This window comes from Tannerella forsythia, from assembly GCF_003860135.1.
Taxonomy (GTDB): domain Bacteria; phylum Bacteroidota; class Bacteroidia; order Bacteroidales; family Tannerellaceae; genus Tannerella; species Tannerella forsythia_A.
In genome coordinates this window covers 1-57,671 of sequence record NZ_RQYN01000009.1, presented here as the reverse complement: position 1 = coordinate 57,671, position 57,671 = coordinate 1, and the positions used below count along the sequence as shown (strand labels likewise).

General features: G+C 48.7%; 44 protein-coding genes (1 of these 44 running past the window's edge). 29 read left to right on the top strand and 15 right to left on the bottom strand.

The window, feature by feature from the left end:
* Nucleotides 1–293, bottom strand: the beginning of a protein-coding gene (dgt, locus tag EII41_RS04100; RefSeq protein WP_124789536.1) for a dGTP triphosphohydrolase. The gene continues 1,033 nt to the left of window position 1, outside the view; the window shows 293 of its 1,326 coding nt (coding positions 1–293); it begins with the start codon at nucleotides 291–293; the stop codon falls past the left edge of the window.
* A 638-nt stretch (nucleotides 294–931) separates the two neighbouring features.
* On the bottom strand, nucleotides 932–2,950 hold the full coding sequence (locus EII41_RS04095) for a TonB-dependent receptor plug domain-containing protein (protein ID WP_124789535.1): 2,019 nt from the start codon (nucleotides 2,948–2,950) through the stop codon (nucleotides 932–934).
* A gap of 144 nt (nucleotides 2,951–3,094) precedes the next feature.
* On the opposite strand from EII41_RS04095, the gene EII41_RS04090 reads away from it, so the two are divergent.
* Genes EII41_RS04090 through EII41_RS04080 form a run of 3 tightly spaced genes read left to right on the top strand, consistent with a single transcriptional unit; the run spans nucleotide 3,095 to nucleotide 4,572 of the window.
* The gene (locus EII41_RS04090) at nucleotides 3,095–3,652 is read left to right on the top strand and encodes an RNA polymerase sigma factor (protein WP_411292576.1); all 558 of its coding nucleotides are present in this window, start codon (nucleotides 3,095–3,097) and stop codon (nucleotides 3,650–3,652) included.
* A gap of 52 nt (nucleotides 3,653–3,704) precedes the next feature.
* Nucleotides 3,705–4,094, top strand: a complete 390-nt coding sequence (locus EII41_RS04085) for a hypothetical protein (protein WP_124789534.1) — start codon at nucleotides 3,705–3,707, stop codon at nucleotides 4,092–4,094.
* Between the two features lie 4 nt (nucleotides 4,095–4,098).
* On the top strand, nucleotides 4,099–4,572 hold the full coding sequence (locus EII41_RS04080; RefSeq protein ID WP_124789533.1) for a hypothetical protein: 474 nt from the start codon (nucleotides 4,099–4,101) through the stop codon (nucleotides 4,570–4,572).
* 5 nt (nucleotides 4,573–4,577) lie between these two features.
* Here EII41_RS04080 and EII41_RS04075 read toward each other — a convergent pair whose 3' ends face one another.
* Nucleotides 4,578–5,468: a CPBP family intramembrane glutamic endopeptidase gene (locus tag EII41_RS04075; protein WP_185711823.1), complete on the bottom strand. Its 891-nt coding sequence runs from the start codon at nucleotides 5,466–5,468 to the stop codon at nucleotides 4,578–4,580.
* Between the two features lie 92 nt (nucleotides 5,469–5,560).
* On the bottom strand, nucleotides 5,561–5,806 hold the full coding sequence (locus EII41_RS04070) for an RNA recognition motif domain-containing protein (protein ID WP_124751960.1): 246 nt from the start codon (nucleotides 5,804–5,806) through the stop codon (nucleotides 5,561–5,563).
* Nucleotides 5,807–6,114: 308 nt separating this feature from the next.
* On the opposite strand from EII41_RS04070, the gene tig reads away from it, so the two are divergent.
* From tig to EII41_RS04015, 11 genes are all read left to right on the top strand, one after another.
* Complete coding sequence (gene tig, locus EII41_RS04065) at nucleotides 6,115–7,476, top strand: trigger factor (RefSeq protein WP_124789531.1); 1,362 nt, start codon at nucleotides 6,115–6,117, stop codon at nucleotides 7,474–7,476.
* Between the two features lie 21 nt (nucleotides 7,477–7,497).
* Nucleotides 7,498–8,163 (top strand): ATP-dependent Clp endopeptidase proteolytic subunit ClpP, encoded by a 666-nt coding sequence (clpP, locus tag EII41_RS04060; protein WP_124751958.1) that lies wholly within the window; start codon nucleotides 7,498–7,500, stop codon nucleotides 8,161–8,163.
* A gap of 16 nt (nucleotides 8,164–8,179) precedes the next feature.
* Complete coding sequence (gene clpX / locus EII41_RS04055; protein ID WP_124789530.1) at nucleotides 8,180–9,409, top strand: ATP-dependent Clp protease ATP-binding subunit ClpX; 1,230 nt, start codon at nucleotides 8,180–8,182, stop codon at nucleotides 9,407–9,409.
* 29 nt (nucleotides 9,410–9,438) lie between these two features.
* Nucleotides 9,439–11,799 (top strand): DNA helicase RecQ, encoded by a 2,361-nt coding sequence (gene recQ / locus EII41_RS04050; RefSeq protein ID WP_260425473.1) that lies wholly within the window; start codon nucleotides 9,439–9,441, stop codon nucleotides 11,797–11,799.
* 37 nt (nucleotides 11,800–11,836) lie between these two features.
* Nucleotides 11,837–13,432 carry a peptidylprolyl isomerase gene (locus tag EII41_RS04045; protein WP_124789529.1) on the top strand — a complete coding sequence of 532 codons (1,596 nt, stop codon included), beginning with the start codon at nucleotides 11,837–11,839 and terminating at the stop codon, nucleotides 13,430–13,432.
* Nucleotides 13,433–13,455: 23 nt separating this feature from the next.
* Nucleotides 13,456–14,325 (top strand): peptidyl-prolyl cis-trans isomerase, encoded by an 870-nt coding sequence (locus EII41_RS04040; RefSeq protein WP_260425472.1) that lies wholly within the window; start codon nucleotides 13,456–13,458, stop codon nucleotides 14,323–14,325.
* A 13-nt stretch (nucleotides 14,326–14,338) separates the two neighbouring features.
* On the top strand, nucleotides 14,339–15,697 hold the full coding sequence (locus EII41_RS04035; protein WP_124751955.1) for a peptidylprolyl isomerase: 1,359 nt from the start codon (nucleotides 14,339–14,341) through the stop codon (nucleotides 15,695–15,697).
* Complete coding sequence (locus EII41_RS04030) at nucleotides 15,694–17,298, top strand: OstA-like protein (protein ID WP_124789528.1); 1,605 nt, start codon at nucleotides 15,694–15,696, stop codon at nucleotides 17,296–17,298. Before EII41_RS04035 ends, EII41_RS04030 begins: the two co-directional genes overlap by 4 nt.
* Before the next feature lie 17 nt (nucleotides 17,299–17,315).
* The gene (locus EII41_RS04025) at nucleotides 17,316–17,624 is read left to right on the top strand and encodes a hypothetical protein (protein ID WP_124789527.1); all 309 of its coding nucleotides are present in this window, start codon (nucleotides 17,316–17,318) and stop codon (nucleotides 17,622–17,624) included.
* Complete coding sequence (gene mutL / locus EII41_RS04020) at nucleotides 17,624–19,450, top strand: DNA mismatch repair endonuclease MutL (protein WP_124789526.1); 1,827 nt, start codon at nucleotides 17,624–17,626, stop codon at nucleotides 19,448–19,450. The genes EII41_RS04025 and mutL overlap by 1 nt, the downstream gene beginning before the upstream one ends.
* Before the next feature lie 890 nt (nucleotides 19,451–20,340).
* A complete protein-coding gene (locus EII41_RS04015) occupies nucleotides 20,341–20,934 on the top strand; it encodes a hypothetical protein (protein ID WP_124789525.1) in 594 nt (197 codons plus the stop codon).
* Between the two features lie 468 nt (nucleotides 20,935–21,402).
* Here the strand turns inward: EII41_RS04015 and EII41_RS04010 are convergent, their stop codons facing one another.
* The 6 genes from EII41_RS04010 to EII41_RS03985 form a co-directional block, all read right to left on the bottom strand.
* On the bottom strand, nucleotides 21,403–23,580 hold the full coding sequence (locus EII41_RS04010; protein ID WP_124789524.1) for a S9 family peptidase: 2,178 nt from the start codon (nucleotides 23,578–23,580) through the stop codon (nucleotides 21,403–21,405).
* Nucleotides 23,581–23,643: 63 nt separating this feature from the next.
* Nucleotides 23,644–25,077, bottom strand: coding sequence for a class I SAM-dependent RNA methyltransferase (locus EII41_RS04005; RefSeq protein WP_124789523.1), 1,434 nt, complete (start codon nucleotides 25,075–25,077; stop codon nucleotides 23,644–23,646).
* A 4-nt stretch (nucleotides 25,078–25,081) separates the two neighbouring features.
* Nucleotides 25,082–25,549, bottom strand: a complete 468-nt coding sequence (locus EII41_RS04000) for a hypothetical protein (RefSeq protein WP_124789522.1) — start codon at nucleotides 25,547–25,549, stop codon at nucleotides 25,082–25,084.
* Nucleotides 25,550–25,637: 88 nt separating this feature from the next.
* Nucleotides 25,638–27,158: a DUF4301 family protein gene (locus EII41_RS03995; RefSeq protein ID WP_124789521.1), complete on the bottom strand. Its 1,521-nt coding sequence runs from the start codon at nucleotides 27,156–27,158 to the stop codon at nucleotides 25,638–25,640.
* Nucleotides 27,159–27,263: 105 nt separating this feature from the next.
* Complete coding sequence (locus EII41_RS03990) at nucleotides 27,264–28,574, bottom strand: LVIVD repeat-containing protein (RefSeq protein ID WP_124789520.1); 1,311 nt, start codon at nucleotides 28,572–28,574, stop codon at nucleotides 27,264–27,266.
* Nucleotides 28,575–28,586: 12 nt separating this feature from the next.
* Entirely contained in the window at nucleotides 28,587–29,390 is an 804-nt protein-coding gene (locus EII41_RS03985) for a hypothetical protein (RefSeq protein ID WP_124789519.1), read from the bottom strand.
* A 289-nt stretch (nucleotides 29,391–29,679) separates the two neighbouring features.
* Here EII41_RS03985 and EII41_RS03980 point away from each other — a divergent pair, with 289 nt between their 5' ends.
* Together EII41_RS03980 and EII41_RS03975 are read left to right on the top strand one after the other, a co-directional pair.
* Nucleotides 29,680–30,756 (top strand): C40 family peptidase, encoded by a 1,077-nt coding sequence (locus tag EII41_RS03980; RefSeq protein WP_124789518.1) that lies wholly within the window; start codon nucleotides 29,680–29,682, stop codon nucleotides 30,754–30,756.
* Nucleotides 30,753–31,907, top strand: coding sequence for a dipeptide epimerase (locus tag EII41_RS03975; protein WP_124789543.1), 1,155 nt, complete (start codon nucleotides 30,753–30,755; stop codon nucleotides 31,905–31,907). The genes EII41_RS03980 and EII41_RS03975 overlap by 4 nt, the downstream gene beginning before the upstream one ends.
* A gap of 681 nt (nucleotides 31,908–32,588) precedes the next feature.
* On the opposite strand, the gene EII41_RS03970 is transcribed toward EII41_RS03975, so the two are convergent.
* Nucleotides 32,589–38,252: a hypothetical protein gene (locus EII41_RS03970; protein WP_124789517.1), complete on the bottom strand. Its 5,664-nt coding sequence runs from the start codon at nucleotides 38,250–38,252 to the stop codon at nucleotides 32,589–32,591.
* 528 nt (nucleotides 38,253–38,780) lie between these two features.
* Between EII41_RS03970 and EII41_RS03965 the strand changes: the two genes are divergently transcribed.
* The 8 genes from EII41_RS03965 (at nucleotide 38,781) to gldN (ending at nucleotide 47,075) form a co-directional block, all read left to right on the top strand.
* Nucleotides 38,781–39,743 (top strand): DUF5106 domain-containing protein, encoded by a 963-nt coding sequence (locus EII41_RS03965; protein ID WP_124789516.1) that lies wholly within the window; start codon nucleotides 38,781–38,783, stop codon nucleotides 39,741–39,743.
* 9 nt (nucleotides 39,744–39,752) lie between these two features.
* Nucleotides 39,753–40,316 (top strand): cob(I)yrinic acid a,c-diamide adenosyltransferase, encoded by a 564-nt coding sequence (locus EII41_RS03960; protein WP_124752201.1) that lies wholly within the window; start codon nucleotides 39,753–39,755, stop codon nucleotides 40,314–40,316.
* An 83-nt stretch (nucleotides 40,317–40,399) separates the two neighbouring features.
* Entirely contained in the window at nucleotides 40,400–40,621 is a 222-nt protein-coding gene (locus tag EII41_RS03955) for a DUF2795 domain-containing protein (protein WP_014224689.1), read from the top strand.
* A gap of 102 nt (nucleotides 40,622–40,723) precedes the next feature.
* Nucleotides 40,724–41,716 carry a PorP/SprF family type IX secretion system membrane protein gene (locus EII41_RS03950; protein ID WP_124752200.1) on the top strand — a complete coding sequence of 331 codons (993 nt, stop codon included), beginning with the start codon at nucleotides 40,724–40,726 and terminating at the stop codon, nucleotides 41,714–41,716.
* 30 nt (nucleotides 41,717–41,746) lie between these two features.
* Nucleotides 41,747–43,189 (top strand): SUMF1/EgtB/PvdO family nonheme iron enzyme, encoded by a 1,443-nt coding sequence (locus EII41_RS03945; protein WP_411292575.1) that lies wholly within the window; start codon nucleotides 41,747–41,749, stop codon nucleotides 43,187–43,189.
* A 32-nt stretch (nucleotides 43,190–43,221) separates the two neighbouring features.
* The gene (gene gldL / locus EII41_RS03940) at nucleotides 43,222–44,310 is read left to right on the top strand and encodes a gliding motility protein GldL (protein WP_124752199.1); all 1,089 of its coding nucleotides are present in this window, start codon (nucleotides 43,222–43,224) and stop codon (nucleotides 44,308–44,310) included.
* A gap of 56 nt (nucleotides 44,311–44,366) precedes the next feature.
* Nucleotides 44,367–45,932: a gliding motility protein GldM gene (gene gldM, locus EII41_RS03935; protein ID WP_124789515.1), complete on the top strand. Its 1,566-nt coding sequence runs from the start codon at nucleotides 44,367–44,369 to the stop codon at nucleotides 45,930–45,932.
* A 30-nt stretch (nucleotides 45,933–45,962) separates the two neighbouring features.
* Nucleotides 45,963–47,075, top strand: coding sequence for a gliding motility protein GldN (gene gldN / locus EII41_RS03930; RefSeq protein ID WP_124789514.1), 1,113 nt, complete (start codon nucleotides 45,963–45,965; stop codon nucleotides 47,073–47,075).
* A 339-nt stretch (nucleotides 47,076–47,414) separates the two neighbouring features.
* On the opposite strand, the gene EII41_RS03925 is transcribed toward gldN, so the two are convergent.
* Genes EII41_RS03925 through dapB form a run of 4 tightly spaced genes read right to left on the bottom strand, consistent with a single transcriptional unit; the run spans nucleotide 47,415 to nucleotide 51,121 of the window.
* Nucleotides 47,415–48,089: a WbqC family protein gene (locus EII41_RS03925; RefSeq protein WP_124789513.1), complete on the bottom strand. Its 675-nt coding sequence runs from the start codon at nucleotides 48,087–48,089 to the stop codon at nucleotides 47,415–47,417.
* Between the two features lie 3 nt (nucleotides 48,090–48,092).
* Nucleotides 48,093–48,935, bottom strand: coding sequence for a signal peptidase I (gene lepB, locus EII41_RS03920; RefSeq protein WP_124789512.1), 843 nt, complete (start codon nucleotides 48,933–48,935; stop codon nucleotides 48,093–48,095).
* A 24-nt stretch (nucleotides 48,936–48,959) separates the two neighbouring features.
* The gene (locus EII41_RS03915; protein WP_124789511.1) at nucleotides 48,960–50,369 is read right to left on the bottom strand and encodes a S26 family signal peptidase; all 1,410 of its coding nucleotides are present in this window, start codon (nucleotides 50,367–50,369) and stop codon (nucleotides 48,960–48,962) included.
* A gap of 5 nt (nucleotides 50,370–50,374) precedes the next feature.
* Nucleotides 50,375–51,121 carry a 4-hydroxy-tetrahydrodipicolinate reductase gene (gene dapB / locus EII41_RS03910; RefSeq protein WP_124789510.1) on the bottom strand — a complete coding sequence of 249 codons (747 nt, stop codon included), beginning with the start codon at nucleotides 51,119–51,121 and terminating at the stop codon, nucleotides 50,375–50,377.
* 111 nt (nucleotides 51,122–51,232) lie between these two features.
* Here dapB and EII41_RS03905 point away from each other — a divergent pair, with 111 nt between their 5' ends.
* The 5 genes from EII41_RS03905 (at nucleotide 51,233) to ybaK (ending at nucleotide 57,160) form a co-directional block, all read left to right on the top strand.
* Nucleotides 51,233–52,507, top strand: a complete 1,275-nt coding sequence (locus tag EII41_RS03905) for a DUF2851 family protein (protein ID WP_124789509.1) — start codon at nucleotides 51,233–51,235, stop codon at nucleotides 52,505–52,507.
* A 68-nt stretch (nucleotides 52,508–52,575) separates the two neighbouring features.
* A complete protein-coding gene (locus EII41_RS03900; protein WP_124789508.1) occupies nucleotides 52,576–54,489 on the top strand; it encodes an Ig-like domain-containing domain in 1,914 nt (637 codons plus the stop codon).
* A complete protein-coding gene (locus EII41_RS03895; protein ID WP_260425471.1) occupies nucleotides 54,404–55,312 on the top strand; it encodes a DUF3108 domain-containing protein in 909 nt (302 codons plus the stop codon). Before EII41_RS03900 ends, EII41_RS03895 begins: the two co-directional genes overlap by 86 nt.
* A gap of 232 nt (nucleotides 55,313–55,544) precedes the next feature.
* The gene (locus EII41_RS03890) at nucleotides 55,545–56,450 is read left to right on the top strand and encodes an Rpn family recombination-promoting nuclease/putative transposase (RefSeq protein ID WP_124789507.1); all 906 of its coding nucleotides are present in this window, start codon (nucleotides 55,545–55,547) and stop codon (nucleotides 56,448–56,450) included.
* 215 nt (nucleotides 56,451–56,665) lie between these two features.
* Nucleotides 56,666–57,160: a Cys-tRNA(Pro) deacylase gene (gene ybaK / locus EII41_RS03885; RefSeq protein WP_124752189.1), complete on the top strand. Its 495-nt coding sequence runs from the start codon at nucleotides 56,666–56,668 to the stop codon at nucleotides 57,158–57,160.
* Nucleotides 57,161–57,671 lie beyond the last annotated feature (511 nt).

The window sequence follows — 57,671 nt, the reverse complement described above, 5'->3', positions numbered from 1 at the left end:
CCGATTTCTTGCAGGTTGGCGGCCTCGTCTCCGTATTTCTGCATCAGACGTGTCGCTACGTTCGTGCCGAGCGATCGCCCGACGCACGATACTTCTAAGCTATGCGTCAATCGGTTGTGCACAAAGATGCTGCCGGGCAAGGGGAAGACCTGCGTCTTGTTCTGCAACCGCCGAAAAGGGGAGGAGAAGATCAGTCGATCGTAATCGCGCTGAAAGTTTGTCCGTTCATGCTTTCGTTCGTGGTAAGCTTCGATGCCGAGGCGCTTACCGGATATTAACTCGTTCCACTGCATATTTGTTCTGGTTTAATCGCTCCGAAAGTTGTTTTTACTTCTTTGCTTCGAGCATGCAAAAATAACATAATCCGAACTATTTTCAGACAGATATTGTTCGGAAAACAATACTTTCGCACACGGGAAGGCTGAAAATGATATTCCGCTGTAAAGATTTTTTGGTAAAACAAAAAATACGTTCCCATCCATTTATCCCTGATTCCGCAATAGAACAAATCATAATGAATTTCATTCAGGTCTTCAGCCCTGCGAACAAGGCCCGGATGTTGATATACCCCACCCTTGCGGGATGGGGCTGAAATAATTCGGGCTTTCAGCCCTTATAAACCCCGCAGAGGTGGTGAGTTGTTGAATTGTTGAGATGTTTATTTGTTTAGTTATTGATTCGTTGATTTGTTGGCTCCGTTGATTGCTGAAAGAGCCCTGAAAGGGCGTAATAATTCAGCCCAATGCGAAGCGTTGGGGAAAAAGGCATTGTGTTTCGTCGGAAGGCTGTAAGCCTGACGTAGCCATTATTGTCGTACATTCGTTCGTCCATTATTCATGGTAAACGCCGAACTGTGTATCGCGTAATTTGGGTTAAATGATAGAAGCAGCTACCCTCCATCATCTGATGCAGAGGATAGCTGCTTTGGTTTTTACTTCAACCGGTACGTTACGCCTCCCATCAGCCAGAAGCCAGCCTGAGGCACGTTACCCACGTCGTAATACTGCGTATCGTAAAGATTGTTCAGATTCACATGCAAGTCGACGTTTCGAAGTTTATAGTTGAGTTTCAGGTCGAGTACCGAAAATGCCGGATAGGGATGCAGTCCCGCATCGGTGCCACCCTCAAACCGGCGGTAGTTTCCCATCCGTTTCTGAAGCCGGAAATGCCATGCGGCCGAAAAATTCCGGTACACCGGATGCCGTAATTGCACGGTCAGCTTGTCGCGCAAATAGTTCAGCAGATATTTTGACTCCAATCCTTTCGAATCGGCAGTCTGATTCATTCGCGCGTAGCTGATCGAAAGTTCCGAGTGTCCGAGCGTCGGCCATTGCTGTCCCGGTCGTAATGTGGCACCTATTTCCACGCCCTGCTTATCTACCTCCGTCAGGTTCCATGACGCCCATTTAGCGTCGCCCGATGTCCGTACCCAGTCAATCATATCGCGTCCCCACATCAGGAAGCCTTTTACGTAAGCGCTTACGAGCGGACGGTCGTACGTCACTCCCAAGTCGACCGACTCCGATCGTTCAGGTTTCAAGTGCTCATTGGCATGATGCGTCTCCTGCGTGTAATACAAATCGGTAAATGTCGGCATGCGGATCGACTGGCTCCATGTCGTGGCAATCTTCAGCCCTTCTGCCGGACGGTATGCCGCGCTGACCGAGGGATAGAAACGAATGGCATCCGTCAAGGTGTTGTAGTTTACCAATGCTCCTGCCGAAAGCGAGAAACGGCTTGTCGCATACGTGTGCTCGAGTGTTACGCTGCTCGTCGTGCGGTCGTCATATTTCGTATAATCTCCTTCCGGATGCGCACGTGGCTTGCCCAGCTTACTGCTGACGATGTCTTCGCGTCGCACTTCACCTCCTAATGTCGTCGTACCGATGCGCGAAATATATTGAAAAATCAGGTTGGCGCCATACGTGTCGCCGCGATGGAAATTACGTCCTTTAGGGGTATCTTTAATCAGGTCGAACTGGTCGTAATGGCGGCTCCAGTAGAGGATGGGAATTACGCGTAGCGTTTGACCAAAGGCACCTTTTAATGTTGCCATGTAAGCGCTTGTCCGTTCATATTGATTCGGGAACTTGGCCGAATAAAACGTATTGGCACCATAGTGTTTGTTGTTGTAGCCCAGTTGCATATCCAGATATGCGTTTTCGCGCGCCTTCCAGCGTGTTTGCCAGAGCAGGTTATACATCCGGTAGTCGCTGTGTGGAATATATCCGTCGGACGACTGGTAGCCTGCCGAAAGACTATTTCTCGTCCGCCCGATCTCGGATGCTCCGCGTACATCGCCTCGCCATAGGTTATGCATCCCTGCCTCCGCATTGGCATATACGCGTGCGTCGATTTCTTTCTTTGTGATGATATTGATCCCTCCGGAAAAAGCGCCTGAGCCGTAAATCAGTGCCGAAGGGCCGTGGATGATTTCAATACGTTCGATGTCGGAGAGATTGACCGGAAGGTCGAGGTTGTAATGTCCGGTGTGTGGATTGGTCAGGTTGATCCCGTTTAGTAGGATAGCGGTCTGATCGGCTGATCCGCCGCGGATGGAGATGTCGGCCTGAACGCCGTGCCCGCCTCGTTGAATCACGTCGATGTGAGCTGCATAGGCCAGTAGTTCCTGTAGACTTTGGACAGGCGCCTGTTCAATTTGCGCTCTCATGATGACCGTTACCAACCGTGCCGACTGTGCAAGAGGAGTCTCGACACGTGCGGCCGTCACCGTGACCTCATCTAGTTCTTCTTCCGGCATCTTGTCGGCCACTGTACCTGCTCCCTGCTGTGCCGATACCGGCGACAGATGTGCAAAAGCCAGCATACTGCTTGTCAGCACCCCGATGTTCACTACCTTGTGCATACTGTTAAATGCACTGTAAGCTCTCCGCACAAATCGTCTGAAACGGAAAGCTTGTTGATCATTCAATCGTTTTTTTGTTCTCATATGAATTATTTAATGTTAAAAAATGCGGGGCAAAGATACGGAAACCCTGATTACCTGCTTCTGGAATTATCAATTCTTAACGAACTCATTTCCCTTAAGTCCTCTTGTACGAACGAAAATATGTATATTTACGCCGTGAAAAAGATGTCGATCAGACTGTATAAGGAAGAAGAGGTAACGGAGCGTCTTCGCAATCGGGAGACCCAGCGGGATGCGTTTGCCGAGGTGGTTGAGGCATACGGCGAAAAGTTGTATTGGCAGATCCGTAAGATGGTGCTTTCGCACGAGGATGCCAATGATATTCTGCAAAATACCTTCCTGAAAGCATGGTCGAACCTTGACTATTTTCGGGGTGAAGCCAAGGTCTCGACTTGGTTGTATAAGATCGCCACGAACGAATGCATCACCTTTCTGAACCGACAACGAGCCAGTCGTAATATTTCGCTCGATGACACGGATGTCTTCTTACTGGAAACCCTCAAAAGCGATGACTATTTTGATGGGGATGAATTGGAACTGAAATTTCAGGAGGCGATTCTCCGACTGCCCGAAAAGCAGCGACTCGTTTTCACGATGAAGTACGGTACAGACATGAAATACGAGGAGATGTCCGAGGTGCTTGGTACCTCTGTCGGAGCGTTAAAAGCTTCTTACCATCATGCCGTCAAAAAAATTGAGGCGTTTTTAACAAAAGACGGTTAAACCTTCTCAATTTTAACACGTCAAAAGATACGCAATCCCTGATTAGACAGTTATGAAGATGCAGCAATTCAAGATAGAGGAGGAGAAGAAGAAAAATCCGTTTCGTGTGCCTGAAGGGTATATGGAAGGGCTGACGGATCAGATTATGGCCCGTCTACCGGAGCGTCCCCAACAGAAAGAGACCAAAGTCGTCTCGATGGCCGACAAGATGCGTCCGTGGCTTTATTTGGCGGCAAGTTTTATCGGATTGCTCATAATCTTCAAAGGGATATCGGGATATCGGGTGAAAAAAAATGATACGACTGATCCGTTGTTTGTGAAAACGGAAGTGCCCGAAGTTTCGTTGAATGCGATCTCTGACGAGGATCGGGAGTTTTTGGAATATTTGGAAGCCCAATATGAAGACGAGCTGTTTTTAGAAGAAATCGAAGCAATGGAGTAAAAATATGAAGAAGCGTATATTTTTTATATTGATTATGATCGCTGTAGCAGGTGCTTTTTCTACGGTTATAGCGCAGCATGACAAAGGGAAGTTTGATCGTGAGGCTTTTATGGCGAAACGAAATGCGTATATTACGACATCAGCCGGATTGACAGCCGATGAAGCCGCGGCTTTCATCCCGATCGAGAATGAAATGCAACGAAAGAAGTTCGAGATTGGACGGGATTGCCGGAAATTAGCGCGCAAGAGTCGTTCGAAAGAAGGGCTGACGGAAGAAGAGCAGCAGAAGCTGGTCGATTGCACGACCGAAACACGGTTGAAAGAAGCCGAACTGGAAAAAGAATACCACGAGAAATTCAAGCAGATACTGTCGGTGGAGAAGTTATATAAATATCAGGAAGCGGAAGCCCGGTTTATGCGTGAATTTATGCAGGAACGAGGACATGTGCATGGAGGACGGCATGGGGGAAAACCATAGAAACATTACGTTTCTCTCTGCTTTCGTAGCAGGCGTTTCATTCGTATCGTCAAGACGACGAATAAGGCAAGTCCCACGATAGAGCTGATGGCCAACATCCGAACTCTCTCGGGCGAAACATCCGGCGTAAGAGTGTTTTCCGATTTTCCGCCGCCGGATATGCCAATGATGGCAAACGCGTTGTTTATGATGTGGGCGAAGACAGGCATCCAGATGCTGCGACACCAGTAGATCAGATAACCAAGGTATGCACCAAGCAGCATACGTGGCAGAAATCCGTAAAACTGGAAATGGAGGGCGCTGAAGAGTGCGGCGACAATCCAGATTAGCACATGAGGATTGCTGATTTTCTTTCGCAGGAGAGAGAAGAGAGTCCCACGGAAAAAGAATTCTTCCGTTACGCTGGCTCCTACGGCCATCACCAATAGGCTGAATGGCAATAATGTGTTGGAGCCGGAAAGCATCTGCCGCACGAGGGCGTCGGCTGCTTGCTGTGTCTCGCGCATGCGGTTTTCGATGGGGGCAAGCGCATCAGGTAATTCCATCTGCGCGTTCAAGATGCTGATGAGCGAAACGAACGGTAACAAGAGCATGGTCATACCGCCCACCAGATACCAAATACGTATGTTGGGGATGCTTTTTATGTGCAGAAAACGACGGGGATCGTCGCTGCAAAGAAAGGCCGTAACAAGTGCCGGTATCAAGAAGGCTGTGACGGAGCCAACGAACTGCATCTCTAACAGGATGCCCGGCGGCAGATGTGTTTTGTCATCTTCTCCCATTATCAACAGGATACTTGCATAAAACAAGGAGGCAAGCAGATATCCGACCATCATGGTGATGAGCAACACACCGGCCTGAAATCCGGCCCCTCGATCGGCAAAAATCCCTTTCATCGATACAAAAGTATAAAAAAATAACTTCCGCCCCCGTCTTTTCGACGAGCAACGGAAGTTATCCATTCATTCGTTCAAAGAGGAGTAATAACTCAGACTCTCGGAAGCGCTTCTTTAACGACCATCTGACGGCCTTCAAATTCCGTCTCGTTCATCTCCGAGATTGCCCGCTGCGCATCAGCTGCATTCGGCATTTCGGCAAAAGCATAACCTTTCGATCGGCCTGTTTCACGGTCTTTGATTACCTTGACGGAATCTACCGCACCGTACTCTTCCAATCGTTGTTGTAACTCATTCTCCCGAACACGATAGTTCAGGTTTCCAATGTAAATGTTCATAAATATAAAATTAAAAATACTCGTCGTTACTAATGAAAAGTGTAAGAAAACCGGAAGTTCAAAACAATGAAAAATAAATCATCAGCAACTGACAGAGATAAAAACCGATTGTTAAGTACGTTCGAAAGTATAATCACTCCTTCCACGCCGCAAAGAAACAGATAAAATCGGAATAAACAAGTGTTTTATAGCGAAAATTATTGTTTATTGCATGTTTTATATTTGCGAGATTAAAATTATAAGTCTAATTTTGCACCCTGCATAAAAGAAAAAACAGATTTAAAAGGTTAAATATTAAACAGAACGGAATGAATGTTTCATTAAAAAGCAACGACTCCGTCAGTGGCGTTGTAACAGTAGCGATAGAAAAGAAAGATTACGAAGCGCAGATCGAGAAGAGCTTGCGTCAGTATCGTCAGAAAGCCAATATGCCGGGTTTCCGGAAAGGGATGGTCCCGTTGGGCATGATTAAAAAAATGTATGGCAAATACGTATTGGCCGAAGAAATTAACCGGATCGCTTCAGAGAGTCTGTTTAATTATATTCGTGAGAATAACATAGCCGTTCTCGGACAGCCTGTGCCATGCACCGATCATCCGACGATTGACTTCGAGACGCAGGAAAGCTTTGAGTTTCGGTTTGACATTGCATTGGCGCCTACGCTCGATATTAAATTGACGAAACGCGATAAGTTAACGCGGTATGAGGTAGAGGTGGACGATGTTTTGATAGATAAACAAGTTGACTCGTACCGGAGAAGTTTCGGCTCGTATGATAGTGTGGAGGATGTTGAGGAGACAGACCTTGTAAAAGGTACAGTGGTAGAGATGGAAGATGGCGAGCAATTGCCCGGCGGTATTTGGGTCGAAGAGGCCATGCTCATGCCGAAGTACATCAAAGATGAAGGAGAGCGCAATAAATTCCTTGGAGCTAAACTGAACGACAAGGTTGTTTTCAATCCGAACAAGGCATACGAAGGGGCCGAAGCAGAGATCGCATCCTTCTTGAAAGTGAAGAAAGAAGAAGTGGCGGGGATTACCCGCGATTTTCGTTTCGAGATCAAAGAAATCACACGTCATAAACCTTCCGACTTGAATCAGGAGCTGTTCGACAAGATTTTCGGCGAAGGTGTCGTAAAGAGTGAAGCTGAGTTTCGTGATCGGGTGAAAGAGTCATTGCAAGAGCAGTTCCGTCCGCAGAGCGATTATAAGTTTTTTGCCGATGTACGTGCTTTGATGTTGAAGAAGACGGCTGACGTAACCTTTGCCGACGATATCCTGAAGCGCTGGTTGCTCAAATCGGACGAGAAGAATACGCCGGAGATGGTAGAGAAGGATTATCCGCATGTGGTAGAAGATCTGAAAGCGCATCTGGCAAAAGAACAACTTGTACGCGCCCATGATATTAAAGTGGAGGACGCTGATATCGAGTCGCTCGCTAAACGGGTCGCTCAGGCGCAGTTTGCGCAGTACGGCATGCTCTCCGTGCCTGACGATGTGCTTGACAACTATGCCAAAGATATGATGAAGAAAGAAGAAACCGTAAGAAATCTGGTTGATCGTGTAATTGACGAGAAGCTTGCGGAATGGCTCAAAGAGCAGGTTAAGGTAGAGACGAAGACCGTCTCGCTCGACGAGTTTGAAAAACTGCTGACAGAAAAACAGAAATAAATAAAATAGAAAAAGACACGAATGGGAAACGAATTTAAGAAATATGCAACCAAGCATCTGGGGATGAGTACTACTGCGCTTGAGAGCTATATGAATATCTCGAGCAGCTATATCTCGCCTACTATCATCGAAGAGCGACAGTTGAACGTTGCTCAGATGGATGTTTTCTCACGTCTGATGATGGATCGTATCATTTTTCTGGGTACACAGATCGACGATTATACGGCTAACGTGATACAAGCCCAGTTGCTTTATTTGGACTCGAGCGATCCGGGCAAAGATATTTCGATTTATATCAATTCACCTGGTGGCTCGGTGTATGCCGGATTAGGGATTTATGATACGATGCAGTTTATCGGCAGTCAGGTGACAACGATCTGCACGGGGATTGCCGCATCGATGGCATCGGTGTTGCTCGTAGCCGGTGCGAAAGGGAAACGTTATTGTCTGCCACACTCGCGCGTGCTGATTCATCAACCGCTCAGTGGAGTCCAGGGACAAGCTTCGGACATGGAGATCGCCGTTCGTGAAGTCTTGAGGGTAAAAGATGAGCTCTATCGCATCATCTCCGAACATTCGGGTAAACCATACGACGTGATTTCCCGCGATAGTGATCGTGATTACTGGATGAACGCGCAGGAAGCGCAGGAGTACGGCATGGTTGACGAAATTATGACGCGTAAATAAACAACGGAAAAGCAATATGGCAAAGACAATAGACGGCTCTTGTTCTTTCTGCGGGAAAAGCCGCAGAGACGCTACGTTGTTGATTACCGGTCTGACCGGCGCAATCTGCGACGACTGCGTTATGCAGGCATACGACATTGTACGCGAAGCAAAACCGAAAAGTCAAGGGTTTATGCCTAAAGGAGAGGAGGTGCCTAAACCTCAGGAACTAAAAGCGTTCCTCGATCAATATGTAATCGGTCAGGATCCGGCCAAACGTTACCTTTCGGTGGCTGTCTATAACCATTATAAGCGACTGATGCAGAAAGTGACTCCGGACGATGTGGAGATTGAAAAATCGAATATCATCATGGTGGGTGCGACAGGAACGGGAAAAACATTGCTGGCACGTACGGTCGCTCGCAAACTGCATGTGCCGTTTTGTATTGTCGATGCCACTGTCCTCACCGAAGCCGGCTATGTCGGAGAGGATATCGAAAGTATCCTGACGCGTCTGTTGCAGGCGGCCGACTATAATGTAGAGGCGGCTCAACGTGGAATTGTCTTTATCGACGAGATTGACAAGATTGCCCGCAAGAGCGACAACCCGTCGATTACACGCGATGTCAGCGGCGAAGGGGTACAGCAAGGCTTGCTGAAACTGCTGGAAGGATCGATTGTGAATGTCCCGCCGCAGGGAGGACGCAAGCATCCCGAACAGCGCATGATTGCCGTAGATACCCGCAATATCCTGTTTATTTGCGGAGGAGCTTTCGACGGTATCGAAAAAAAGATCGCACAGCGGCTTAATACACGTGTGGTTGGCTACGCAGCCAGCAGAGAAACGGCAGTCGTTGACCGGAACAATTTGATGCAATATATCACCCCAACCGACTTGAAATCGTTCGGCATGATTCCGGAAATTATCGGTCGTCTGCCGATCCTGACGTATTTGGAGCCATTAGACCGGTCGGCTCTGCGACAGATTTTAACCGAACCGAAGAACTCTATCATCAAGCAGTATGTTAAACTGTTCGAAATGGACGGTATCAAACTCTCCTTTGATGAGGCAGTCTATGAATATGTGGTCGATAAAGCCATTGAATTTAAACTGGGGGCACGTGGTCTGCGTTCCATCGTGGAAGCTATCATGATGGATGCCATGTATCAAATGCCTTCCCAGAACAGGAAGAAACTGGCTGTCTCTTTGAATTATGCGAAAGAGCAGTTCGAAAAGACAGATGTCAGCCGTTTGCAAAGGGCATAAAGCTATCGGAATATCGTACAAAAGTAAATATGGCAAAGAAAAAAGACATCACGGAGGACGAATCGAAAGTAAAAAAGAAAAAAACGTCGGCAGAGAAAAGTAAATCTGTAGAGAAGAAGACATCGGCGGCCAAGTCGGACAAAAAAAAGTCGGGCGAAGCGGCTGTGCGAACTACTAAAAAAGTCTCTACGGCTCGGACGAAGAAAAATCTTGCTGGTGTTGATTTAGCGGAGGCGCTGCAATTTCATTTCGGATTCTCTTCGTTTAAAGGCAACCAGAAAGAAATTATCGAAAATGTATTAGCCGGAAAAGATACATTTGTGCTGATGCCGACCGGTGGTGGAAAGTCGCTTTGCTATCAGTTGCCGTCGCTGATTATGGAAGGGACGGCCTTAGTGATCTCGCCTCTGATCGCTTTGATGAAGAATCAGGTGGATGCCATGCGCAACTTCAGCGAGGAAGACGGAGTAGCTCATTTTATCAATTCTTCCTTGAATCGCGCAGCCATCGAACAGGTCAAGCAGGATATTTTGTCCGGTAAGACGAAGTTGCTCTATGTAGCCCCCGAATCGCTGACCAAAGAAGAAAATATCGGATTTTTGCGTCAAGTTAAAATATCATTTTATGCGGTAGACGAAGCGCATTGTATTTCGGAGTGGGGACATGATTTTCGTCCGGAATACCGTCGGATTCGTCCCATTATCAATGAGATCGGGAAGCGTCCTTTGATTGCACTGACAGCTACGGCTACTCCGAAAGTGCAACACGATATCCAGAAGAACCTCGGGATGACGGAGGCGAAGGTGTTCAAATCCTCATTTAACCGGGCTAATCTGTACTACGAAGTACGTCCGAAAGGGAAGGATATCGATCGCGAAATCATCAAATACATCAAGGCGAACGAAGGCAAATCCGGTATTATCTACTGCCTGAGTCGTAAAAAAGTCGAAGAGTTTGCCGATATCCTGTGTGCAAACGGCATCAAAGCCCTTCCTTATCATGCCGGTATGGATTCGCAGCAACGCTCGGCCAATCAGGATGCTTTTCTGATGGAAGAAACGGACGTGATTGTGGCTACGATCGCTTTCGGTATGGGAATCGATAAGCCCGATGTGCGCTATGTGATACACTACGATATCCCGAAGAGCCTCGAAGGGTATTATCAGGAAACGGGACGTGCCGGTCGTGACGGAGGTGAGGGACAATGTGTCGCTTTTTATGCGAACAAAGACTTGCAGAAGTTAGAAAAATTCTTGCAAGGCAAGCCGATCGTAGAACAGGAGATCGGCAAGCAGTTATTGCTCGAAACGGCAGCTTATGCCGAAACGGCTGTATGCCGTCGTAAAGTATTGTTACATTATTTTGGAGAAGAATATATGGAAGAAAATTGCGGTTGCTGCGATAATTGTCTCGATCCGAAAACACTGATGGAGGCCAAAGAATTATTGCTCACCGTTCTGGAAGCTGTCGATTCGTTAAAAGAAAAATATAAGACGGATTATGTGATCAGCTTCTTGTTGGGGAATGAGACGGCGGATATTTTGTCGTATAAACAAAACGAGCTGGAGTTGTTCGGTGCCGGTCAGGATGAAGACGAAAAGACATGGAATGCCGTAATCCGTCAAGCTCAGATTGCCGGTTATCTTGCCAAAGATATCGAGAATTACGGACTGCTGAAGATTACACCACAAGGAAGAGGCTATATGAAACATCCTGTTTCGTTTAAGATCGTTAAAGACAATGAATTTGAAGAAGACGATACTCCGGAAACCGCTCTGCGCGGGGGAGGGTCGAGTGCCGTAGACCCGGCCTTGTTCTCGATCATGAAAGATTTGCGAAAAAAATTATCGAAGCAGTTGGATGTGCCTCCGTTCGTCATCTTTCAGGATCCGTCATTGGAAGCGATGGCGACGACTTATCCCGTTACGTTAGATGAATTGCAGAATATTCCGGGTGTAGGTGCCGGAAAAGCGAAACGGTACGGGACGGAATTTGTAGCACTCATCAAAAAGTACGTCGACGAGAATGAGATTGAACGTCCCGAAGACATGCGCGTGCGCACGGTTGCGAATAAGTCGAAGCTAAAAGTCTGGATTGTTCAGAGTATCGACCGGAAGGTCGCTCTTGATGATATTGCCGTCTCGAAAGGATTGGAATTCAATGAACTGTTGGATGAAATCGAATCGATTGTATATTCGGGTACACGGATCAATATCGACTATTTTATCGATGAAGCGATGGACGAGGATCATATTGATGAAATCTACGAGTATTTCAAAGAGGCGAATACCGATGATCTGGAAGAAGCGATCGAAGAGTTGGGAAGCGATTATACGGAAGAGGAGATTCGCCTGATCCGTATTAAATTCCTTTCCGAAATGGCCAATTAAAACATGACAACAAACATCATAAAATAAAGAAAAGGTAATGAAGAAGATTATTTTATGTACCGCGTTAGCCGCGGCGATATGTATGCCGACATTTGCGCAGAAAAAAGCGGCTGAAGATCCTACCGTGATGACGATCGCAGGAAAAGACATTCCATTATCGGAATTCCTTTTTATCGCACAGAAAGACAGTGGGGTAGATTTGACGAATAAAAAATCTCTGGAAAACTATGTGACGTTATTTAAGAACTTCAAGCTGAAAGTGGCGGATGCTGAGGCAGCGGGCATAGACCAAACGAGAGCCTTTCAGGAAGAGTTGACAAATTATGAATCACAGTTACGGGCCAGTTTCCTCTCGGATAAACCCGGTGAGGCTTTAGCGATTCGCCAGATATATAACAGGAGTAAAGAGATTCCGACCCTTACACATATTTTCTTTCCGTTGCCAGGACAGACGGTATCCAAAGATACGGTGCCGGTTTATCAACGAGCAAAAGCAGCGTATGACCGTATTCGTAACGGAGAAGATTTCGATAAAGTAGGAAAAGAATTAATTGAAGCCCCCAACAAGGATTCGGTTGTTTACGAACAAATCGAATATCTCTTTCCGCTGCAAACGATGAAAGCATTCGAAAACGCTGTATTCCGTATGAATGTAGGAGATATCTCTGAACCCGTGCGTACGCCGTTAGGCTTCCATATTATCCGTATCGACCGGAAGATTCCGAATCCGGGTAAAGTCCGTGTGGCACATATCTTAGTCGGTCCCGATCAACTAACAGGCGAAGCATTCGACACTCTCGTTTACGCTCAAAAGGCCAAAGAGGTTTACGAGAAAGCGAAGAGCGGAGAGAAGTTTGAGGATTTGGTTTTTACTTATTCCATTGACGGAAGAACGCATGCTACGGGAGGGGCCATACCTTACTTCGGATTGGGTGAAATGGTTAAACCTTTTGAGCAAGCCGCGTTTGCGTTGAAGGAAGTCAACGATATCTCCGAGCCGGTTAAAACGCGTTACGGTTATCATATCATTAAGTTGCTGGGCAAGAAACCTCAAGCGCCTTATGAAGAAGTGCAAGAGGCATATTATACGACGATGAGACGGGGCGATTACAACTTTGAACTCTTTTACAGCTATGACGAGCGCGAAAAGAAGAAGTTGGGTTATAAACTGAATCAGGAAGCATACGACGAACTGCAACGTTTGTGCGATGACTATTTCCCTACCGATACAGCGTTTTATAACCGTGCCAGCAAAATGGACAAAGTGCTGATGCACATGAATAATATGGATTTCCCGCAAAAGGAGTTCGCCGAATATCTTCGTCGTTACCCGTTCTCTACGAAAACGTATTCGGGCGATTTTATGAACGAGGTATACCGTCTTTTTGTTCGTGATATCATCAACGAGTTGGGACGGAGAAGCCTGAACGGAGATCATCCGGAATTTCAACAGCTGTTGAAAGAGTATCGTGACGGCATTCTGCTGTTTGAAATCAGTAACGAGCGGGTTTGGAGCAAACCGATTGAAGAGCAGGCTCGCCTCGAAGAAGAATGGATCAAAGAGCTGAACGGTAAATATGACGTGAAAATCAATTGGAAGGTGTTGAAAAACCTGAAAAAGTATATTCCGTAATCTTTGGGGAAGGAGGCTGTGCGATGAAACGAAAGATGTTGTACCTGTGGTGTCTGTGGGCCGGAGTTTATATCCTCGGGGCCTGTCGTCCTTCGGGCATGAGGGAAGATGCAGACATCCTCGTACAAGTAGATGGACTTTCGTTGACCCGCAGTGAAGTAGAGAAGATCATCCCGCTGGGGAGCACGCCGGCCGACAGTTTACTGATGGCCGAAAACTACATCAAGAAGTGGATCACGGACATATTGATTTACGAAGTCGCCGAAGACAATTTGGGCAGAGACGAGGCGGAAGTGAATCGCCTCGTCGAAGAATATCGTCGGGCATTACTTCGGCATCGTTATCTCGAAGGGATGATACATACGAAACTCTCTGCCGAAATTCAAGAGAGCGACAAACGAATGTATTACGACGAGAACGCCCGGAAATTCACCTTGGATAAACATTTGATCAAAGGACTTTTTATCAAGGTACCGGTCGATGCGCCCGGCTTGGAAAACGTACGAAAATGGTATAAGTCGGAGAAATTGGACGCCGTTGAGAATATCGAGAAATACAGCATCCAAAATGCTTCTATTTATGACTATTTTTACGACCATTGGGTCGACTTGGATGAAGCGCTGGCTAAAATACCGGCTCGCATATCGGATAAGACACAGTTCCTAAAAACAAACCGATCCTTTGAATTTACCGACAGCACATATTGTTATTTCCTCAATATATCCGAATATCTGCTGGCGGGTCATGTGGCACCGTATGAATATGCGCAACCTCAGATCGAAGAGGTGATGATCAACAAACGCAAAGTCGAATTTCTACGGAATTTCGAAGAAGAGCTTTACCGTGATGCCGTACGAAAAGGAGACGTCATCTTTTATAACGCAAAACCATAAAATACAGAGTAAGATGAAAAAAAGTTGGATATGCTTCTTGTTGGCCTGTCATTTGGGCATGGCTTACGGACAGAAGAACGTGATAGATGAGATTGTCTGGGTGGTGGGCGACGAGGCCATACTCCTTTCGGACGTAGAGTCTCAGCGGCTGTATATGCAGAACGAAGGACAACGCTTCGACGGCGATCCTTACTGTATTATCCCGGAACAGATTGCGATCCAGAAGCTCTATTTGAATCAGGCCAAAATAGACAGTGTGGATGTGAGCGAGAGTCAGGTGATCCGTGCCGTCGACCAGTGGGTCAACATGGCCATCAATCAGATTGGGCAGGAGAAGTTGGAGGAGTACTTCAACAAGAAGCTGTCGCAAATCAAGGAAGAGCGGAAGGCGATGATACGGGAGCAGCAGATTGTGCAGGAGATGCAAAAGAAACTGGTCGGAAGAATCAAACTCACTCCATCGGATGTGCGCCGTTATTTTCAGCATATCCCGGAAGACAGTCTGCCGATGATCCCCACGACCGTCGAAGTACAGATTATCACGATGGAGCCTAAAATACCTTTCGAAGAAACGGATGCCATCAAGGCACGTTTGCGCGAATTCACCGAGCAGGTCAACAACGGAAAGATGGAATTTTCGACGTTGGCGCGTCTGTATTCCGAAGACCCCGGATCGGCTTCCCGCGGGGGCGAGATGGGTTTTCTGGGCAAGACAAGCCTGCTGCCCGAATTTGCTAACGTGGCATTTAACCTCTCCGATCCGAAGCGTGTTTCGAACATTGTTGAAACAGAATACGGCTATCATATCATCCAGCTGATCGAGAAACGAGGCGACCGTATCAATTGCCGGCATATTCTGCTGCGCCCGAGGGTATCGGACAAGGAGTTGAACGAAGCAACCGCCCGTATGGATTCGCTTTATACCGACATCCAGAGCAATAAGCTGACGTTCGAAGAGGCGGCCACGTATCTTTCGTTCGACAAGGACACCCGTAACAACAAAGGTTTGATGGTGAACCAGAATTATGAGAGCAGTCATTCCGGAACCCCGAAATTCGAGATGCAGGAGTTGCCGCAGGACGTCAGCAAGGTGGTCTATGGAATGAAGGTGGGAGAAATCTCCAAACCTTTCCGGATGCTTACGGACAAACAGAAAGAGGTGATTGCCATCGTTAAGCTCAAATCGCGTACCGAGAGTCATCGCGCCAACATCACCGACGATTATCAGGTATTGAAAACGCTCGTCGAAAACCGTAAGCGTGAAGACTTGCTGAAAGACTGGATCATCAAGCAACAGAAGACCACATACGTGCGGATTGCCGAAGGATGGCGTAACTGCGACTTCCGTTATCCGGGCTGGATTAAAGAATGAAGACCGCCGGCAGATACCTCTTGCTGAATTCTCTGTTGCTTTTCTGTCTTTTGCTTGCCGCGCAGCAACCGGAGAAGTCCGTTCCGAAAAAAACGAAAGTTTATCTGGAACATGCCGATGTGCAGTTGTTCGACAAAGAGGTGAACGCCGACCGGCAGGTCTTGAGCGGTAATGTCAGTTTTCGTCATGACAGTTCGTATATGTATTGCGACAGCGCTTACTTCTACGAGCAAAGCAGTTCGTTGGAAGCGTTCGGGTCGGTACGGATGGAACAGGGCGATACGCTGTTCGTGTACGGAGATTACCTTTTTTACGACGGGAATATACAATTGGCCAAGATGCGCGAAAACGTGCGCATGGAAAATGTTCAGGCCGACAGCTCGGTCGTAACGCTTTTTACCGACAGCCTGAACTACGACCGCGCCGCCAATATCGGTTATTATTTCGAGGGCGGAACGATTGTAGACGCTCAGAACGAATTGTCCTCTTTCTACGGACAATATTCTCCGGGCACGAAGATCGCTGTCTTTAACGATAGCGTGCGACTTCAGAACGAAAAGTTTACGTTATATTCCGACACCTTGCAATACAGCACGGAAACGAAGATCGCGACGATTCTGGGGCCGTCGGTTATCGTGTCGGACAGCGGCAATATCTACACTTCGAAAGGCTGGTACAACACGGTCGAGAATACCGCGCTGCTTTTAGACCGTTCGCAAATCGTCTCCGGTAATCGTCTGCTGACGGGCGACTCAATCTCCTATAAGCGGGAGGTCGGCTTCGGCGAGGCGTTCGGCAATATCTTCCTGCAGGACACGGCGCAGAAAATTATTTTCGAAGGGCAGTACGGATTTTACGACGAGAAGAACGAATACGCGTTCGCGACCGACAGCGCCCGCTGCCTCGAATATTCGCAGGGCGATACGTTGTATATGCACGCCGATACGTTCGAAATGATGACGGTCGATTCAACGGCGCGCATCGTCAAGGCGTATCACGGCGTGCGTTTCTTCCGTGTCGATTTGCAGGGAGTCTGCGACTCGATGCAGTTCAGCACGAAAGATTCGGTGTTATATATGTACACCGACCCCGTACTGTGGAGCGGAGAGTATCAGTTGTATGGCGATACGATTGCCGTGTATATGAAAGACACGACGGTCGACTATGTGCATGTGATCCGTTTCGCGTTTTCGATTCAGCAACTCGATTCCTCGTATTACAATCAATTGAAGGGGAGTGACCTGAAAGCCTTCTTCGAGGGCCGGTCGGTCCGTAAGATTCATATCGACGGCAATGCCGAGTCGATTTTCTATCCGTTGGAAAAAGACGGGAGCATGGTGGGGATGAACGAGACGAAGAGCAGTTACATGACCATCTGGCTGAAAGAAAACAAAATCGACAAGCTCCTTATCTGGCCGTCGCCACAAGGAAGCTTGACGCCTATCCCGCAGCTCAACTCCGAGCAGAAAACGCTCAAAGATTTTTATTGGTACGACTATATGCGTCCTCTCGATAAAGACGACATTTACAAGCCGATACGAAGAAAAACGCAGGACATACCGAAACGAAGCGATAAATTTCGTAATTTAGCACCCGAATAAAATCGATAGGGACAATCATGGGAATGTTTTCTTTTTATAACGTGCGCAAGCCTCGGCAGTTCGAGCACAAACCGATTTATTGGGATCCCCGTAAGGAGAATCTCGAGAAGCGAATTCATCGGGTAAAAATGGAAATGGGCGTCGAAGAAACCGATTACGAGCAATACAAAGAGGCCATCAGGGGCAGTTTCGTCGAAGGAACGACGCACCTGAAGAGAAGCAAAGCAAAAGGCGACGACGTGCGCGACCGCATCTACAAGAATATGCGTTTACTGCTTATCCTCGCCATTCTCGCCGTCATTTACTGGTTCTTCTACATTCGTTAATGAGCGACATCATTCATTTATTACCCGACCACATTGCCAACCAGATCGCAGCCGGCGAAGTCATTCAGCGGCCTGCCTCGGTCGTAAAAGAATTGATGGAGAACGCCGTCGACGCGGAAGCGACGGAGATCACCGTCCATGTCAAGGACGCGGGACGCACGCTCGTACAGGTGGTAGACAACGGCAAAGGTATGTCGGAGACCGATGCCCGCATGGCATTCGAGCGTCACGCTACCTCGAAGATTTCGGATGCGAAAGACCTCTATGCTTTGCGCACGATGGGTTTTCGCGGCGAGGCGCTGGCTTCGATTGCGGCGGTGGCGCAAGTCGAGCTGCGCACGCGGGCAAGAGGCGCCGAGCTGGGGACGAAGCTCTCGATTTCCGGCTCCGTGCTCGAATCGATCGAAGCCGATGCCTGCATCGAAGGAGCGATTTTCTCGATTAAAAACCTGTTCTACAATGTGCCCGTGCGCCGTAAGTTTCTCAAATCGAACGAAACGGAATTTCGCAACATCATGACCGAGTTCGAGCGGGTCGCACTCGTACATCCGCAGATTGCTTTCAAGCTCTATCACAACGATGCGGAGGTGATGAACTTGCCGGCATCGGCGCTGCGCCAACGCATCGTGAACGTATTCGGAAAAAGTTTCCATCAAAAACTCCTCCCGCTCGAAAGCGCGACTTCGCTCGTGAAAATCGAAGGATTCATCGGACGGACGGATACCGTGCGTCGGCGCGGGTATCAGAACTATTTCTTCGTCAACGGACGATATATGCGGCATCCGTATTTCCACAAAGCCGTCATGCACGCTTACGAGCCGTTGATACCGGCGGGCGAATGGCCGGATTATTTTATTTATATGACGTTAGACCCGTCCGAAATCGACGTGAATATCCATCCTACCAAAACGGAAATCAAGTTCGAGAACGAACAGCCCATTTGGCAGATTCTTTCGTCGGCCGTGCGCGAAGCGCTGGGCAAATCGAATTCCGTGCCGAGCATCGACTTCGATACCGAAGGCGCGATCGATATTCCGGTATATAATCCTTCGACGCAGGGAAGTATCCGCCCCCCCGTCGTGCAGGTCGATACGAAATACAATCCGTTTCAGACGTCGCATCGGCCGTCTTATCCCGAACGAAATTGGGAAATGCTGTATCAGGATTTCGAAAAAGGACGCAGAGACCCTTCGGAAGAGAGCGGACTGACGGCCGATATTCCTTCGTGCGAGCCGAAGTCGGAAACGCTCTTCCCCGACGTTTCCTCTCCCTGCTTCCAGTATAAGAACCGTTATATCATCACTTCGCTGAAATCGGGGCTGGTACTGATCGACCAACATCGGGCGCATGTGCGGATTCTGTACAATCAATACATCCGCAACGTCAGACAGCAGAAAGCGGCCTCACAGCAGATGCTCTTCCCCGAGCTTGTCGAGCTTACACCCGCCGAAGCCGCTTTGGTTCCGAGCTTGATGGACGACTTGCGCCGGCTGGGCTTCGACCTTAATCCGATGGGCAACAACAGTTACTCGATCACGGCGCTTCCGGCCGGAGTGGAAGAGAACAATCCCGCCGAACTGCTCAAAGACCTCGTCCATTGTGCGGCCGAATTGTGCGGCGCGATCGGCGACGAGATGGCCGAAGCTCTTGCGCTCTCGCTGGCTCAGTCGGCCGCCATACGTCCGGGTAAACCGCTCACCGTCGAAGAAATGGAAGCGATGATGGCCGCCCTGTTCTCGTCCGAATCGAACCGCCTCACGCCCGATGGAAAACCGATCCTCTTTATCCTCACGGACGACGAACTTGCCTCGCGCTTCAGGAGCTGACTGTGCAAAGACGCTCAATCCCTCGCGCGAATCGATGAAAAACGCCTTGCGGCAAATGAATCACACTTGTGATTTGTTAGAAACAATTTGTGGGAGATCAATCACACTTGTGATTTGTTACAATCAATTTGTAGGAGATAAATCACACTTGTGATTTATTAGAAACAATTTGCGGGGGATAAATCACACTTGTGATTTATTAGAAACAATTTGCAGGAGATCAATCACACTTGTGATTTGTTAGAAACAATTTGCGGGAGATGAATCACAACTGAGATTGATTATAATCAACGATACGGGGAATAAAAATGGATAGAGATTGATAAACGCCAAAAATAATTTAGCGATCAGTCGGTCATCCGTCACTTTTCACTATTCGTTTTTCACTTTTCACTATTCACTTTTCACTATTCGTTTTTCACTTTTCACTATTCACTATTCGTTTTTCCACTTTTCACGATCAAGTTTCGTTTGCATTCGGATAAATAATCAAACCAAAAACCATTGTTATATCAGGCTTTCAGCCCTCTGCCGAGGGTGCTGTTTTTTCCCAACGCTGCGCATTGGGCTGAATTAACGCGCCCTTTCAGGGCTCTTTCAGCGGTCAGCGTAAATTAATTGTCAATTGTCATTTGTCAATGGTTATTCTTTACTACTCTGACTACCTTTAACTACTTTGCTACTTGACTACTTTGCTCCACTTTTCACTCTTCGTTTTTCACTTTTCACTTACTTGTGTTCGTAATTTGTCATTCGTGATTCTTCATTCTCTTGTCATTTTAACATTTCGCGATGCCACGTTTTTGCTCTTTTTTGCATCATATAGGGCAGGTAACACAAAGAATAGCCGGAACACGAAACGAAATATTAACATTTAAAATCGGAAGAATATGAGACAGAAAAGGATTGTATGGATGAGTACCCTGCTTCTGCTGTTAGGCGTAGCGGGGTGTGAGAAAGAGACCGGTACATCAACCGATCAACGGCAAATCGGGGATGTGGTCGAGGTCTTCGAATTGGCGTATGGTCAATCTAAAGAGATCACTTATGGTGGGAAAGAAAAGTTTACCCTGTCTCTTCAAGATATTAAGGACCATGTTACGGTGAATTGCGCATTAGCTGATTTTAAGAATCGCGAAGAATACGCGTCCGTCAAAATCGATGCTTATCTGCAAATAAACAATGAGAAAAAACGGATCGAAGTTTCTTCCAAACCTTGCGGGGCATTACCCTACGCGGGAAAAGGAGACGAGGTAAAAGATATGACTCGCTTAATCGAAGAAATCAACGCCGCTCCGGCCAATGCCAAAGATCGTTCCTATTACTCTGATCGCTTCCGGAGTCTTTTTGGTGAAGGTACACCGATAAAGCAAGGAGCTTTCAGAATCTTTATCGGTAAGGCTTCCCTCTGTAAATATGCATCGCCCGAAGCTCGTGTGGAAGATTATAAACTGGTCTTTATTTTAACTTCAAACAGTAAATGACAGTAGGAGCAGGGTGTAAAGTCTATGGACAAGCGCTTTGCTTCTGTTGTTAGGCGTAGCGGGGTGTGAGAAAGAGACAGGTACATCAACCGATCAACGGCAGATCGGGGATGTGGTCGAGGTCTTCGAACTAGCGTATGGTTAATCTAAAGAGATCACTTATGGAGGGAAAGAAAAGTTAACCCTGTCTCTTCAAGATATTAAGGACCATGTTACGGTGGATTGTGCATTAGCTGATTTTAGGAGTCACAAATAATATGCGTCCGAGGAGAGGCGGATTTCTATACTCATCGTTGCTTGCGTTTTGTTTGGAGACAAGGAAACAACGATACAGGGCTGATTCCGGAAGGTAGAATCAGCCCTTATTTTTATCTTGCGAAAAAAGTTTTATCGGACAACGATGAATTTTTGTCTAAACAATCAAATCAACCAACAACTAAACGCCCGAAATGGCTTCATCATTCACTTTTAAAGATGATCTTCGAAATACCGTGTTATCTTTTCGTAAAGATGCGGGCGGTCTTTGCCGATGACATTGTGCGGATGACCGGGGTAGACGAAGTAGTCGGGGAATGTGCCGGCATCGATGCAGGCTTTCAGAAAGAGCTGGCTATGTTGCCAAACGACAACCGGGTCGGTGGTGCCGTGAATAAGCAGCAGACGTCCTTTTAAGTTACCGGCTTTGCGTAGCAGGTTCGCCTTCTCATATCCTTCGGGATTCTCTTTCGGATGATCCATATACCGCTCACCGTACATGATTTCGTAGCGGTGCCAGTCGATCACCGGGCCTCCGGCTACACCTGCTTTGAACACGTCGGGATGCGTCAGCATCAGGTTGGTCGTCATGAATCCGCCGTAGCTCCAGCCGTGTACACCGAGACGTTCGCGGTCTACATAGGGTAACGATCGGAGCAGTTCGACCCCTTTCATCTGGTCGGCCATTTCCGCTTCGCCGAGGTTCCGGTGAATGACGCTCTCGAACTCGAAGCCGCGATTTGCCGATCCGCGTCCGTCGATCGTCAGCATCACGTATCCTTGGCGTGCCATATAAAGATCCCAACCGCCGACGCCGTTCATCCATCCGCCGGTGACGAGCTGCGCGTGAGGGCCTCCGTAGACGTAGATAATGGCCGGGTGCTTCTTCGTCTCGTCCATGCCCGGAGGCGTTACGAGGCGATAATGCAGCGGCGTCTTACCATCGGCCGCCGTGAGCGTGCCGGTGCGGATCGTCGGCATGTCGTAGCTTGCGAAAGGATTTTTGGCTGACAGGAGGGATTTCACTGTCCGTCGGTCATTGACGCGCACGAGGTCGATGTCGCGCGGTATCTCCGGCGACGAAACCCGGTCGATCAGGTAAGTATATGTCGCGTTGGCTGAAACACTGTGCATGCCTTTCTTTTCGGTCAGGCAATCACGTTTGCCGGTTTTCACGTGCAGTCGCCACGCGTAGGTTTCAAGCGCGCTGCCGTCTTCCTGCGAATGAGCATCGCGCGGTGCCGTGGCGGTAAAGAACAGATTCTCTCCCTTGGCATCGAAACCGAGGACTTCTTTCACGAGCCATCGTCCCGACGTCAGTTGTTTGAGCAGTTTACCGTCGGTATCGTAGAGATAGAGGTGATTAAATCCGTCGCGCTGACTTTGCCAGACGAACTGACGCGGGTTGCCGGGACGAAAGAGCACCGGCGCTTGCGGCTCGACGTAACGTGCGTTCGTTTCGACAAAAAGCTCCGCCTCACGTTGTCCGGTATGGGCGTCGTAGCGCACCAGTCGGCAGGTATCTTGTCCGCGGTTCAGTTCGGCCAGATAAATGCTTTTCGCGTCGGGACTCCAGGCGATGTTTGTCAAGAATTTCTCTTTCGGCAAACCTGTTTTCAGCCAAACGGTTTGTTTCGTGGAGAGATGATAGACGCCGACCGTCACTTCGTGGCTCTTCATCCCGGCCATCGGATATTTGAACGGTTCGGCCCGGGCGATGCGTGCATCGACATGTACGATCGGATAATCCGCGACCATGGTTTCGTCCATCCGGTAGAAAGCCAACGCCGTACCTTCGGGCGACCAGAAGAGCCCTTTGTAAATACCGAACTCGTTTTGGTGCACGGCTGTACCGCAGACAATGCCTTTATCCGTCTCATTCGTCACCGTCTCGGTCGTACCGTCGGGCGAAAGAATGCAGATATTATTTTCGCGTGTGAACGCGATACGTCCGTTCGCCTTGTCATATTCCCAACGGCTGCCTGTCGGATCCGGTTTATACTTCGCTACGATGTCTCCTTTTCGCAGGTCGTAATGCACCCGATTCCCTTTGTACTGGAAAGCGATCACGGGCACGGAAGCATCCGGCACGAAGAACGCCGGCATGGACGAAATCTCGGGCAGACCGGCTGCAATGAGCCGGTCGCTTAGGGCGGCACGTGTGAAAGCGACTTGCTCCGAGCCGTCTGTCGGTTTTGCCATCAGCAGGCTGTCCCCTTTTACATACGTATAAAAATCACCGCACCATTGAAGTTGCCGGATGTTTTTCGGCACGAATCGATGGTTGTTTCTACCCCCCGGTATCAGGTCTTGAAATGTTAATGTTTTTTCCTGTGCGCTCATTTGCGTTGCGAGTAATGCGAGACAAAGCAATACGTAAATCTTTTTCATCGGTTTGTTTTTTCTGATTGAGTTCATGTCGTTCGTCTTTTTTCTGACGTCGCTGTACGGTTTTTACGGCTCCGAGATATTTCGGTAGCCCTTCGGGTAACTGCCCGAAGGCCGTTTCACTTTGTTTTCACCTTTCGGGTAACCGCCCGAAGGCTGTTTCAGTTTGTTTTCTCCCTTCGGGTAACTGCCCGAAGACCGTTTCCATTTGTTTTCTGCTTTCGGGTAATCGCCCGAAGGCCGTTTCACTTTGTTTTCACCTTTCGGGTAATTGCCCGAAGCCATTTCCTTTCGGTTTTGCTTTTCGGCGATTGCCCGAGGCGCTGCCTTTTTTCTTTCGCCCTCAGCCTTCTTGTAGGCTTTATTCGTTCCGGCAAACAGTTCGTAGCATCGGTACTCGCATTCGAGGTCGCCGTTCCTTAATTTTATTTTGTGTTTGGGACGCAATCCGATACGATCGAAACACTCGTCTTTGTAGCTGAGTATCCATGCGCTGTATCCGGTGAATACGTGCTTCAGCCGTTCGCCGATCATACTGTACAATTCGCTGATATTATCGGGCGTGATACGTTCGCCATAAGGCGGATTCGTGATGAGGATGCCCGGCTGCGGCGCTTCGGTGAATTGTTGAAAAGGCAGCGTTTGCAATTCGATGTATTTCGTCAGGCCCGCGCTCCGGATATTTTTTTCGGCTTTTTGGACGGTTACCGGCGAGATATCCGACCCGTAGCATTTGAACGAAAATTCGCGTTCGGAGGAGTCGTCGTTGTAAATCTCGTCGAACAGGTCGCGGTCGAAATCCGGCCATCGTTCAAAGGCAAAGCCCTTTCGGTAGATACCCGGGGCGATGTTCAGGGCGATCATGGTCGCTTCGATCAGCAGGGTGCCCGATCCGCACATGGGATCGACGAAATGCGACTCGCCACGCCATCCTGTTTTCAGGATCATACCGGCGGCAAGCACTTCGTTGAGGGGCGCTTCGCCCTGTGCCGTTCGATAGCCGCGCTTGTGAAGGCTCTCGCCCGAACTGTCGATGGACAGTGTGCAATCTTTGTGTGAGATGTGAATGTTGATGCACAGGTCCGGGTTGCTCAAACGCACCGACGGCCGTTCTCCCACGCGCTCGTTGAAGTAGTCGGCAATCGCGTCTTTGGTGCGGTAAGCGACAAACTTGGAGTGGTGGAAGTCTTCGGAATAGATTACGGCATCGACCGAAAATGTCTTCTCGGGTGAGAGATACTTCTCCCATTCGATCCGTTTCACTTCCTGATATACCGTGTCGGCGTTGTTCGCCCGAAACCGCGCGATCGGCACCAGAATACGCAACGCCGTACGACAATGAAAGTTCGCCTTATAGAGCATGGCTTTGTCGCCCGTGAACGATACCATGCGTCGCCCCGTCTGCACGTTCCCGGCGCCGAGCGCCGTCAATTCTTCGGCCAAGACATCCTCTAACCCGTAGAGTGTCTTGGCTATCATCTCGAATGATCCGTCCGTCATCGTCTTACCAGTTCATGACGATGCGGAACGTGCATGTCGGCGGAGGATTTCCGGTGTAAAAATCACTGTAGAATAAGTGGAAAGCAATGGAGCCGGGCATAAAATCGAACGTATAGATTTCAGACCATAATTCCGTTTTGCCGTTCGCTTCTTTTCCCAGCGGGATGGTATAAGGCAACGGAGTCTGTACTTCCGAACTCTTTCCTTCGTCCTGTATCAGATAACCGACAATTTTGCCATCCTTATAAATCGTTTTGGTCAGGGCATTTTCCTTGAACTCATACATAAAATGTGAGCCGATTGCATCTTGCTTCCCGAGGAGTTTCCAGTCTTCGGCCTTCACCGTATAATATACGATTTTCCAGTTCAGCTTTTCTCCCGATGCTCCCGGAGGTCCGGGAGGGCCCATCGGACCTTCGCACGAGGTAAGCGCCATGGCCAGCACACATATCAATAACCCAATCTTTTTCATCGTTCTTTATTTTAAAATTTGTGTTGCAAACATACATAAAAAGTTTGAAAGCCATACGGCTGCCCGTAAAAAAACTGCCCGTCCGCCTTTACTGATGTTGCGGACGCAGCAAGTCGTTGACGGTTTTGACCGGATTGAACGTTTCGATCGGCACTTCGACAAATACCGTATTCCAATCGCTCATGGCGCCGTTCCACAAACCCGGTAGCTCAAGCGCTTTCAGCTCGCGTCCGTCTTTGCTCTTCTGCGAGATAAAACCCGTATTCTTGTCGACGAAATCCGGCAGGTTGTATTTCGTTCCGTCTGGGCTTTTCAGGGCGCAAACAAGGTCGACCGGATTAAAGTGCGTTCCCTGCTCGAAGAATTGACGAGCTTCGGGTTTCTCCATGTCAATCTGTGAGCTTTCGAGAATCTGCAACGAAACAGTCCTATCGGGGTTGACGGCAAAGAAAGGCCCTCCGCCCGGTTCTCCCACATTTTTCACCATGCCGCACACGCGCAGCGGGCGCAGTAACTTCCGTTTGATGTAAAGAATCACTTCGACATCTTCGAGGTACTCCAGCTCCGGATTTTCGATGCACAGTTCATCTTCGACGAAGCGGATCATCTCGGTCACCTGCTCCGGCGTATAGCGGCCGCTGTCGATCAGTTTCAGGTAGTCGGCGATCCGTGATTGCAGGTCGACGAGTATTCCGGCCAAAAGCTGCTTGTACGTGACCGTAGCGTCTTTGAAATGGTCGGGCACTACGTTGTCGATGTTTTTGATAAATACGATATCGGCATCCATCGCATTCAGATTGCCGATGAGTGCCCCGTGCCCTCCCGGACGGAATACAAGCTGTCCGTCGGCATCGCGGAACAGCTCGTTTTTCGTATCCACGGCCACGGTGTCGGTGCTGGACTGCTGCGTGCTGAACGATACCGAATAACGCACTCCGAACGCTTTTTCGTAAGCTGGCGTCGTTTCCTTGACTAATTGCTCAAACAACGGCTGATGTTCGGGCGAAACGGTCAGATGAATATTCACCTCGCCTGCATGGTTTTTCGCATATAGCGCTCCTTCGACGAGATGTTCTTCAAGCGCCGTCCGCACACCGTCCGCATACGTATGAAATTGTAGCAAGCCTTTCGGCAGTGCTCCGTAATTCAGACCTTTTTCTTCGAGCAGATTACTGACGATCGCCTTGTATTGACCCGCAACCAGCAGCGATGGAATATCCTGCCCTTCGTTTTGTTGGCAACAAGCATCGAGTGATTGATAAAAGGCGAATCGCCCGATTTCGTCGAAAAATTTCTTCTCAAAGGGTGTTGTGGGAACCTCGTACGAGGCCGACAGGAAGCTGAACAAGTCTTTAAACATGCGACTGGCTGCCCCCGAAGCCGGCACGAATTTGATTATTTTCTTATTCTGCGCCAGATACGTTTTCCAGCGGTCGATGTATTTTGGGCGCTCCTCGTCCGATATCGCGCGGATTCCTTTCGCGACCGACGCCGATGCTTTGATCTCCAGAAATGGAAATCCCTTCACAAAACGATCCAGTTGCTCCTGTAAACCGGTTTCCGTAATCTTCTTTTCAGCCAATAGCTGAAGGTCATTAGATGTTAACATATTTCTTCTTGCTATATGATTCGCTCACAAATTTACATAGAAAATCCGGTTTGGGATGTTTGTGCAGGGATTTTTCTTTTCAGACTCTGTCTTTTTTCGAACTATTTACTTTTCTCCTTTTTTGACGACCGGGATTTTTCCGGTCAGCTTAATTTGCTTCGGGTTTGAATAGTCGTAGAGATAGAAGCCGTCGTCGCCGATCATAAACAGGTAACCGTTGACGGGGATGACGTCGAAAGCCTGAATCGACGGAAATTCGGCGATCAGGTGGTTTTCGATTTTCTTTTTGTCGGTGACATCGAATACCTTCAAACCGGCTTTTCCGTCACAGATAAACAACATCTCTTTATCGATGCCCAAGCCGTAAGGCTCGCTCATATTGACCATGTTTACGGGGGTAATTGTCCGGTAGTCGTCCGACAGTTTGAGCACATCTAACCGGTTGATACTTTGATTCCGGCATTGCACTCCTGCTCGGAGCGTAACATAGGCGTATCCGTTTTCGACCACCACGGGATCGCAGGCGGTGATGTGCCAGTAACTCGCTTTATGTTGCAACATGACGGGATTTTCAAGCGAATAGACCAGCATGCCCGAGCGGGTTCCGAAAAAGATATGCTTGTCGTAAATAAACATCGTTTCGATGCTGCCTCCGACATGTTGGGGGCTACCGTGTTTCTTCGGTGAGCGCTCTTCCGAAACATCGAACCGTTGAACGCTCGTGTTGTCGACGGCATACAGGTATGAGTCGTACAACCCGAAGCGTGCCATAGATCCGGCTTTTCCGAAGGTCGGACCGGTCGAACCCGGAGAACCGGAATTCCCTCCGAGGCTCAAGAAATCGTTTCTTTTGTGCCAGTTGTCCCACGGGCGCATGGGATAGTAAATGCGGGGTCTTTCTTCGATCTTACGGGTGATTTTTTGCTCTGTCCAGTCGATCACAACTCCTTTTTCTCGATCGACACGATCGACGCGTAGCGGCCGTTCGGTCGGAGGTATGGTGTAGGGAAAAGCATCCTTGAGGCGCGCGATTTCTTTCACTTGCTTCGGATCGGAAATATCGAGCGCTACGAGATCGACGTAACTGTCGGCATAAAGCGTGTTGTTCTTGACTGCCAGGTCTACACAGCCCGGAAGTTCTACAAACCGCACGTTTTGCGGATGGGAACGATCGGACACATCGACCATGTGAATACCTTTTAGACGCTCGACGATATATAACATCTCTCCCTTAAAGTAAATCTTCCCGGGTTTCTCGATCGAACGGGGAGAGGAGGGCTTGACGGCGCTTCGCAAATCGCCGTACGACAGATACACCGGAGTATAGGCCGTGTACGTTTCGGAATATTCGTCGACACATGCTGATAGCAGCAATATCGAACAAATTGCAGATAAAATAAGATGAAAACGTTTCATAAAGCAGTTTTTTTAATTGAAGATAAATCCTAATTTCACAGAGAGACGATCATATTTTACGTCCATCGAATAATCTTCGTTAGCTCTGTAGCGTAACGAATGATGACGGTAGCCTACCGAAAGCCCCATGGCAAACCCTTCGCTCAGTTGATAAATAAATCCGACGGACGGATGAATAAGCCAGCCTCCTTTAGCTTTCGTATCGGTGACTTCCGGTGGAGGCCCGATCCAATCATGCCTCGGCGGTCGGATATCCACATACTTCAGACGAGAGCCTTCGAGCGGAATCTCATATCCTCCCTGTAACGATACAAAAGGCGAAACGCGCTGATTGTCCCCAAACGTATACATCACATGCGCGAAGACGGGTAAATAGGCTTCTTTATAAATCTCCACGCCCGTACCCGCTCCGGCGGACAGTCCTCTCCAAAGCCGGTAATGAAGAGAAGTGTTGAAAATAAAAGGTGCTTTCAGTTCGTTGTCCGCATTGCCGATCAGAATTCCCAGTTCATTCAGACTGAACAAATGCCGAGACTTGTAGGAAAACGGTTTACTTTCTTCCGTCCTGACAATGTTTGCTCCTTTTCCGTTCGATATTTTTTCGATTTCGTCCGTGGAGAAGACGAGTGACTCTCCGCCACTCATCACCCTGACTCTATCGAGGGTCGGGGCATAGATGTACTTTCCTTTTAGTACGGTTCCGTTCTTCAGATGCACGTAACCCTTTTTGGGCCTGTAATCCGGTTGTGCCTGCAGGAGGTGCATCGCTCCGGTCAGTGCGGACATAACAAATAATAAGAGTAGCTTTTTTTTCATGATACAATTGTTTTTAAACACTGTGTTCTAATCTTTACATAAAGCATGATGCGAAAAAGATCCCAAACGCTGCATCACGAGTAAAAAAAGATGGGTTATGATGGAATGAATATCGTATCCTGTGTCTAGTTCTCTTTCGGGATCCGTAGAAAATAATCGCTTTTCTGAATATTTGTTATCTTTTCTTAGCCATTTATTTGCGATTATATGGTCAAAAGAGGGACTGAGTTTCATTTTTTATATTCGTAAAATATGTCTTATCTTTAGGCGTTTTTTTAGGGATTATATCATGAAACGATTTCGATATTTTGCTCTCGTGCTTTTATGCTTCGCTTCGCTGACAACAGTGGAGGGAAGTCCTCTCGCAACAAAAGATACGGTACGGTCAACGCCTCAAGACACGGTTCCCGTACGCCGACTAAGCCTTCAAACGTTGCCTGTTCCGCTCGAGCCTTCCGCCGCGATGGGCGAACGGACGTATGGCGTGGTAACGCTTTCGGTCGCCAGCATTCGTACGCAGGGCAGGTATCCTGCCGAAATGGCGACACAGGCGCTACTGGGCACCCCTGTTCGTATTTTGGAGCGGCACGACGGCTGGTTGCGTATTCAAACGCCCGACAATTATACGGGATATACGAAGTCCGGCAATGTGACCGAGATGAATGCCGCTACATTTACGGCATGGACAGATGCTCCGAAAATCATTTTTCTGGCTCATCACGGCTTTGCTTATTCGCTTGCCGACCGGAAGTCTCCTCCTGTTTCGGACTTGGTGGCGGGTAATATCCTTCGCCTCGAAGGTAAAAAGGGAGCGTTCTACCGCGTTTCGTATCCCGACGGGCGAAAGGCTTTTGTCCTGAAGGCCGAAGCGCGGCCAATCGACGAATGGCTGAAACGTATCGACCTGACCGCAGAAAGTATTCTTGCTACCGCACAGTCATTTATGGGTGTGCCTTACCTCTGGGGCGGCACATCGTCGAAAGCGATGGATTGCAGCGGCCTCGTCAAGACGGTTTTCTTCCTTCACGGACTGATTCTGCAACGGGATGCGTCGCAGCAGTGCGTCACCGGCGAACAGATCGATATCGCGAACGGATACGGGAATCTTCGTCCGGGTGATTTGCTTTTCTTCGGGAAGAACCGAGACCGCATCCGTCATGTCGGGATTTATATGGGCAACGATGAATTTATCCATGAGGCAACACAGGTAAAGGTCGGCAGCCTTAACCCGTCTGCTCCGAACTACGATGCGCTGAACGCGTCGGAGTTTGTACGTGCCTGTCGTATCATCGGCGCTCGCGAATGGCCCGGAATCAGCACGATTAAAAATAATCCGTATTACCAAAACACATGGAACAAACAATGAAACAGAATCGCAGGAATTTTCTAAAAACGGCAGCGTTCGCAGCGGCGGCAGGCAGCCTGTCTCTCGACTCATCGCATGCCGCACCGTTCACCCTGATGAAGTCGGCTGCTCTCGACGGCAAAATGAAATTGACATTCGAGCCGGTCGATTTACAGCTGAGATATACATTCACCGTATCTACTTATTCGCGCACCATGACACCGACCGTCCGCACAAAAATCGAATACGACGGTGTGACGGGATACGGCGAAGCCTCCATGCCCCAATATCTGGGCGAATCGCAGGCTTCCGTATGCGCTTTTCTGGAGCGGGTGAAGTTAGACCGTTTCCACAGTCCGTTCGAGATGGAGGATATTCTGACGTATGTCGATCGTCTCGGCGAAAATAATACGGCCGCGAAAGCCGCCGTCGACATTGCACTGCACGACCTCGTGGGCAAGCTTATGGGGCAGCCGTGGTACAAAATCTGGGGACTGAATCTGGATCACATTCCTCCGACGACGTACACGATCGGTATTGACGAGCCCGATGTCGTTCGCAAAAAGACGAAAGAGTACCTCAACGATTTCCGCATCCTGAAAGTCAAGCTTGGGACGGAGCATGATAAAACGATGATCGAGACGATTCGTGAAGTGACTGATATCCCGCTCGCCGTCGATGCCAATCAGGGCTGGACAGACAAGCATCAGGCACTCGATATGATTTTGTGGCTGAAAGAAAAGGGGATCGTAATGGTTGAACAGCCCATGTCGAAGAAAAAACTCGACGATAATGCGTGGGTCACGGAGCATAGCCCGCTACCTGTTTTTGCCGATGAGGCCGTGCAGCGGCTGACGGACATCCCGCGACTCAAAGGTGCTTACAGCGGTATTAACATCAAGCTGATGAAATGTACCGGATTACGTGAGGCATGGAAAATGGCTAACCTGACCCGCTCGCTCGACATGCGGGTGATGATCGGCTGCATGACCGAAAGCTCATGCGCCATCTCGGCGGCAACCCAGCTTGCTCCGGTCGTCGATTTCTGCGACCTTGACGGCAGCCTGCTTATCAAACCCGAATCGGACTGGTGTCGCGGCGCAACATTGCAGGATGGTATCATGAAGCCTACCGATAGACCGGGCATCGGCATTGAGGTTCGTAAGAAGTAGCTCGGTTCTTCTTCGGGCGTTTGTGAATTATCCACTTCGGAAGCTGTTATGAGGAGTGAAAAACGAAAAGTTTCTTGGCAGAGATGCTCTTATCGTTTTTCACTCTTCTGTTTTTCCTGTTTTTCCTTCAAAATTCCGCGAGAAAGATTTTTTGTAAAACAAAAATCACCTTCACATCTGTTTGAGATTTGTTGATACGGATGTAGAGGTACATAGTTAATGGTTTATTGTCAATAGTTAATTAATCTTCTGTGTATCTGATAAATAAGGGTTGGTTGTTGATTGCATCGGGCTTTCAGCCCTTGTATGCCTTGCGGGCGTTGAGTTGTTGAAATGTTTATTTGTTGAGTTGTTGGCCGGCTGAACGCTGATTGCTGTAAAAGCCCTGAAAGGGCGCCTTAATTCAGCCCAATGCGAAGCGTTGGGGGAAAAGGCATCGCATCTCGGCGGAGGGCTGTAAGCCTGACATAATCATCGTCGTACATTCGTACGTCCATGATTAATGGTAAATACTGAACAGTGTATCGCGTAATTTGGGTTAAACATTCGAAGACCGAAATATAACCTTTTCTTATATATTTTAAGAGGGTGCGCCCAAACATTGCGTTTAGACACCCCCTCTTAAAATCTTATCCCGATAAAGCATCTAAAGCTTGTGTGGGAAAAAAGGTATCGCCATCGTTATTCGACTAGAATCTTGCCGGAGTATCCGTTATCGAATTTGATAAAGTAAACACCCGCTTGCGGTGCGTCGAACGTCGTCAGTCCCGCATGTACCGTCTCACGTCGGTAGAGATGACCCATGGAGGTGAAGACATAAACCGTGGCGGGACGATCGCTCTCCACGTAGATTTTCCCTTCATAAGCCCAGGCTCTCGATGCCTTGCCGATGATCTCCTGATTGCTTACCGGACTGACTCCCGATACCGTTACTTTCAGGTTTCGGGTAACGGTAAGGATCGTTACTTCCATGACACTGTCCGAAAGCATCGTTCGTTTGATACCGCCTTGTTCGTTCCAGATCGGACTGTCGGTCGTAACCGTAGCGTATTTCAGACTGTATCCGTCTTTCGCCTTGATCGTGAACTTGAAGTTTTGTTGACTTTTTACGAAGATCAGCTGTCCCGGTCTCGGGTCGGTCTCGGCCGATGCCGGAACGATTAGTTCGATCAAGCGATTGATCCCATGTACTTTCTCGTCGCAGAAACTGAGGTAGCACTGATTACTTACAATGCTGTCGCCGCAAGGATTCTTGACCGAGACACGGAAGAACGCCGACGAGTCTTTGGCCAGCGCGTAGTAGCTGCTCTTGGTCGCTCCCGGTATGGGCAGTCCGTTTCTGTACCATTGATAGGTCATGAATTTTCCGGTCGTTTCAACGCTCAGCAGGTATCGCCAGTCATCGCATTCGCGTGCACGGAGAGGCAGATTTTTGATGAACGTGGGGATTTCGCGAAAGTATACCTCCATCGTGTCTGAGCTGACGGTTTCGGGAACCGTATCCGTGATTTCTACATGATATCTTCCGGGTTTACGCACAATCAGGCTGGTGTCTGTAGCACCTGCGATCGCATTGCCTTCGTGGAACCACTGGTACTTAATATCCATTCCTCCTCCCTTGACGAATAGGGTATCATGATCTTCACAGATATACTTCATCGGATCGAGATTGCGGATAAACCATGGGTGAATCCATATCTTTACCGGATAAGGCAGTCGTCCGCCGAAATGATGTCCGTTAATCACGGGAGTGAAATAGTACATCAGTTCTCCGAGCTTGGTCGAGTCGATCGGGGCATGCGGCCATTTGGCTCCGGTATGTTGCAGCGTTCCGCCTGTCTTTTCGAGATACCAGCTTCCTCCGAATCCGGCACTGAGTATTTCGATCGTATCGAGTTCGCCTACATACAGACGTGCCGGGATTTCTTTGGCTGTAAAGAGCCCGATGCTGTCTTTGCCGGTACCGACAGGTACGACGATGGGCGGACAGCTTCCGAATATGGCGTAGATATTGACGGAAGCGATAATGGAATCGACAGGGTTATCTTTGCGTGTGTGCCCGTTGGGGGTGTACTTAACAGGTACATGGCAGGTTATTTCAGCACCTACCCCCTTGTTGGCTGCCGCATTGTATTCATCGATTGGCATCGGCAGTTTGACATAACGTACACCTTTAACGTCGATGCTGTCCTTAAAGATAATCTGATCAGACTTATCCAGCCCGCTCATCGAACCGGAGCCCTTGTAGAAGACCGATTCCCCATCAACGTTCAACTCTTTGGGCATCTGGAGCATCAAATGATCCGTCGGCACCATGTTATTGACGGTTCCGGTGATCTTTTTGATCGTTAGCTTGAGCGTATCCTGTGTTTGAATCTCGTTAAACGCATGGGTGCCTGATACTGGTGCGATTCTGATGTCTTCAAACAGATAGTTGTACGTTACGTTCGGATACAGTTTACGTGAAACGATATGGATGCCGCTTCCGGCTGCAACCGTTCCGCAGGGCGACATGCCGGCAATCTGTCCTTTATATTGTATTCCCGTAAAATCGGTATTACACTTGGCATTAAATTCCATGACGACACTAGCTGTCCGGTTGGCGTCTGTTGCTTCTGTATCGAGGTTGCCCGGGAGGATGATATCACTACCTTTGGCATCGGCGAGTTTAATCGAAGCGATTGTCCGTGCCGCGTCTTCTCCCGCCCCGAATGCTGCAACGAGTGCAGCCTCCATCGTAGCGGGAACTGGAGTCAGTGTACCTACGGGATATTCCAGCCGGGCACTTCCAGCTTTATAGACTTGTCCGGCAGGAACTGTAAAGTCTTTCATCTCGGGGTTTTTGAGTGCTCCCGTCGAAGTGACTGTCGTAAAATTCACTTTGATTGTGTACGGCTCTACCGATTCGTGTTTAAAGGTATCTTTGGCAGCCGTGATGCTTCCTGCTACCGTAGCATTGGCTGAAGGCTTGATGACGAACGAGTCGATCGCTGAAAAATTGTCACCGTCCGGATCGAGCGGAGCATTTGTATTGGGGGCCCATGAATTGTTGAATCCGGCGCCGGTATACACCTTCACTTTATCGCCACTACAGTCGTTAAAATTATAGGTATAACTCATCTCAAAGGTTTTGGAAGCAGTGCCGGGTACGTTCGCAACTTTTACCCAACGATTTCCCAGTCCGGTGCCGGTATAGACCGTTCCCGCATCGGCATCTTTGAGTTTGACGTCACTGATATCTCCTTCGAAATAAAACCACATATCCTGTATCGGTTTGCTTGTCTGGTTTGTTATGGTGAGCGCCGGACTGCTGACGGTGGGACCGTAAGCCGGTACTTCCGGTACCGATACTTCGAGCGAATTGCCCGGCCCGCTATATTTGAATGTAACGTCAAGCACATCGGTATGGATTTTTCCGGTTTTCGGATTCTTCCACGTCGAGATACGTTGCATGATGCTTGCATCGCGCTTGGCCGAGGGTAACGCCTTGATTTTTCCGTATGTCGTAAGTCGCCAGAAATCATCGGGTAGTTGCCATTTACCGCTTTGCAACGTGCCGGATCCATCATACGTTAGGTCATACAAACTTTTGACATCATAAATCATATGTCCGTCCGTCGAACTTTCAGCGGCTAATATGGCATTTTCGAGCGGAGCGCTGATTTTGTTGTATTGTATGGTTAAAGGATCGATTATACGGTACCCTTTAGGCAGTTTGAATTCGAGCTTCTCGAGATACTCGTGGAAACGTACTTCTTTCGGAAAGTATGGATATGGGAATCTTCCGCTGTGAAAAATATCGGTATATCCCATGTGAAGATTGTTTTTCGGACTGTTATCAGGGAAGGATTCTTCCTTTGCATCGTTATTCCACCAATTCAACCGATCAATGTTGTATGTGCCGATGGGTAGCGATGCTTTTTCTTTACCTTTACGCGCCGGATCGCTTGCGCTGTTTAACGGATTACCCACAGGAGTTGCGCTTACATATAATTCCGAATCCATGCTGTTGGGGTTGTTAGTGCCCGCTTGGACTTTAAAAGGAACCTTGATTTCAACTACCGTATTGGCGGCTAAACCGCCGGGATAATGAAAGCGGAAATAACCCGTATTACCTGTCGGTCTTGTAAAGGTAACCTGACCGGCAGCCGGGGTACCGTTGAGGGTGACTGTCGCATTTTGGGGGGTAGGTACGACGTGCGAATCGAACCGGAAGCCTACGGATTTGACCGGCATATCGATGTATCTATACCCGCCCGGTGCCTGAACGGTTCCTTTCCAATAGAAATAGCCTTCGTCTTCAGTGACGAAGAGATCATGCCGTATTTCATCGTCGGGAGCTGCGGAACCATTGTCCGGTATCCTGTTGTTGTCGGTATCTTTCAGTCCTTTACTGGTTCTGCGAGAATAAAACTCATCGAACGATATGCCCGTGATATCGCAAGTATGAATGGCTTCCTGAAAGACCTGGCTTACTCTTTCGAGGTTCTTGGTAGCCCACTTCTGGTTTACCCAGTAATGTATTTTCTCCGTTTGATTAGAGGATGATCCACAGGGTGCTGCTTTGTACTCTATATGTAAGTAAGCAGTTCCTTGATTACCCTTGTTTTGAACTGATACGAATGCCTGATTAGCACCCGGAGACACGGTTGCTTGTCCATAAAACGTGCCGGTGCCATCGCTGTTGGCTGTTATTTTCATGCTCTGAATCGTAAGCCATGCAGGGGCCTTAACGTGGAATTCTGCTACGGTCTCATTCGTAGAACCGGGTGCGATGAAAACAGTCTGCTTCTTTATCTGGCCTCCTTTTATGCTTAAACTCGGAGGCAACTCACGGTAGTGCGCAACATTGAGATAAGTATGACGATGAGGCGCGGATACAGCGACACCGTCATCGCCACAAGGACTTTTGACTTGAGTGATGTTGCTCGTTATTCCGTTGATGGTATTTGTTCCGTAATTATGGTACACATCGCGAGTCGTGTTATCATAAATATCTCCGTTAATGGTCGGTACCCAGAATGTAATCGTTTTGCCGGCCGGGACTTCTTCCGGAATAAGGATATCAATGGCGTACGGTTTTCCGAGGGCACTTGGTTTAAGATAGCCATAAACAGACGTGTTTCTTGTAGTCCTTACTACGGTAATTTCTCCGGCTGTAATCTTGCGTTTGGGGGTTCCTTCTACTTGCATGTAAATATCGGAGATGTCAAGATAATTATACGACCCATAGTTGCGGAAGTGTAATTGAATGTTCTGTGCGAGTCCACCTGTATTCCGGAAAATTGTTTTCACGATGGTGGGGGTAGTCCCGTCCATATTCACTTGGATAGTGGTGATGGGAGCATCGGCATGGTTGACGTAATGCGTGTTAACATGTTCCATGTTGGGCAGGGGAGGAGACGGGAAAGCTAATGTCACGGACGAGCCCGTTGTAGTGGCACAGTCCGAATCGTGCGGGTATTGCACACTGGCTTCTACCAAATGGGAGCCACAGCCGGTCGAAGCGCCTTGAAAAGTGATGACTTTATCGTTAGTGTTGTCGATTTTACTGCCTAATAAGGCCGGAGTGAAGGCAAACGTGTAGGTCTTTTTGCCGCCGACAGTAGCCTCGGTTGGTGTGAAAGCTACGCCTTTGAGCTTGAAATCCGAAAGAGTGGTTACAAGATCTGTCGTAAACGTAACTTTCGCGGAAGAAGCCTTATTCGTTGTATTCGTTTTAAGATAATATGTTACGGTATTGACACTTGTCTGGGTCGGGAAATTAATCGTTCCGTCGTTTGATATTAAGGCAATACTTGGTTTTACAATATTGGTCGTTACGGAATTCTGTCCGTCTGTCACATTGGTTGCTCCCGACTTAATCTGAATGCCGAAATTCGCCGCTCCGGGCGTGCCGCACGAAACGGCTTTTACTTTGACATGGATTTCTACTTCCGTATTGCGAAGCAGTTTATTGCCATTCGAGGTGACAGCTATGGCTGCCGTCTTGCCTGTGGCTAATGTGCCTCCAAACGTGCTTGACATGCTCAAAGGGTTTGAGGTCAATACGGTACTCCCACTGATGGCGCCGAAGTCTACTTGTGGGGGCAGTGCCACCTCAATAATCGCGTTGTTAATGTCTGCGCTCAGCGGAGTAAATCGTAGCAATAAAGTGTGTTCGTCTTCCAGCATCACCAAAGGAACTTCGTCCAGTTTCGGATAGCCTGATGTCCAGTTTACTTTTTGGGCCTCTGCTACGATCGTTGAGACTAATAGCGTACAAAGCAGCATGAGTGTTCTGCTTCTTTTTCTCCATAGACAAAAAGGGAGTGCATGCAAATGATGAGTAGGTTTTCTTTTCATATCTATCTTATCTTTAAATTGACGTTAATATCTCATTTACTTTATTTATTTGTCGAAAAGAGTATTTGTTTAGAGTTTGTTGTCTGTAAAGAATAAATTGCAAAAATATGGTGTTTTTTTTGTCGGGCAAATGTTTTTTTGTAAGATTTTGTGTTTTCTGCTATTATTTTGTAATTGTTAGCATACCGATGAGGTAATCAGGGGCTTTTGAAGCGTTTTGGCGGCTTGTATGATGTGTGAAGAAAAACTAAAGAAAGAGGGGGAGGGCTTTTTATGTCTGGCTCATCCTTTCTACGTGTGTTTGACTCCTTTTGGAGTATTTTGAAATCGACTAAATTAGTTGATAAATTGTGTTTTATGTTTTATTGATCGATGCCCTTCCCACGCACGAAAAAAATCAAAGCGATCGTAAAGCGTATCTTTAAGTAAAGTCGGAAATTAAAAAACATTTTATTTTACGATATAAATATTGGAATTTATCCCGTACATTTGTGCCCGAAACACAAAATTATAAAGGTATTAAATAGCATGATGATGAAAAAACAATTGCTCCTGTTCGGCTGTGGTTTGGCAGGCTTGATGTTGTTTTGGGGCTGTGGAACGTCGACGGATGTATCGGGGCAGAAAACGTTCAAACAGGCCGAAGTCCCGGCAGTTTACACTGAACCGAGACTGCGTGCCGAGTATCTGGCGATGCATTATTGGGATCATTTCGACTTCGCCGATACCGCTTTCGTGGGTAGTGCCGCGCATATTACTGAGCAGGCCCTTGTCGACTTCTTTTCGATTTTTCCCTATGCGCCGTATCAGACCTCGTGCGAAGGAATCAAGCGCTTACTTGATCAAGCGCAGAAAAACCGTGCTTTGTACGCTTTCTTTACCTCGAAGATGGAGCAATATCTTTTTCATCCCGCTTCTCCGATGCGAAATGAAGAATTTTTCATCCCCGTACTCGAGCACATGGTTGCGTCAGACAGTCTGGATACCTACCGCAAAGGGCGTCCTCTGGTCATGCTGGAACAAGTGCGGAAAAACCGTCCGGGCACGCGGGCGGCTGACATCCGATATACGACGGAGAACGGTTCTCAAGGATCGCTATATAACTTGAAGACCGATTTTGTACTCGTCTTTTTTCATGGTCTCGATTTGGGGAATGCTCTGGAGCTAATTCGGATGATTGACGCGTCGCAACCTGTTAAGCAGATGATCGCGCAGAAAAAGCTCACGATTCTCTCCATATATCCCGATATGGCTGAAGAGCAATGGAAGAAATACTTGCCTCAGATGCCTCAAGCGTGGATACACGGTTATGATAAGGAGCTTGATATCCAGCAGCAACAGACGTATGTATTGCGTGTTCTTCCGACGCTTTATCTGCTTGATAAAGAGCATAAGGTCGTAATGAAAGATGTTGCATTCTCATACATCGAACTTTACCTGAACAGCATTCTCCATGCTCCCGCGCAACAAGAAACAGAATCTTCTAAATAAATGAAAGAGATGAAAAAAAGTTTACTATATACCGGTGGCGGTGATAAGGGAACGACCTCTCTCGTAGGAGGTGTACGTGTCTCCAAAACACATCCCCGCCTTGAAGCTTACGGCACGATCGACGAATTGAATTCGCAAATAGGGTTGTTGATTGCCGAAACGGATGATCAGGAAACGGCCGATCTGCTTCGCTTTGTTCAGCACAAGTTGTTTACCGTGGGCTCTTATCTCGCAACCGATATGACGCAAACTGATCTGCGCATCGAAAGTAATGTGACTCCCGAGAGTATTCGTCGACTTGAAGAAGCGATCGACCGTTACGATTCGCAGTTGCCGCGCATGCGCGGATTTGTTTTGCCCGGAGGAAACCGCACGTCGGCCTTGGCGCATGTATGCCGTACGGTGTGTCGCCGTGCCGAACGACGCATATATCGTCTCACCGAGTCGGCAACCGTCGAAGAACCTGTGCTGATTTTTATGAATCGACTCTCTGATCTTCTGTTTGTTATCGGTCGGAATGAGTGTGTCCGTAAAAATAATGACGAAATTCTTTGGGATAGCGCTTGTACCTAACAAATAAAGGTTTATTTTTGCCGAAAATTTCAGCCCATTTTTGGGATGGCTTTAAAGGTAAATAACTGTAAAATAGAATTTTTATGTACTGGACATTAGAATTGGCATCCAAATTGGAAGATGCACCTTGGCCTGCAACCAAAGACGAACTGATTGATTACGCTCAACGTTCCGGTGCTCCGCTCGAAGTCATTGAAAATCTACAAGAGATGGAAGATGAAGGTGAAATATATGAGAGTATAGAAGATCTCTGGCCGGATTATCCCAGTAAGGAAGACTTTTTCTTTAATGAAGAAGAATACTGAAAAATGAAAGAGTTGCGGGCAGTGCTTGCAACTCTTTTTTATTTCATACACAATTTTACGAGTTTTTCAGAGTTATCATATCTATAGATGTAACTCTTTCGAATGACGATCAAACGATTCTGGACAGTATTTCTCCTTTTAAACATGGGGATAGCTTCTGCTTGGGCGCAGATCGACGCATCACTGAACCATTATTTTATGGCAATGGGGGCATATAACCCTGCCTCGGTCGGGATGAAGAACGAACTCGCGGTAACGGCGCTCTACCGGCTGCAATGGCTTGGACTCGACAGAGGAATGCCGCAGTCGGCTTTCGTTGCAGCCGATATGCCTTTCACGTTCGGAAAAACACGGCATGGGGTAGGAGTGATGTTTTTTAGCGACGATAAAAGTACGTTATATAAAGATGTGTACACTTCGCTTCAATATGCGTATAAACATAAGCTGGGTAAAGGAGTATTGAGTATCGGACTTCAAGGTGGAATGATCAGCAAGTCGTATTTAGGCTCTAAGGCAGAGCCTGTTCCCGAAGGGATTGATGGAAGTTCTGACCATTCGAAAGAAGATGAGGCTTTGCCCAAATCCGACGTCGATGCGAAGGGGCTGGATGTAGCCGTTGGATTGCTCTACTCGACAGACAAATATTATGTCGGTATTGCTTCCACACACGTACTTGCTCCGGAGATGGAGTTGGATGAAAATTTTACGCTGAAAGTCAATCGGGGATATAATTTAACAGCCGGGTACAATATTAAACTGAAAAATCCGTTGATTGAGTTACAGCCTTCTGTATTTATGCAAACGGACTTGCAGATGTACATGGGCGATGTGACCGTAAGAGCGGTTTACAAGACGATGTTTAACGGAGGATTAGGCGTCCGGATCGGTGATAGTTATCAAGGTGTGCGGATGAACGGTATCCTTTATTTGGGAGCGAATATCGGTAAATTCCGTGTAAGCTATGCCTATGAATATCCGTTTTCCGCTTTGTCGAAGGTGAGTACGGGCAGCCATGAGGCCATGGCAACATATCGGCTGACCCTGAACAAACCCAAAGGCGGGAGGAACAGACATAAGAGTATCAGAATATTGTAAGATAAGAACAGACAATAGACAATCAGGAAGATGATGAAGAAATTAGCATTCATATCGATCGCCATGATGTTGCTGACGACCTCGTGCGGAAAATTGCTTTCCGGCGACGGCGGCGAATTGGTTGGCGTCAAGATGGCTTCGTTCAACGAGCCGAATCCTTACGGGATGGTCTTGATTAAAAGAGGTTCCTTCGAGATGGGGCCATCGGATAAGGATAGCCTCTGGGGCTTCGATGCCGAAACGAAAGGAGTTTCCTTCGAAGCATTCTGGATGGATGAGACGGAAATTACGAATGCGAAATACCGACAGTTCGTTTATTGGGTGCGTGACTCGATCATTCGTACCCGTCTGGCCGACCCTGCATACGGTGGCAACGAGCTGTTTATGATTACGGAAGACAAATACGGGGAGCCGGTCACTCCGCATCTCGACTGGACCCGTCCCATTCCTTGGAAACGTGCCAACGAAGACGAGCAGCGTGCTATCGAAAGTGTGTTCTATACTCATCCCGTGACGGGTGAACGCGGTCTCGACGGACGACAGATGAATTATAAATACGAATGGTTCGACTATACCACTGCCGCTTTGCGCCGTAACCGTCTCGATCCGGCCGAGCGCGAACGTAATACCGATATCGAACCGGATCCCAATGCCGTCGTTATGATTTCGAAAGATACGGCCTACCTCGATACGGATGGACGCCCTGTTAATCAAACGATCACACGTCCGTTAAGCAGTCTGTTTGATTTCCTGCATACACATATTATCAATATCTACCCTGATGAAACGAGCTGGGTGAACGATTTCAAAAACGCTTACAACGAACCGTATCTGAAAATGTATTTTACACATCCGGGCTACGATGATTATCCGGTAGTCGGTGTCTCGTGGGAGCAGGCGAATGCTTTCTGTGTGTGGCGAACCGAATATTACAAGAAATCGGCCAACTTGCCACCCGGACAAGTGATTGAACCGTTCCGTTTACCTACGGAGGGCGAATGGGAATATGCAGCCCGCGCGGGCAAAAACGAAAACAAATATCCGTGGTCGACGAATGAACTCCAGAATGGAAAAGGCTGTTTCATGGCCAACTTCAAACCCGGAGACGGAAATTATACGGAAGACGGTCACCTTATTACCTCGCGTGTGGCAACGTTTGCGCCGAATGAGTTCGGATTGTATGATATGGCCGGAAACGTGGCCGAATGGACTTCGTCCGTTTATACCGAATCGGGACAGAACCAGACGAGCGACCTTAATCCCGATCTTCACTATAACGCGGCGAAAGAAGACCCGTATGCGATGAAAAAGAAAGTAGTGCGGGGCGGCTCATGGAAAGATGTGGCTCAATTTATCCGCTCCGACCGGCGTACCTTCGAATATCAAAATGAAACACGCTCCTACATCGGCTTCCGCTGTGTGCGTACGCAAATCGGATTCTCTAACGCGAAAGGGAAAAACAAAAAGAAATAAACTCCAACGACAACAATACATCAGAAAGAATTATGGGAAAATATAGAAGATATAAGAACCGGATCGAAATGTTTCTTTCGTCCGAGAACGGAAAGCGGACACTGAATTTCGTGTATAGCTGGGGAGCTTCGATTGTGATCATCGGGGCGTTGTTCAAGATTCTGCACTTGCAATATGGCAACGAAATACTTACGGTGGCGATGATTGTTGAAGCCATTGTATTCTTTGTGTCCGGTTTTGAGCGTCCTGCCAACGAATATCATTGGGAAGAAGTCTTTCCGGTCTTGAAGTCGAAGAATCCGTTAGACCGCCCTGACTTCAGTAGCGGAGGTGCCGGGAACGGTGAAGGGCAGGTGATCATCGGAGGTAGTGGAGGACACTTGGGAGGCGGAACCATTGTGTTAGGTGATTTGTCCGGGGCTCAGTCCGGTGGCGGTGCGCTGACGGGGAATGCCCGTGCGGCGGCTCAGAATGCCGAACTCGGTATGGCGGCGATGGGATTGAATGTATCGGAAGAAGATACGAAGAACTTGGCCAACAGCATCCAGAAATTGGGCGATGCGGCCGAGCAGATTTCCCGTATGGCCGATCTGACGGATGCGACAAAGACCTATATCGAACAAATATCGAGTGTTACAGCCAATCTGGAACGTTTCAATGTCGTGACGAATTCGTTGAGTGAAGTCTCCGACTCGCTCGTTCATTCGTGCGAGATGATTGCCGGATCGAAGAATGAACATTCGGAAAAACAGACCATCGGATATGTGCAGCAGATGGAGCAGTTGAACCAGAGTCTTTCGGGATTAAACGAATTTTATTCCGTGCATTTGAGCGGTCTGCGCTCGCAGATGGATACGATCCAGCAGATCAACGCGGGATTGAGCCGTATCCGCGACATGTACGACAATTCCGTGATGGACAGCACGGCTTTCCGTAACGAGAACGAACGGATGGCACAGCTCTTGGCACAGCTGAATCAGGTTTACGGACGTCTGTTACAAGCCATGACGGTTAATATGCCGGGCGGAGCGACGATGTATCCGCCTCAGCAACCGCCGTATCAGGGTGGTTATCCGCCGCAAGGCTACGCGCAACAACCTCCTTATCCCAATCAGCGATAAATAACGAAATGTTGATTGATTTGAACAACGATATAACCATTGATAAGAATGATTAAATGGCAGGAATAGCAAATAATCCCAATTCACCGCGTCAGAAAATGATCAACCTGATGTATTTGGTGTTCATCGCCATGATGGCATTAAATTATTCATCGGAGGTACTGAACGGATTTGATTTGGTGGAAAGAGGACTGCGTGAATCCGCTACGATAGCGTCTGTACGGAACAAAAAAGCGTTGGAAACCATGGAGGCTGCCAATGCGGAAAATCCTACGAAAGTGGGAGAATGGTACCGTAAGGCGATCGATGTCAAACGACAATCGGACGAACTGGTCGACTACTTACAGAATCTTAAAATCAGGATTGTACAGGAAGCCGACGGAAAAGAAGGCGATGTCAATGAGATTGAGAATAAGGAGAACATGGATGCCTCGTCGGAAGTGATGACGGCGCCTATTGTCGGGGAAGGGAAAAAGTTGAGAGAGCGCTTGGAAACGTATCGTGCGAATGTGGTCGCCTTAGTCGACGATCCCGATTTGCGCAATATGTTGCAGCGTGCACTGAACACGAAGGTGCCGTCTAAGACGGGAGTAGAAATTCGTTCGTGGGAGTCGATTATGTTTGAAAATATTCCTGTGGCAGCTGCCGTTACGATCTTGACGAAATATCAAAATGATATTCGTTATGTAGAAGGCGAAGTGTTGGCAGATATTGCGAAAAGTGTCGATGTGGGCGATTACCGCGTGAATAAGATCGTAGCGCAAGTCGTTCCCAAGAGTCAGATCGTGATGAGCGGAACTCCTTATCAGGCGAATATCGTACTGTCAGCTGTCGATTCGACGCAACGTCCGCAGCTTTTTATCGGCCCCAGAGGGAGTGAAAAAGAGGTGAGCGACTACGAAGGCATCTATACGGTCGGAACGGGTTCGACCGGAACATTCCCTATTCAGGGTTATCTGAAGGTGCCGGGCAAAGATCCGTACTACTTCGACAGCGAATATTCCGTATCGGCCAAAAGTGCGACGGTAGCATCGGCGCTGATGCGTGTGCTGTATGCCGGACGTGTGCGCGAGAACGAGATCGATATTGCCGTACCCGGCGTGGCCAGCGGCGATGTGACAGCCACGATGACGAACGGACAGATCCGTACGGAGAACGGGAAAAGATATGCCGTTCCGAATATGAATGCCAAGGAAGCCGTGATTTCCGTAACGGCCCGTATCGGAGGCGTGCAGACCAAGATCGGTGATTATCCGTTCAAGGTGCGTCAGTTGCCCAAGGCGCAACCGTACATTTTATATACGGACGCCAACGGAGTGACGAAGAAGTTTACCGGAGGCCGTATTTCGAAACGTGCCCTCGTCGAAGCGACCGGTATCATGTCGGCTATCGACGACGGCATCCTCGACATCGAATGCCGGGTGAAGAATTTTACATTGACATATTCCGATTCGATGGGGAACTCGCTGATCGAGGTATCGCAGAACAACTCGTTTACCGACCGACAAAAGAGCTATATCCGCAATCTGCAACGCGGAAAACAGTTTTATATCAAGTCGGTTTCCGTTACTCCCGAGGGAGTGGAGCAAGACCCGGTCGTTTTCGATGTAATCATTCAATAAATTGTAGAGCATAACAAGTAAAGATAAGAGATGAAACGGATTGTTTTTTTTACGGTTATAATAAGTGTGCTGACGCTCTTGTCGGGCGTCATGCTGCAAGCGCAGGATGGGGGCAATACGCGTCGTACACCGCAGATGAGCCGGGGCGGCGATCGTAACCGGCAAAACCAGAACGAAAGTGGCTTGCCGGAGCTTACCGTACGTGCGCAGCATCTTAACGAGCAACTGACGCAGAATATCGGCAACGCGCGATGGATGCGTGTGATATACCGCGAGCTGAACATGCTGGAAGAGAAAAATGCCCCCCTCTATTATCCGGTGAATCCGAGGAACGGTTCGATGAATCTCTTCTCTACGATATTCCAACTGGTGAGCGAGGGAAAGCTGAAAGCTTATGAATATCTGGACGGTTACGAAGCGTTCGACGAAGATCATCTCGTCGATTTCAAATCCGTTCTCGACCGTTTCTCGATCATGTATGAGACGGTGCCCGGGCGGGATGGGCGGCAGCGTTTCGTCATCAACGAAAGCGACGTTCCTTCGGGCGAAGTCAAAGCTTTCTACGTGAAAGAAGCATGGTATTTTGATCAGAATAATTCTCTGTACGATGTAAAGACATTGGCCATCAGTCCGATTATCTTCTACGAAGGCGATATGGGTACGGAGCGTTCGCCGATGTTCTGGGTCGTTTACGAAGATGTCCGTCCTTACGTATCGAACACGTATATCATGACGTCGAACACAAACAACGCGAAGACGTTTACGATCGACGATTATTTCCGTCGCCGCATGTTCGACGGCAAGATTATCAAGACCGAGAATCTGCTGAATATTCCGTTGCAGGCTTATTGTCCTACGCCCGACTCGCTGGAACGCGAGCAAAAGAAAATCGAGGGCGAGCTGGTCGCGTTCAACAAAGCGTTGTGGTTTCAACCCGATACGACCACGCAGGCAAAGGCGGCAACCGGTAAGAAGAAAGCCGGAAAAGCAGGACGTCGGTCGTCTGTAAAGGAAAAAGCGACCAACGAGAAAGAAAAAGAGACGAAAAAGGCAAAAGCAGCACCGAAGCAAAAGGTGGCCAAAGCGCCTAAGACAAAAGCAGAAAAGCCGGCTGCAACACGCAGCGTGCGGCGAAGAAGATAAGGCATCCTCTTCATCTTTCCGCACGCAGATTTATTACACCCAATTTGTGGGAGATAAATCACAACTGTGATTTATTACACCCAATTTGCGGGAGATAAATCACAACTGTGATTTATTACACCCAATTTGTGGGAGATAAATCTCTTCAGGAATTTTAACCACCCAGTTTGCGGGAAATAAATCCCTTCAGGAATTTTAACGACTCAATTTGCAGGAGATAAATCCGTTCAGGAATTTTAACGAAGCAATTTGTGCCGAATAAATTCCGAAAGGAATTTTAACCAATCATCGACGCGGCTAATAAATCCGTTCAGGAATTTTAACTTTTCTCCGGTCAATTCAACGGGAAGCCGCTTGTTTTTGGGGAGAGAGTGGCCGATCTGCATTATCGGTCTGCCGGCATGAGTCGCTGAGCACCGGCAGCGCTTCGGGCCCCATGTTAAACAGCAGGTCTACGATGCTCAGGTCGGGCAGGAACCCGTATTTTTCGCGGAACACCTGATAGTAGGATTGAGGGTGAAAAGAAGGATCGTCGTGCGGATGGCGCGGATGGAAGGCATTTCGGAAATCGTTCGGGAGATTGGTCTCGTACGTTTCGGTACGGATGATTTGCGGTCGCAGGTCGATCAGGTCGCAGATGAGGTGTTGCAAGGCCTCGTTATAATCGATCAGAAAAGTGTACTTCTTCTCGTAAAACGGTGCGAAGTCGTCGGCATAATATTCGAAGAAAGGACTCATGTTATAGGCGGAGACGAATGCGTTCCAATGCAGATGGCGCCAGTTCCCATGGTCGGAGATACGGACATCGCGTGTCAGGATTTTCGGTGTCGGCGATTTTTCGACGGGTACGGTCAACTCTTGGATGCCGTTGGCCGTAGCGATCCGGCAGCGGTTGCGGTAGGTCTGCTTCTGGTAGTTCTCGCAGGCTTCGAGTCGTACGGTATCGAAGGCATACAGTTTGCAATAGTAGCTGACAGGCGCCAAATAGGCGGTGGAAAGGCAGACGGCGCTCATCGCTTATTCGATGCGTTTAAACAGGCGCTTCCGGTCGTTGCTGTACCAGCGGAACCATACGTTGCCCTCGATTCGGGTTTCCGGAATCAGCCCGAAGTGTCGCGAATCGACCGCCTCAGCTTCATTATCCGATAACATCCAATAGTAGTTCTTTCGGAAGAAGAGGTAACGGGTATATTTCCCGTCTACATAAAGCTCTCCATTCCGAATCGATACCCGGTTACCGTATTCTGCGAGGATGGCCTCACGACACATGAGCAGGGAAATCGAATCGATTCGGTAAAGGAGGTCTTTGCCCGGAATCACGAACGTGTGGCGGCGACGCTCGCCGGGAAGCCATTCGATATCCGGCAACTGCGGGAGTTTGTCACGAAGAAGAAGTTCTTCGCGGCTTGTCAGGCGAAAGGTCAGGCTTAGCGAATCTTCTCCGGCACTACGGTAGGGGATGTTCAGATCGCGCATCAATTCCATCAACGGTTCCTTGATATTTTTGCGGATGCGAAACATATTTTCGGCTGTCGGAAGATTCGGGTACAGACGTCCGGCGATGCGAAAGCCGTCTTCGCCGACGATGACGGTGTCGCCCGGCATCCCCACGCAGCGACTCAAGAAGAGAGGCGCTTGACGGCCTTGTGTCCGATGACCTCTGAACAGGACGATCCGGCCGCGTCCGGGGTTCGAGGCGGTGCGGATTTTATTCACCAGCACCCGGTCGCCTTCTTGTAGCACGTCGCTCATCGAACGGGTCGAGATGCTGTACGATCCGACGCAGAAGAGATGCAGCCCTAATGCGATCAGGGCGGCGATCACTAAGCCTGTCAAGTATCGTATCAGCCGGCGTGCCATTGTTTCAACGTGCAGCGTTTTGGATCAGTCGGCGCGTACCGTACGGAACATCCGGCTCCAGCGGATGCCGCCATTGAAGAGGCTGCGATCTTTATCGAGCGAGAGCCAGATGAGGATCGGCTTCCCGACGATATGATCTTCGGGCACGAAGCCCCACGAACGGCTGTCGGCGCTGTTGTGCCGATTGTCGCCCATCATCCAGTAGTAGTCGTATTTGAACGTATAGGTCGTAACCGGCTGTCCGTTAATGAATACCTGGCCGCCCCGTACGTCCAATGTATTCTCTTCATAACTGCCGATGCAACGGCTGTAGAGCGCGAGGTTGCGCTCGTTCAGCTCGATCGTCGCGCCTTTCTTCGGAATCCAGATGGGGCCGTAATTGTCGCGCGTCCACCCTGTGCGGTAACCGGCGGGATAAGTCGTACCTCCCAGTTGTTCGGGCTCTACTTTAATCTGCTTCACCGACCGGATTTTCTTCATAATCTCCAGCGCCTCCTGCGTCAGCGGCAGGCGATAGATCGGGTTGTATCGTCCGTCCGTCGAAGTGAAGCCGAGAAACGGCAGATATTCGTAATAGAACTTTTCTTCGTCCGATGTCGGGACGGAAACGAATTTGCGGTCACTCTTGCTGATATCCATCTTGCGGAACTGCTCTTCGGTGAGCATCGCTCCGTCTGTTTCGACAAAGTAGCAGAGCTGCATCCGGGCCGGGTCTTTCTGTTTTTCTCCGTTAATGTACAGTGCATTGTTACGGATTGCGAGTGAGTCGCCCGGCATTCCGACACAACGTTTTACGTAATTTTCTCGTTTATCTACGGGACGATAGATGATGTCGCCATAGTAATCTTTATTCGTGTGTACCGCTTCCCGTCCGGCCTCGTTTACCAGCCAGTAATAGTCGGGATTTTGCCATTTGAGCGCCACCGTATCGCCGGCGGGGAAGTTAAACACGACGATATCGTTGCGTTTCACTTGTCCGAAGCCTTTTACACGTTTATACCCCCATCGCGGCCAGTCGAGGTACGACTTGCAGTTCAGTATCGGGAAGGTATTTTGTACGAGTGGGAACGAAATCGGGGTGTTCGGTACACGCGGCCCATAGCTTAGCTTACTGACGAACAAGTAATCTCCTACCAATAATGTCTTTTCGAGCGAGGGGGTCGGGATTTGGTAATTCTGAAAGACAAACAAATTAATCAGGTAGACCGCTACGAGCGCGAACACAATATCGTCGATCCATTCAAGCGTTTCGCGCACCCTCTTATTCTTCGAGCGTTTCCATGCGCCCCATGGGATGAATTTCGTGAGGAAGATATCGACCAGTACAATCAGACCGAAGAGCATCCACCAGTTTTCCATCCAGATGCAGAACAGTGTGTAGAGGGTGGCCCAGATACCGAAACTGATCCATTGGCGTGTTGTAATTTTTTTCATTGTTATTATTCGTTATTTTTTTGTATTCTAGGGAGAGAGATTTGAAGTAAATCGTTCATTCCGAGGAAGCCTGTTTTTCCCACGGTGAACTCTGCCGCAAGCACGGCGCCCAGTGCCAGACCGGCACGACTTTTCGCACTGTGGCAGATACGGATGAAGTCCGTCTCCGAATCGTACTCCACCTCGTGGATGCCCGGCACTTCTCCTTCGCGGACGGACAGCACGGCCAACTCTTCGGGATGTTCGGCCTTGCCCGATACACGGTGTGTCTTGCGGTCGATAGCCTTGAGGATATCGTCGGCCAGCGTGATGGCGGTCCCGCTCGGTGCGTCTAACTTATGGATGTGATGCGTTTCGGTGATCTGTACGTCGTAGTCGGTGAAGCGGTTCATCAGTTTGGCCAGATAAGCATTTACGGCAAAAAACAGGTTCATGCCGATGCTGAAGTTCGATGCATAGAAGAAAGTCCGTCCTTCGTTACGACAGATCGCTTTGACTTCGTCGAGCCGGTCGAGCCATCCGGTCGTTCCGCTGACGACGGGCACACCGGCCGCAAAGCACTGCATGTAATTATCGAACGCGGTATCCGGTCTTGTAAATTCGATGGCCACGTCGGCGCTTCGAAAAGCCTCCGAACGGAAGGCGTCATGATGGTCGACATCGATAATCGAAACGATCTCATGTCCCCGTTTCAGGGCAGCTTCTTCGACGGCTTTCCCCATCTTCCCGTAGCCTATCAATGCTATTTTCATCTGCTTAGTTCTTCTGACTGATTATCGTTACCGTAAACTTTTTTCTCATAAAGGCGCAAATATAAGGATTTTGTATTATATTTGGGCAAAGTTTTCCAAAACTATTGCAAAATGAAAGAACGAGTCTTACAATACCTCTGGAAATACCGGCTTTACGACGAAGCCGATCTGCGTACTACGGACGGTGATCCGGTAGCAGTGATCGATCCGGGTTTTGCAAACACGGACGCGGGAGCGGATTTCTTCAACGCCAAACTGCGCATCGCCGGAACGGTCTGGGCCGGTGATATCGAAATTCACGGAAAGGCATCCGATTGGGTGCGGCACGGGCACGACCGGAATCCCGCGTACGACTCGGTGATTCTGCACGTCGTCGGAGAAAACGATGCCTCTGTTTGTCGCAGTAACGGCGAAGTGTTGCCCCAAGTCGTATTGCATGTGCCTGCAAAGGTGCAGCAGAGCATCGACTGGTTGCTGTCGCGCGACGGCTCGGTAGCGTGTGCCGCGAGGCTTCGTGAAATCAGCCCTCCCTTCTTGTCGGGGTGGTTGAGCGCGTTGCTTGGCGAGCGTCTGGAGCGGAAGACGGAAGACATCTTCAAGAGGTTACAGCAAACGAGATACGACTGGAACGAAGTTTTTTATCTCACGCTGACCCGTAATTTCGGCTTCGGAACGAATAGCGACGCTTTCGAATGGCTGGCTGTGAGCCTGCCATTTAAATATATCCGGAAACATCGGGACAACAGCATGCAGGTTGAGGCGCTGCTCTTCGGTCAGGCGGGACTGCTCTCCGCCGAGAAAGAGGACGCATATTACCAAACGCTTCGACTCGAATATGCCTTTCTGCAAAAGAAATACGGCCTGAGGCCGGTGGATGGTTTTCTGTTCAAACGGTTGCGCACGCGCCCGGTCAATTTCCCGCATCTGCGATTGGCACAGCTGGCTTCCGTTTGGACGCACAACGATACGCTTTTTTCCGAAATACTCGAAAATCCGTCGATCGAGAAATTGCAGCAATGTTTCAACGTTCCTCCGTCGACATATTGGGATACGCATTATCATTTTGATTTCCCGTCGCCGGCACGTAAGAAACCGATCGGTCTCCATGCGGCCTATATTGTGATGATTAACACGGTGGCACCTGTCCTCTTTGCGTACGGTAAGCAGAAGCAGCAACCGGAATACGGCGAACAGGCGCTTCGTCTGCTCGAACAGATACCGCCTGAACGCAATAGCATCGTCAAAGTCTTTACCGATGCCGGAGTACCGGCCAAGAATGCCTGCGATTCTCAGGCGTTGATTCAGCTGCGGCGTGAATATTGCGACAAACGGAAATGCCTCTACTGTCGTATCGGTTTCCGGCTGATCAAGACTGCCGCAAAATAAATTTCATTTCTGCCCGCATTTACGTTATCTTTGCCGCGGCAAAAAGAGAAACAACAGAGAAGACGGTGATGCTGAAAGACAGAGAAAAAAAGATGCTGCATCGCATCGGATGTATCGTGCAGGCGTTATGGTGCTGCTATGCTCTGGTCTCGTGTGCCAACATGGCTTCGCCCAACGGAGGACCATACGACGAACAGCCCCCGAAGTTCGTGAGCAGTACGCCTGCGCCGTATCAGACGGGCTACAAAGGCAAGCGGGTCGAAATTCTGTTCGACGAACTGATTCAGATCGAGAAACCTTCCGAAAATGTCATCATCACCCCCCCTCAAAAGGAACTGCCGAGCATACAGGTGATGGGTAAAAAGATTCGCGTCGAACTGAAAGATACGCTGAAACCCGACATGACGTACACGATCGATTTTACGAATTCCGTGTCGGACAATAACGAAAAAAACGTGTTCGAAAATTTCAGCTTTGCTTTTTCGACGGGCGAAACGATCGACTCGCTGGAGATTTCGGGTACCCTGCTTAATGCCGCCAACCTCGAGCCGATGCCGGGCATCATGGTCGGACTGCATGCTGATCCGGCCGACTCCGCTTTTACGACAACTCCTTTCCTGAGAACGTCGAAAACGAACGATCGCGGACGCTTTACCATCCGCAACATCGCCGAAGGAACGTATCGCCTCTACGCGCTGAAAGATGCGAACCGTGATTACCTGTTCGATCAGCCGGGCGAAGAGATCGCGTTTCTCGACTCGCTCGTGACACCGACCTTCGAACTGGCCCTTCGTCAGGATACGGCCTGGAAAGATTCCGTTACGGTCGATACGATCCGTACGGTCGAGTATACCCGCTTTCTGCCCGACGACATCGTCCTGTTCCTTTTCAAAGAGAAATTCCGCCGTCAATATATGCTTCGCCCCGAGCGACCGCAGGCTAACCGATTTGTGCTCAAATTCAACGCTCCGACCGACTCGTTGCCGCAGCTCACGCTGCTCGACCGGCCGAACCGCGATCCGTGGTTCCTGATGCAGCCGGCCGAAGGAAACACGGCTCTGCACTACTGGATTACGGATTCGATGGTCTGGAAACGCGATACGCTGCATCTCCAAGTCGACTACCTGAAGAGCGACTCGACGAACAGACTGCGTTCGCAAACGGATACGATTCATCTCACGTTCCGTAAGCAACGCGCGCCGAAGAAACCGAAGAAAGGCGAGGCCGAGCCGAAAGTTTTCCTGACGCTTCAGTCCAAAGCCTCCGGTACGATTGAGATACACGATACCGTTTCGTTCGTATTCAACGAGCCGGTCATCGAACCGAGACGCGAAGCCATCCTTCTCGAACAGCAAAACGATACGCTCTGGACGCCTGTCGATTTCAGATTGGCGCAAGACAGCCTTGATCTGCTGAAATATCACGTCCGGCATCCGTGGAAATACGGTGCGAACTATCGCGTCACCATCGATTCGGCACAGTTGCAAAGCATTTACGGACATCATAACGAAACTTACGAAGCATCGTTTCAGATCCGGAAAAAGGAGGAGTACGGGCATCTCTATCTCAATATCGAAGGAGTTGCCGAGCCGGCTTTCGTGGAACTGTTGAATGCGAATGACGAGCCTGTGCGGAAAGGCCGGGTTAAAGGCGGAGGGGTACTGTTCTCCAATCTGTTGCCCGAGAAATATTATGCCCGGCTGACTGTCGATACGAACGAGAACGGAGTGTGGGATACCGGCAATTATACCGAGAAACGACAGCCCGAAACGGTGTATTATTCACCGAAAATCTATACGATGCGGGCTAACTGGGAGATTGAGGAAACGTGGGACGTGACTGATACGCCCGTCACTCGACAGAAACTGCCGGAAATTACAAAAAACAAGCCTAAAGATGTTACGCGAAGAAAACGTGATTACAAAGAAGAAGGCCGGTCCTCCGGACGCTCGTCGGGCGGCCCCATCGGGCTGCCGTTTTAAATACGGTCGCATCGTTATTAAGGCGATTTGCGCGCTCTTGTTTGTTGCGAATGCGCGGGCGCAATGTCTCCCCTCGACGCCGCCAATCAATCATGGCGAGACGGTAAACTACGACATCTATTTTAAATGGGGGTTGCTCATGTCACGCGCCGGTGAAGCCTCTCTCTCGTTCGGGAAGGCCACCTATCAAGGGCAGAGTGCTTCGCGCTACCGGTTGCATTTCCGTACGGTCAATCTCTTCGAATCCGTCTATCGGATGCGTGATACGATGGATTGCTATTATGCTCCGGACTATTCGTTGCTGTTCAGCTCGAAGCGTACGCACGAGAATCATTATTACCTGATCGACGAACTTACTTTTTCGTATCCGAACCGACGTACTTCGATACACTCGCGCCGCTATACACCGACTGAAACGAAAATCGATACGACGCTCACCGTGCGCTCGGGTTGCGCGTTCGACATGCTGGGAGCTACTTTCTTTTTGCGCACCATAGACCGGAAAAAACTCAAAACCGGAGATACGTTCCCGATGACTGTGGCTATCGGAAAAGATTTGGTGAAAATCAGCTATCGCTATCAGGGACAGGCGGTCGTCCAACGCGGAAACGTCAAATACCGGACTCTCCATTTTTCAGTCGACATTTACGATAAAGCTTTCACGCAAACCACGGCCGCGGCCGAGTTGTGGGTAGGCGATGACGATAACTTTATCCCCGTCAAGATACGCTCGAAACTGAAAATCGGCTATGCCGAAATTCATTACAGAAGTGCGTCCGGACTGAGAGCGCCTCTCCATAGCCGTATCGAAATCAAACGGTGATGCTGGAGATTATTGGTGGCTTTGGGTCATTTGAATACACGTAATCTTGCTTCGAAGGGAATCGAGATCGATAATAAGCGCTATAAGTCTCCTAACCTCACAACAAAATTTATACTGAAGCTTAACGGCCCTCAAATTGTAGAAAAACGGTAAAAAACGTCATTCAAAAAACCAAGATTGGATATATACCGAAAAAAACGTATCTTTGTTGTCAAACGAAAAGGAGGTGTGTATGTCGCGGTTTATTAATCCGTTTACGGACTACGGGTTCAAAAAGATATTCGGTCAGGAAGTGAGTAAAGAATTGTTAATTGATTTTCTCAACAGTCTTCTTCTTGGCGAAAGGGTGATTAAAGACCTGACATTTCTGAACAGTGAACGTCTTCCCGGAGACGAAGACATGCGTTCGATTATTTATGATGTGTACTGTACGACCGATAGCGGAGAGCAGATTATCGTGGAGATGCAGAACCGGACACAGAGCAATTTCAAGGAGCGTGCGCTCTATTACGTTTCTCGTGCGTTATCCGAACAGGGTCAAAAGGGAAGAGGTTGGCAATATGCTGTAAAGGCCGTCTATGGTGTCTTTTTTATGAATTTTACATTCGAAGGAGAAGAGGCCAAATTTCGTACGGACGTGATTTTGTCCGACAGGGACACGGGTAAGATGTTTTGCGATAAACTGCGCCAGATATTTATTACCATGCCGCTGTTCGAAAAAGACGAACACTCGTGTACGACAGATTTCGAACGTTGGATTTTTGTATTGAAGCATATGGAAACATTTAAACGAATGCCATTCAAGGCTCGAAAGATGCTCTTCGAACGTCTCGAAGAGCTATGTGACGTGGAGAATCTTCCGGCAAAAGAGCGTCGCATGTATCAGCGAAGTTTGGATATTTACCGGACGAATTTGGCCGTAGAAAGCTATGCTAAAGAGCAGCAAAAAAAAGCATGGGAGACAGGCCTCGCGGAAGGTCATGCTCAAGGTCATGCTCAAGGTCATGCGGAAGGACGCAGAGAAGGCCTCGCGGAAGGAATTCTTGAAACGGCCAAAAAGATGAAAGCTTCGGGGATCTCCGTCGATGTCATAGAGGCTTGTACCGGATTGCTTCCCGAAGAAATAGCAAAGTTGTAGAAGGACATACGGTGTTGTGGCGTTTAGAGACACGGCTCGGTATATAAGGTTGTTGTGAAATAACGGATTGATGCCATAGCAAGTTTTTAGGGTTTGAAATTCCCTTGTGCGGTATGTCCGCACGGGGGGATTTCTTTTTATATGTATACCCTGTTACCCGACAAGATTTTTTCGATTCTTTATGTGTAACTTTGCCCGCCAAATGCAGTTGAAAGATGAAGATGCAGAAAACAAACGCCTTGCGTCTGGTGGAGCAGGCGAGGATTCCTTATGAGACGTTGTCGTATGTCGTTGATGAAAATGATCTGACGGCTTTGCATGTTGCCGGGCAATTGGGACAAGATCCTGCTCAGGTCTTCAAAACGCTCGTTCTGCGCGGCGACCGAAACGGCTTGTTTGTCTGTCTGATCCCCGGTAATGCCGAGGTAGACCTGAAGAAAGTCGCCCGAATCTCGGGTAATAAAAGTGTCGCCATGCTTCCTATGAAAGAATTACTCTCCGTAACCGGGTATATACGCGGCGGCTGCTCACCCATTGGCATGAAAAAGCGTTTTCCCACTTTTATACATGAAGCATGCCGGATGTTTGATCGGATTTGCGTGAGTGCCGGCCGACGAGGTTTGCAGCTCAAGATCGCCCCACATCATCTGATCGCATTGACGGAGGCCACCCTCGGAGACCTTGTCGTGTCGATTTCTGGTCTGCCGTAACCTCTTCGTTCAGGATCATCATCCGACCTGAAATAACGTCTTTCTCGCATCCATTCGGAAGGCTCTTACGAAGATTTGTACGTTCGGAGATCACATGTCGGACATGTACCGGCGATTTCTTTTATAAAAAAAACACCAAAAAAGATTTGGATTGCCAAAAGAATCCTTTTATCTTTGCAACGTTTAGCATGACATGCTTAACCGGTTATAAGCAAAATGAGAACGAAGCGCGCTATACATATATATAATGTATACGAGACATGTGGGCGGATTCCGCGTATCTCCCTCCATGCACACGCGTTCTCGGAACACGAAAAAATCATGAAAAACCGCGTCGATCCTAAAGTTGGCTTTTATCTGTTAGGGAATATTAATGATTGCGTACGGTTGCTCTCGAAGCCTCATACGGTAGCAAAAACACCTGCGTCCGTATGTAGCAAAATTTACATACGGGAGAAAATAAATTTACATCCGTATGTAAGTTTACGCGCGTCCGTATGTAGCGAAATTT

Coding starts and splice junctions, on each gene's coding strand:
- EII41_RS04040 (WP_260425472.1), top strand. CDS start 13,456: ATGAAACGAAAGATGTTGTACCTGTGGTGTCTGTGGGCCGGAGTTTAT.
- EII41_RS04030 (WP_124789528.1), top strand. CDS start 15,694: ATGAAGACCGCCGGCAGATACCTCTTGCTGAATTCTCTGTTGCTTTTC.
- gldM (WP_124789515.1), top strand. CDS start 44,367: ATGGCAGGAATAGCAAATAATCCCAATTCACCGCGTCAGAAAATGATC.
- EII41_RS04010 (WP_124789524.1), bottom strand. CDS start 23,580: ATGAAAAAGATTTACGTATTGCTTTGTCTCGCATTACTCGCAACGCAA.
- EII41_RS03955 (WP_014224689.1), top strand. CDS start 40,400: ATGTACTGGACATTAGAATTGGCATCCAAATTGGAAGATGCACCTTGG.
- EII41_RS04000 (WP_124789522.1), bottom strand. CDS start 25,549: ATGAAAAAGATTGGGTTATTGATATGTGTGCTGGCCATGGCGCTTACC.
- EII41_RS04005 (WP_124789523.1), bottom strand. CDS start 25,077: ATGACGGACGGATCATTCGAGATGATAGCCAAGACACTCTACGGGTTA.
- EII41_RS04025 (WP_124789527.1), top strand. CDS start 17,316: ATGGGAATGTTTTCTTTTTATAACGTGCGCAAGCCTCGGCAGTTCGAG.
- EII41_RS03970 (WP_124789517.1), bottom strand. CDS start 38,252: ATGAAAAGAAAACCTACTCATCATTTGCATGCACTCCCTTTTTGTCTA.
- EII41_RS03905 (WP_124789509.1), top strand. CDS start 51,233: ATGAAAGAACGAGTCTTACAATACCTCTGGAAATACCGGCTTTACGAC.
- EII41_RS04045 (WP_124789529.1), top strand. CDS start 11,837: ATGAAGAAGATTATTTTATGTACCGCGTTAGCCGCGGCGATATGTATG.
- EII41_RS03915 (WP_124789511.1), bottom strand. CDS start 50,369: ATGAAAAAAATTACAACACGCCAATGGATCAGTTTCGGTATCTGGGCC.
- EII41_RS03995 (WP_124789521.1), bottom strand. CDS start 27,158: ATGTTAACATCTAATGACCTTCAGCTATTGGCTGAAAAGAAGATTACG.
- recQ (WP_260425473.1), top strand. CDS start 9,439: ATGGCAAAGAAAAAAGACATCACGGAGGACGAATCGAAAGTAAAAAAG.
- EII41_RS04070 (WP_124751960.1), bottom strand. CDS start 5,806: ATGAACATTTACATTGGAAACCTGAACTATCGTGTTCGGGAGAATGAG.
- EII41_RS03990 (WP_124789520.1), bottom strand. CDS start 28,574: ATGAAACGTTTTCATCTTATTTTATCTGCAATTTGTTCGATATTGCTG.
- EII41_RS04080 (WP_124789533.1), top strand. CDS start 4,099: ATGAAGAAGCGTATATTTTTTATATTGATTATGATCGCTGTAGCAGGT.
- EII41_RS03890 (WP_124789507.1), top strand. CDS start 55,545: ATGTCGCGGTTTATTAATCCGTTTACGGACTACGGGTTCAAAAAGATA.
- EII41_RS03900 (WP_124789508.1), top strand. CDS start 52,576: ATGCTGAAAGACAGAGAAAAAAAGATGCTGCATCGCATCGGATGTATC.
- EII41_RS04095 (WP_124789535.1), bottom strand. CDS start 2,950: ATGAGAACAAAAAAACGATTGAATGATCAACAAGCTTTCCGTTTCAGA.
- EII41_RS03925 (WP_124789513.1), bottom strand. CDS start 48,089: ATGAGCGCCGTCTGCCTTTCCACCGCCTATTTGGCGCCTGTCAGCTAC.
- mutL (WP_124789526.1), top strand. CDS start 17,624: ATGAGCGACATCATTCATTTATTACCCGACCACATTGCCAACCAGATC.
- EII41_RS04035 (WP_124751955.1), top strand. CDS start 14,339: ATGAAAAAAAGTTGGATATGCTTCTTGTTGGCCTGTCATTTGGGCATG.
- lepB (WP_124789512.1), bottom strand. CDS start 48,935: ATGGCACGCCGGCTGATACGATACTTGACAGGCTTAGTGATCGCCGCC.
- clpP (WP_124751958.1), top strand. CDS start 7,498: ATGGGAAACGAATTTAAGAAATATGCAACCAAGCATCTGGGGATGAGT.
- gldL (WP_124752199.1), top strand. CDS start 43,222: ATGGGAAAATATAGAAGATATAAGAACCGGATCGAAATGTTTCTTTCG.
- clpX (WP_124789530.1), top strand. CDS start 8,180: ATGGCAAAGACAATAGACGGCTCTTGTTCTTTCTGCGGGAAAAGCCGC.
- EII41_RS04015 (WP_124789525.1), top strand. CDS start 20,341: ATGAGACAGAAAAGGATTGTATGGATGAGTACCCTGCTTCTGCTGTTA.
- EII41_RS04090 (WP_411292576.1), top strand. CDS start 3,095: ATGTCGATCAGACTGTATAAGGAAGAAGAGGTAACGGAGCGTCTTCGC.
- EII41_RS03980 (WP_124789518.1), top strand. CDS start 29,680: ATGAAACGATTTCGATATTTTGCTCTCGTGCTTTTATGCTTCGCTTCG.
- EII41_RS03950 (WP_124752200.1), top strand. CDS start 40,724: ATGACGATCAAACGATTCTGGACAGTATTTCTCCTTTTAAACATGGGG.
- dapB (WP_124789510.1), bottom strand. CDS start 51,121: ATGAAAATAGCATTGATAGGCTACGGGAAGATGGGGAAAGCCGTCGAA.
- EII41_RS03965 (WP_124789516.1), top strand. CDS start 38,781: ATGATGATGAAAAAACAATTGCTCCTGTTCGGCTGTGGTTTGGCAGGC.
- EII41_RS03960 (WP_124752201.1), top strand. CDS start 39,753: ATGAAAAAAAGTTTACTATATACCGGTGGCGGTGATAAGGGAACGACC.
- EII41_RS03945 (WP_411292575.1), top strand. CDS start 41,747: ATGATGAAGAAATTAGCATTCATATCGATCGCCATGATGTTGCTGACG.
- tig (WP_124789531.1), top strand. CDS start 6,115: ATGAATGTTTCATTAAAAAGCAACGACTCCGTCAGTGGCGTTGTAACA.
- EII41_RS04075 (WP_185711823.1), bottom strand. CDS start 5,468: ATGAAAGGGATTTTTGCCGATCGAGGGGCCGGATTTCAGGCCGGTGTG.
- EII41_RS03975 (WP_124789543.1), top strand. CDS start 30,753: ATGAAACAGAATCGCAGGAATTTTCTAAAAACGGCAGCGTTCGCAGCG.
- EII41_RS04085 (WP_124789534.1), top strand. CDS start 3,705: ATGAAGATGCAGCAATTCAAGATAGAGGAGGAGAAGAAGAAAAATCCG.
- gldN (WP_124789514.1), top strand. CDS start 45,963: ATGAAACGGATTGTTTTTTTTACGGTTATAATAAGTGTGCTGACGCTC.
- EII41_RS03985 (WP_124789519.1), bottom strand. CDS start 29,390: ATGAAAAAAAAGCTACTCTTATTATTTGTTATGTCCGCACTGACCGGA.
- EII41_RS03895 (WP_260425471.1), top strand. CDS start 54,404: ATGTTACGCGAAGAAAACGTGATTACAAAGAAGAAGGCCGGTCCTCCG.
- ybaK (WP_124752189.1), top strand. CDS start 56,666: ATGAAGATGCAGAAAACAAACGCCTTGCGTCTGGTGGAGCAGGCGAGG.